Annotated in this window: 37 protein-coding genes and 1 rRNA gene; 15 read left to right on the top strand and 23 right to left on the bottom strand. The window is 70.8% G+C overall.

Annotated features, from left to right (window positions below; genetic code table 11):
• Positions 1–111: 111 nt before the first annotated feature.
• Positions 112–861: a ribonuclease HII gene (gene rnhB, locus IEZ03_RS36650; RefSeq protein ID WP_184890450.1), complete on the top strand. Its 750-nt coding sequence runs from the start codon at positions 112–114 to the stop codon at positions 859–861.
• Between the two features lie 79 nt (positions 862–940).
• The gene (locus IEZ03_RS36645) at positions 941–1,573 is read left to right on the top strand and encodes an HhH-GDP family DNA glycosylase (protein ID WP_184882243.1); all 633 of its coding nucleotides are present in this window, start codon (positions 941–943) and stop codon (positions 1,571–1,573) included.
• An 18-nt stretch (positions 1,574–1,591) separates the two neighbouring features.
• Here the strand turns inward: IEZ03_RS36645 and IEZ03_RS36640 are convergent, their stop codons facing one another.
• The 4 genes from IEZ03_RS36640 to IEZ03_RS36625 form a co-directional block, all read right to left on the bottom strand.
• Positions 1,592–3,070, bottom strand: coding sequence for a TerD family protein (locus IEZ03_RS36640; protein WP_184882241.1), 1,479 nt, complete (start codon positions 3,068–3,070; stop codon positions 1,592–1,594).
• A gap of 141 nt (positions 3,071–3,211) precedes the next feature.
• Positions 3,212–4,261 (bottom strand): lipoate-protein ligase LplAB, encoded by a 1,050-nt coding sequence (gene lplAB / locus IEZ03_RS36635; protein ID WP_184882239.1) that lies wholly within the window; start codon positions 4,259–4,261, stop codon positions 3,212–3,214.
• A gap of 65 nt (positions 4,262–4,326) precedes the next feature.
• A complete protein-coding gene (locus IEZ03_RS36630; RefSeq protein ID WP_184882237.1) occupies positions 4,327–4,695 on the bottom strand; it encodes a DUF4180 domain-containing protein in 369 nt (122 codons plus the stop codon).
• Positions 4,688–5,146, bottom strand: coding sequence for a helix-turn-helix domain-containing protein (locus tag IEZ03_RS36625; protein WP_221480615.1), 459 nt, complete (start codon positions 5,144–5,146; stop codon positions 4,688–4,690). The genes IEZ03_RS36630 and IEZ03_RS36625 overlap by 8 nt, the downstream gene beginning before the upstream one ends.
• A 201-nt stretch (positions 5,147–5,347) precedes the next feature.
• Between IEZ03_RS36625 and IEZ03_RS36620 the strand changes: the two genes are divergently transcribed.
• Positions 5,348–6,079 carry a DoxX family protein gene (locus IEZ03_RS36620; protein WP_184882235.1) on the top strand — a complete coding sequence of 244 codons (732 nt, stop codon included), beginning with the start codon at positions 5,348–5,350 and terminating at the stop codon, positions 6,077–6,079.
• A 94-nt stretch (positions 6,080–6,173) separates the two neighbouring features.
• Here IEZ03_RS36620 and IEZ03_RS36615 read toward each other — a convergent pair whose 3' ends face one another.
• The 3 genes from IEZ03_RS36615 to IEZ03_RS36605 all read right to left on the bottom strand — a co-directional run bounded on the left by IEZ03_RS36615 (position 6,174) and on the right by IEZ03_RS36605 (position 10,350).
• Positions 6,174–8,978 carry a vitamin B12-dependent ribonucleotide reductase gene (locus IEZ03_RS36615; protein WP_184882233.1) on the bottom strand — a complete coding sequence of 935 codons (2,805 nt, stop codon included), beginning with the start codon at positions 8,976–8,978 and terminating at the stop codon, positions 6,174–6,176.
• Positions 8,979–9,098: 120 nt separating this feature from the next.
• Entirely contained in the window at positions 9,099–9,572 is a 474-nt protein-coding gene (nrdR, locus tag IEZ03_RS36610) for a transcriptional regulator NrdR (protein ID WP_184882231.1), read from the bottom strand.
• 445 nt (positions 9,573–10,017) lie between these two features.
• Positions 10,018–10,350 carry a LysM peptidoglycan-binding domain-containing protein gene (locus IEZ03_RS36605; protein ID WP_184882229.1) on the bottom strand — a complete coding sequence of 111 codons (333 nt, stop codon included), beginning with the start codon at positions 10,348–10,350 and terminating at the stop codon, positions 10,018–10,020.
• Positions 10,351–10,524: 174 nt separating this feature from the next.
• Between IEZ03_RS36605 and lexA the strand changes: the two genes are divergently transcribed.
• Positions 10,525–11,223, top strand: a complete 699-nt coding sequence (lexA, locus tag IEZ03_RS36600; protein WP_184882227.1) for a transcriptional repressor LexA — start codon at positions 10,525–10,527, stop codon at positions 11,221–11,223.
• A gap of 65 nt (positions 11,224–11,288) precedes the next feature.
• On the top strand, positions 11,289–11,798 hold the full coding sequence (locus IEZ03_RS36595; protein WP_184882225.1) for a GNAT family N-acetyltransferase: 510 nt from the start codon (positions 11,289–11,291) through the stop codon (positions 11,796–11,798).
• A gap of 92 nt (positions 11,799–11,890) precedes the next feature.
• Here the strand turns inward: IEZ03_RS36595 and leuS are convergent, their stop codons facing one another.
• Together leuS and IEZ03_RS36585 are read right to left on the bottom strand one after the other, a co-directional pair.
• Entirely contained in the window at positions 11,891–14,410 is a 2,520-nt protein-coding gene (gene leuS, locus IEZ03_RS36590; RefSeq protein WP_229808819.1) for a leucine--tRNA ligase, read from the bottom strand.
• Between the two features lie 182 nt (positions 14,411–14,592).
• Complete coding sequence (locus IEZ03_RS36585) at positions 14,593–15,207, bottom strand: hypothetical protein (RefSeq protein WP_184882221.1); 615 nt, start codon at positions 15,205–15,207, stop codon at positions 14,593–14,595.
• A 256-nt stretch (positions 15,208–15,463) separates the two neighbouring features.
• Between IEZ03_RS36585 and IEZ03_RS36580 the strand changes: the two genes are divergently transcribed.
• Positions 15,464–17,008, top strand: a complete 1,545-nt coding sequence (locus IEZ03_RS36580; protein WP_184882219.1) for a long-chain-fatty-acid--CoA ligase — start codon at positions 15,464–15,466, stop codon at positions 17,006–17,008.
• Between the two features lie 73 nt (positions 17,009–17,081).
• On the opposite strand, the gene IEZ03_RS36575 is transcribed toward IEZ03_RS36580, so the two are convergent.
• Positions 17,082–17,930, bottom strand: a complete 849-nt coding sequence (locus tag IEZ03_RS36575; RefSeq protein ID WP_184882217.1) for a helix-turn-helix transcriptional regulator — start codon at positions 17,928–17,930, stop codon at positions 17,082–17,084.
• Between the two features lie 114 nt (positions 17,931–18,044).
• Between IEZ03_RS36575 and IEZ03_RS36570 the strand changes: the two genes are divergently transcribed.
• Complete coding sequence (locus IEZ03_RS36570; RefSeq protein WP_184882215.1) at positions 18,045–18,785, top strand: SDR family oxidoreductase; 741 nt, start codon at positions 18,045–18,047, stop codon at positions 18,783–18,785.
• Between the two features lie 35 nt (positions 18,786–18,820).
• Here IEZ03_RS36570 and IEZ03_RS36565 read toward each other — a convergent pair whose 3' ends face one another.
• Complete coding sequence (locus IEZ03_RS36565; protein WP_373293730.1) at positions 18,821–20,068, bottom strand: cytochrome P450; 1,248 nt, start codon at positions 20,066–20,068, stop codon at positions 18,821–18,823.
• Between the two features lie 182 nt (positions 20,069–20,250).
• Here IEZ03_RS36565 and IEZ03_RS36560 point away from each other — a divergent pair, with 182 nt between their 5' ends.
• Positions 20,251–21,141 carry an alpha/beta fold hydrolase gene (locus IEZ03_RS36560; RefSeq protein WP_184882212.1) on the top strand — a complete coding sequence of 297 codons (891 nt, stop codon included), beginning with the start codon at positions 20,251–20,253 and terminating at the stop codon, positions 21,139–21,141.
• 20 nt (positions 21,142–21,161) lie between these two features.
• Here IEZ03_RS36560 and IEZ03_RS36555 read toward each other — a convergent pair whose 3' ends face one another.
• The 6 genes from IEZ03_RS36555 to IEZ03_RS36530 form a co-directional block, all read right to left on the bottom strand.
• Entirely contained in the window at positions 21,162–22,169 is a 1,008-nt protein-coding gene (locus tag IEZ03_RS36555) for an ATP-dependent DNA ligase (RefSeq protein WP_229808818.1), read from the bottom strand.
• Between the two features lie 210 nt (positions 22,170–22,379).
• Positions 22,380–23,645 (bottom strand): class I SAM-dependent methyltransferase, encoded by a 1,266-nt coding sequence (locus IEZ03_RS36550; RefSeq protein WP_184882210.1) that lies wholly within the window; start codon positions 23,643–23,645, stop codon positions 22,380–22,382.
• Between the two features lie 85 nt (positions 23,646–23,730).
• On the bottom strand, positions 23,731–25,098 hold the full coding sequence (locus tag IEZ03_RS36545; protein ID WP_184882208.1) for an FAD-binding oxidoreductase: 1,368 nt from the start codon (positions 25,096–25,098) through the stop codon (positions 23,731–23,733).
• Between the two features lie 323 nt (positions 25,099–25,421).
• Positions 25,422–25,949, bottom strand: coding sequence for a DUF1707 and DUF4870 domain-containing protein (locus IEZ03_RS36540; protein WP_184882206.1), 528 nt, complete (start codon positions 25,947–25,949; stop codon positions 25,422–25,424).
• Positions 25,950–25,984: 35 nt separating this feature from the next.
• Positions 25,985–26,797, bottom strand: coding sequence for a polysaccharide deacetylase family protein (locus IEZ03_RS36535; protein ID WP_229808817.1), 813 nt, complete (start codon positions 26,795–26,797; stop codon positions 25,985–25,987).
• 189 nt (positions 26,798–26,986) lie between these two features.
• Positions 26,987–28,195, bottom strand: coding sequence for an RNA-guided endonuclease InsQ/TnpB family protein (locus IEZ03_RS36530; protein WP_184882204.1), 1,209 nt, complete (start codon positions 28,193–28,195; stop codon positions 26,987–26,989).
• Positions 28,196–28,320: 125 nt separating this feature from the next.
• On the opposite strand from IEZ03_RS36530, the gene IEZ03_RS36525 reads away from it, so the two are divergent.
• The gene (locus IEZ03_RS36525; RefSeq protein WP_132052956.1) at positions 28,321–28,692 is read left to right on the top strand and encodes a hypothetical protein; all 372 of its coding nucleotides are present in this window, start codon (positions 28,321–28,323) and stop codon (positions 28,690–28,692) included.
• A gap of 27 nt (positions 28,693–28,719) precedes the next feature.
• On the opposite strand, the gene IEZ03_RS36520 is transcribed toward IEZ03_RS36525, so the two are convergent.
• Complete coding sequence (locus IEZ03_RS36520; RefSeq protein WP_184882202.1) at positions 28,720–29,688, bottom strand: DUF4192 domain-containing protein; 969 nt, start codon at positions 29,686–29,688, stop codon at positions 28,720–28,722.
• A gap of 105 nt (positions 29,689–29,793) precedes the next feature.
• On the opposite strand from IEZ03_RS36520, the gene IEZ03_RS36515 reads away from it, so the two are divergent.
• Positions 29,794–31,899: an ATP-dependent DNA helicase gene (locus IEZ03_RS36515; RefSeq protein ID WP_229808816.1), complete on the top strand. Its 2,106-nt coding sequence runs from the start codon at positions 29,794–29,796 to the stop codon at positions 31,897–31,899.
• A 38-nt stretch (positions 31,900–31,937) separates the two neighbouring features.
• Here IEZ03_RS36515 and IEZ03_RS36510 read toward each other — a convergent pair whose 3' ends face one another.
• The 3 genes from IEZ03_RS36510 to IEZ03_RS36500 all read right to left on the bottom strand — a co-directional run bounded on the left by IEZ03_RS36510 (position 31,938) and on the right by IEZ03_RS36500 (position 36,534).
• The gene (locus IEZ03_RS36510) at positions 31,938–33,149 is read right to left on the bottom strand and encodes a pyridoxal phosphate-dependent aminotransferase (RefSeq protein WP_184882200.1); all 1,212 of its coding nucleotides are present in this window, start codon (positions 33,147–33,149) and stop codon (positions 31,938–31,940) included.
• A 95-nt stretch (positions 33,150–33,244) separates the two neighbouring features.
• Complete coding sequence (locus tag IEZ03_RS36505) at positions 33,245–35,755, bottom strand: ABC transporter permease (protein ID WP_184882198.1); 2,511 nt, start codon at positions 35,753–35,755, stop codon at positions 33,245–33,247.
• On the bottom strand, positions 35,752–36,534 hold the full coding sequence (locus tag IEZ03_RS36500) for an ABC transporter ATP-binding protein (RefSeq protein ID WP_184882196.1): 783 nt from the start codon (positions 36,532–36,534) through the stop codon (positions 35,752–35,754). Before IEZ03_RS36500 ends, IEZ03_RS36505 begins: the two co-directional genes overlap by 4 nt.
• A gap of 226 nt (positions 36,535–36,760) precedes the next feature.
• On the opposite strand from IEZ03_RS36500, the gene IEZ03_RS36495 reads away from it, so the two are divergent.
• From IEZ03_RS36495 to IEZ03_RS36475, 5 genes are all read left to right on the top strand, one after another.
• On the top strand, positions 36,761–37,477 hold the full coding sequence (locus tag IEZ03_RS36495) for a TetR/AcrR family transcriptional regulator (RefSeq protein WP_229808815.1): 717 nt from the start codon (positions 36,761–36,763) through the stop codon (positions 37,475–37,477).
• A 55-nt stretch (positions 37,478–37,532) separates the two neighbouring features.
• Positions 37,533–38,534, top strand: coding sequence for an AurF N-oxygenase family protein (locus tag IEZ03_RS36490; protein ID WP_184882194.1), 1,002 nt, complete (start codon positions 37,533–37,535; stop codon positions 38,532–38,534).
• Positions 38,535–38,640: 106 nt separating this feature from the next.
• Positions 38,641–39,459, top strand: a complete 819-nt coding sequence (locus IEZ03_RS36485; RefSeq protein WP_184882192.1) for an SDR family NAD(P)-dependent oxidoreductase — start codon at positions 38,641–38,643, stop codon at positions 39,457–39,459.
• A gap of 166 nt (positions 39,460–39,625) precedes the next feature.
• On the top strand, positions 39,626–40,126 hold the full coding sequence (locus tag IEZ03_RS36480; protein ID WP_184882191.1) for a 2-thiouracil desulfurase family protein: 501 nt from the start codon (positions 39,626–39,628) through the stop codon (positions 40,124–40,126).
• A 63-nt stretch (positions 40,127–40,189) separates the two neighbouring features.
• Positions 40,190–41,080, top strand: coding sequence for a MarR family winged helix-turn-helix transcriptional regulator (locus IEZ03_RS36475; protein WP_184882189.1), 891 nt, complete (start codon positions 40,190–40,192; stop codon positions 41,078–41,080).
• 371 nt (positions 41,081–41,451) lie between these two features.
• Here the strand turns inward: IEZ03_RS36475 and IEZ03_RS36470 are convergent, their stop codons facing one another.
• Both IEZ03_RS36470 and rrf read right to left on the bottom strand, forming a co-directional pair.
• Positions 41,452–41,901 carry a hypothetical protein gene (locus tag IEZ03_RS36470; RefSeq protein WP_184882187.1) on the bottom strand — a complete coding sequence of 150 codons (450 nt, stop codon included), beginning with the start codon at positions 41,899–41,901 and terminating at the stop codon, positions 41,452–41,454.
• Between the two features lie 509 nt (positions 41,902–42,410).
• Positions 42,411–42,480 (bottom strand): 5S ribosomal RNA (gene rrf / locus IEZ03_RS38985); the annotation flags it as partial.

Here is a 42,480-nt window from a genome sequence, read left to right as displayed (position 1 = left end):
ACTCCTTCGGAGCCACAACAGGCAAGACCCCATCAGCCACACCCGGCCCTCCCGGGCCGCCTAACAACTTACGGAGACCCCTTGGCCGACTCCACCTGTGCCCTGCCCGGCCTGGATCCCGCCCCGGCGGACAGCGTCGCCGCCTCCCGCGTCGCGGGCTACGAGATAGAAGACGAGCTTCGGGCCGCGCCGTCCGGGAGGGGTCGTCCCATCAGGATCGCCGGGGTGGACGAGGTCGGCCGCGGCGCCTGGGCGGGCCCGGTCGTCGTGTGCGCGGCGGTCACCGACCTGAGCCCGCCGCCCGTCCTGCAAGGCCGGGGCAAGAGAGTGATCGGGCTGACCGACTCCAAGCTGCTCACCGAGGACCACCGCGAGTCGTTCGCCGAGGTGCTGCCCGGCTGGCTCGCCGGGCACGCGGTCGCCGCGTCCGGTCCCGAGGAGATCGACGAGGTCGGCATGACCGAGGCGCTGCGGCGCGCCGCCGTCCGCGCCCTGGAGTCGCTGCCCGTCCCACCCGACGTGGTCATCCTGGACGGCAAGCACGATTTCCTCAGCCGGCCGTGGCGCGTGCGGTGCGAGGTCAAGGCCGACCAGAGGTCGGTCACGGTCGCGGCCGCCTCCGTCCTGGCGAAGGTCCATCGCGACCGGCTGATGGCCGAGCTGGACGGCGTGCACCCCGGTTACGGGTTCGCGGACAGCGCCGGATACCCGTCGCCCACCCACCAGAAGGCCCTGGAGGAGTTCGGCCCCACACCGCACCACAGGATGTCCTGGTCCTATCTGGACGACCTTCCACGCTGGCGGCACCTGAAGAAGCACCGCGACCCCATGGCAGGCGAAGGGCAGCTCAGCCTCCTATGACCGGTCCCATGACGGAGCCCCCTGCCCGCGTGAGTCATCGCTGCCGACTCGGGTAGCGCGACAGCGGGAGGTACATGCCATGGACACCGTCGTCAAGAAGCTCCTGCACGAGTCGGGTGGGACGTTCGCCGAGGAGGTCGGCATCCCCCTGAAGGACCAGCCCGCCGCGCTGTTCAAGCTGCTGGTCCTCACCAACCTGCTGAGCGCCCGCATCCCCTCGGACATCGCCCTCTCGGCGGCGCGCGAGCTGTTCGAGGCCGGAGGCGGGACGCCGCGCGGGATGAGCAGGCTGACCTGGCAGGAACGCGTCGACGCGCTCGGACGCGGCCGCTACGTGCGCTACGACGAGAGCACCGCGTCCCGCCTGGGAGACATGGCCGAGATCGTCCAGGACAAGTACAAGGGCGACCTCAGGCGCCTCGCCGTCGAAGCCGAGCGCGACCCCAAGAAGGCGGCCGAGCTACTGCAGGAGTTCCCCGGCATCGGCCCCACCGGCGTGGACATCTTCTGCCGCGAGGCCCAGGCCATCTGGCCGTGGCTCCGCCCCTACGTCGACGGCCAGGTGAAGAAGGGCGCCGAACGGCTCGGCCTTCCCACCGACGCCGGCGAACTCGCCGCGCGGGTGCCCGACAAGGACCTCGCCCGGCTGACCGCCGCACTGGTGCGGGTGGCCCGCGACAAGAAGCTGGCCGACGCCGTCAAGGCCGCCTGAAGCCGCGGGCCTCTCACCTCAGTCCTTGCCGCGGGCGGCGACCCACTCCAGGTTCCAGTTGTACGCCTGGTCGACCGTCATCTTCCCCCAGCGCGGACGGCCGGGAGGCGGCAGCACGTACCGGCCCTCACGGCGGACGACCAGTTCACCGCCCACGTTCTCGATGAGCGCCAGGACCGCGTCCCGCGACGCGTCGACGCAGTCGTTCATGCGCATCTCGATCGGCGGCGCGCCCACCGGGAACAGCGTGGCGACCGCGTCCAGGCCGCGGAAGTCGTCGGCGCCGTCGTAGATCTCGGCGAAGACCAGGATCCGCTTGAAGTCGGCGGTGTGGTCGAGGTTGATGTGGAGGTTCTCGCCCGTCGCGATCGCGCCCGTGCGGTCGTCCTTGTCGAGCTTGATGTAGGGCGGGCGGTCGAGGGCGCCCATGTCGCCGAGCGCGTGGATGATGCCCTTGCGCCCGTCCCGGAGCTCCCAGAGGCAGCACAGGTCGAGGTCGAGGTCGAGGCCGCGGCGGCGCTTGCCGAGGAACCCCTTGGCCGCGCCCTCCCGGGCGCTCCAGTTGAGGTTGACCCGCATGTGACCGGACGTCGCGCCGTGCTTGGTCAGGGAGACCGACGGCGCGCTCTTGGTCAGCGAGACGGTCCCGCCCGGCTGCTGCTGAGGCTGCTGGGGCGGCGGCGGAGGCGCGTACTGGCCGGGCGGGGGCGGCGCGGCCCCGGGCGGAGGCGGCGGGGCGTACTGGCCGCCCGGAGGGGGCGGCGGCGGAGCGTACTGCCCCGGCGGAGGAGGCGGCGGCGCGTACTGCCCGGGGGGAGGCGGCGGCGCGTACTGCCCAGGCGGGGGCGGCGGAGGCGCGTACTGGCCGGGCGGAGGCGGCGGCGCCTGCGGCTGCGGAGGGACGGGCGGCGCCATGGGCTGCTGAGGGGGCTGCTGAGGAGGCGCGGGCGGCGGCGGTGCGGCCTGGTGGCCCGGGTCGTCGACCGAGATGCCGTAGTCGGTGGCCAGACCGGCGAGCCCGGAGTCGTAGCCCTGCCCGACCGCGCGGAACTTCCAGGCGCCCTGCCGGCGGTAGAGCTCGCCGAGCACGAACGCCGTCTCGCTGGTCGCGCCCACGCTGTCGAACCGGGCGACCTCCGCGCCTCCCGCGGCGTCCACCACCCGGACGTACAGGCCCTGGAACTGGCCGAACGTCCCGCCGTCGGACGACGCCGCGATCACGATCTTGTCGATGGCCGGCTCGACCCGGTTCAGATCGACCGAGAGGACGTCCAGGACGGTCGCCCCCCGCTGCTTGCCCTCATGGCGGACCGCGCCCGAGCCGTGCGCGGGCTGGTTGTAGAAGACGAAGTCGTCGTCCGAGCGCACCCGGCCGGATTCGGCCAGCAGGAGCGCCGACGCGTCCGCGTCGGGCACACCCAGGCCGCTCTGCCAGCCCAGCTCGACCCGGACCGAGGGAACCGGCACCGCGGTGTTGGCGCCCTTCTGCAGCGACATGCACGCTCCTCATCGTCGATCGGTGACCCCAACCTACGGCCAGTCATGGCGACCCCGCGACCTGCCGCGGAAGGAAATGACGTGTGGGAACGGCGTGGAGTTCCGTGCGGCGACGCTCCGCCGGACGTTGCCGCACCGCGCTCACGGGACGCGGGCGGTCCACTCCGGGGTGCCGAACTTGTCGGTGACGTACTTGCCCGCGAGGCGCAGCTCGTCCTCGGTCACCCGGTCGCGGGCCAGCCCGTACCGGCCGCGGAAGTGCTCGATCATCCGGTCGATGACCCGCTCCCGGGGCAGCCCCGTCTGGCGGCGCAGCGGATCGACGCGCTTGACGGCGCTGGCGATCCCCCGGTCGGAGATCTTCTCCCTGCCGATCCGCAGCACCCGCAGCATCTTCTCGGCGTCGATGTCGTACGCCATCGTCACGTGGTGCAGGACCACGCCCGAGGACAGCCGCTTCTGCGCCGCGCCCGCGATCTTGCCGTGGTCGGAGGTGATGTCGTTCAGCGGCTGGTACCACGCCCTGATCCCGAGTTCGCCGAGCGCCCCGAGCACCCAGTCGTCCAGGAACGCGTAGCTCTCCGCGAACGACATGCCGGCGACCAGCGTGTCCGGCGCGTACAGCGAGTACGTGATCGTGTTGCCGGGCTCGATGAACATCGCGCCGCCGCCGCTGATCCGCCGGACCACCGTGACCCCGTACCGTTCGGCGGCCGCGGCGTCGACCTCGTTGCGCAGCGACTGGAAGCTGCCGATGACCACCGCCGGCGACGCCCACTCCCACACCCGCAGCGTCGGGGGCCGCCGGCCCGCGCCGACCTCCTCCGCGAGGACCTGGTCGAGCGCCATGTGCAGCACGGGTTCCTGCGCCGGCTCGTGGATCAGGTGCCAGCCGTGGTCGCGCCAGTCCGACGCCCGCACCAGCGCCCGCCGTACCGCGATGCCCACGGCCTCGGCGGTGATCCCCAGCATGGCCGTGCCCTTCGGCAGCCCCGCCTCGACGCGTTCGCCGATCGCCTTGGCGTCGAGCTTCGCCGGCAGGCCCTCCAGCGCGGCGTTGATGGCCTCCAGCGCCTCGTCCGGCTCCAGGAAGAAGTCGCCGCTGATCCTCGGCCCGCGCAGCAGGCCGTCCACGACCTCGACGTCCGCGACGACGAGCTTGCCACCCGGGACCTTGTACTCACCGTGCATCACACTCGTGCCAACCTCGGCTGAGCGTGCTTGATTCCTCGCCGGGCGGGGGCCGGGGCGCCGGCTCAGGCGACCGCCCGGAGTCGCGCGTCGAGCGCCTCCAGGTCAGGGACGAACCACACGTGACCGGACGCGTTCGATTCGCTGACGAGCGCCCGCAGCGCCGAGCTCGCGGCCAGGTGCGCGGAGATGTCCCCGACGACGGCCAGCCGCAGCCGGTAGTTGACGAACTTCTGCATCACCTCGCCCGCGAACCGGGTGCCCAGGGAGAAGAAGTCCTCGTCCAGCCGGCCCGCGGGCAGGGCCACCACCTCGGCGCCGAGGAACGCCGCACCGATCAGGTCGAGCGCGTCCTCCACGGTCGCCACCGGCGGACCGGCCGGGTCGCACACCATCACCTGCACGCCCGCGCGCTCCTGCGTGACGTCAGCCATCGCCATCCTCCCGGACGAGCAATCCGTTGTCGCCGCCGAGCACCGCTTCGAGCAGGCGCAGCACATCGGCGGTGGCGGCGGCGCCGCCCAGAATCACGATCTTCATGCGGTTCCGCTCCCGGTCGTGGACCGTCTGCACGCGGAGCTGGTGGGACGGGTCCCCGGTGTTCACCCCGGCCAGCAGGAGCGTGCCCAGCCGGTCGGCCGCGGCGCGGTCGATGCCGTCGACCTGCACGATGCTCGACACCTCCACCTGCGGGGCGCCCGCGGGAGCGGACTCCGCGGACTTCCCGCGCCCGGTCAGCTCGTCCAGGTCCGCCTGGGCGATCCGGTACTGCTTGCCGATCCGCACCGCCTTGAGCCGGCCGGTGCGGATGTAGCCCCGGACGGTGCGCACGTGCAGCCCGAGCAGCTCCGCGACCTCCTCGACCGCGTACATTTTCTCAACCATCGTTCCCCATCGTACCCAATCCAGGAGCGATAGGTAACTTTAGGGAACACTGGCGTGCGCCCCCTTCCCCTGCGGCGGGTGATCTGTCGCATTGACGGCTCCCCGTGCCGATTCACCTGGTATGTTCGCGCGACCCGACCGGCTGAGGTCATACTCTCCGTCGGACACCGGGCCGCAATCCCCCGTGAAGGAGTCGATGGCATGCGGACAAGGCCGCTCTACGACATCGCGGCGGTCCTCGCGCGACTCGGCGTGGGCGTCGTGTTCATGGCGCACGGCTGGCAGAAGATCGAGGCGGGCGTCACCGCGACGAGCCGCTCGTTCGACGACCTCGGCGTCCCGCTGCCGACCGCCGCCGCCGTCTACTCCGCCTTCGTCGAACTCCTCGGCGGGGCCGCGCTGATCGCCGGGCTCGGCCTGCCCGTCACCGGCGCCCTGCTCTTCCTGGACATGGCCGGCGCGTTCGTCTTCGTGCACGCGGACCAGGGCCTGTTCATGGTGGACGGCGAGAACGTCCAGAACGGCTACGAACTCGTCCTCGCCCTCGGCATGATCAGCCTGCTGTTCGCCGCGGGCGGCGGCGGCCGGCTGACCGCCGACCAGTGGATCCTGGGGCGGCGGGCGCGGACCCCGGAGAACGACGGCGACGAGGAGGAGGACGCCGCGAGCTTCGTGGCGTCGCTCCGCGCGGCCGAGACCAAGCCCGCGAAGAAGCCCCGCTCCCCCCGTCCCGCGAAGGACCGGACGCCCTCCCTGGATCCGCCCAAGGACACCGGCGCCCCCGACAAGCCGGACACGTCCGGGTCCGGCAAGGCCGGAGAAGGCGCCGAGGACGACGTGCTGGTCGCGGGCCGCAAGAACCAGCGGCGCCGCGCGTCCCGCACCCAGCCGATCAAGCGCACCCCCGGCACGGACGAGGACACTCCCACCTGAAACGGCGAGGAGGGAACCGGCCGAAGCCGATTCCCTCCCTGAAACCGCGAGCCCGCCCGGGCCCGGTCACGATGACCGGGCCCGCGACGAACCCTCAGCTGCAGCCGCTGGTGGAGCCGCAGCCCTCGCAGACGTAGCAGCTGCCCGCGGGACGCATCTTCGTGCCGCAGGTCAGGCACAGCGGCGCGTCCGCCGTGCGGCCCTCGCGGCTCTCGATGATCTCCATGGACGACCGCGCCTCACCCGCCGGGGCCGCGGCCGCGGCCTGCGGCCTGCTGATCTCGGCGGACTGGGCCAGCGACTCGTGGTCGACCTCGTCGCCGTGCAGGGCCGCGGGGTCCTCGCCGTTGGCCTGCATCGCGCGCTCCTCGGCGGTCAGGATGCCGAGCCCCGCGCGCTCCTCGTACGGCAGGTGGTCCAGCGCCAGCCGGCGGAAGATGTAGTCCATCACCGACGTCGCCATGCGGATGTCCGGGTCGTCGGTCATGCCGGCGGGCTCGAACCGCATGTTGGTGAACTTCTCCACCCACGTCTCCAGCGGCACGCCGTACTGGAGGCTGATGGAGATCGCCATCGAGAAGGCGTCCATCACGCCGGCGAGCGTGGAGCCCTGCTTGCCGAGCTTGAGGAAGACCTCGCCGACACCGTCGTCCGGGTAGGACGAGGCCGTCATGTACCCCTCGGCCCCGGCCACGGAGAAGCGGGTCACGGTCGCCGGGCGCTGCTTCGGCAGCCGCCGCCGGACGGGACGCGGCGTCGCCGGCTCCGCCTTCTCCGCCTCCTTCTTGCCCGCGGCCGACAGCGGCTGGCCCACCTTGCAGTTGTCGCGGTAGATCGCCAGGGCCTTCAGCCCGAGCCGCCAGCCCTCGAAGTAGACCCGCTCGATGTCCTCGATCGTGGCCTTCTCCGGCATGTTCACGGTCTTGGAGATCGCCCCGCTGAGGAACGGCTGCACCGCCGCCATCATCCGGACGTGCCCCATCGGGCTGATCGCCCGCTCGCCCATCGCGCAGTCGAACACCTCGTAGTGCTCGGGCCGCAGGCCGGGGGCGTCCACCACGTGCCCGTGCTCGGCGATGTACTCGACGATCGCCTCGATCTGCTCCTGCTGGTAGCCGAGCTGCTCCAGCGCCCGCGGCACCGTGTGGTTGACGATCTGCATCGAACCGCCGCCGACGAGCTTCTTGAACTTCATCAGCGCCAGGTCGGGCTCGATGCCGGTCGTGTCGCAGTCCATCATCAGGCCGATGGTCCCGGTGGGCGCGAGCAGGCTGGCCTGGGCGTTGCGGTAGCCGTGCTTCTCACCGGCCTTGAGGCACTCCTGCCACTGCTTCGCGGCCGTGGCGTGGATGGCCTTGTCCATGTCGCCGAGCGTCCGGATGCCGTCGTTCGCCGCGGCGTGCTTGCGCATGACGCGCTTGTGGCCCTCGGCGTTGCGCGCGTACCCCGCGTACGGGCCGACGACGCCGGCCATCTCGGCGGACCGGCGGTAGGCGACGCCCGTCATCAGGGACGTGATCGCCGCGGCGAGCGCCCGCCCGCCGTCGGAGTCGTAGGCGTGGCCGGTCGCCATCAGCAGCGCGCCGAGGTTGGCGTACCCGATGCCGAGCTGCCGGTAGTCGCGGGTCGTCTCCGCGATCTTCTCGGTCGGGAAGTCGGCGAACGTGATCGAGATGTCCATCGCCGTGATGATCAGCTCGGTGAGCTTGACGAACCTGGCGACGTCGAACGTCCCCGCGCCGGTGAGGAACTTCAGCAGGTTGATGCTCGCCAGGTTGCAGGACGAGTTGTCCAGGCTCATGTACTCCGAGCACGGGTTGCTCGCGGTGATGCGCCCGGTCTCGGGGTTGGTGTGCCAGTCGTTGATCGTGTCGTCGTACTGGATGCCGGGGTCGGCGCACTCCCACGCGGCCTTCGCCATCAGCCGGAACAGGTCCTTGGCGCGGACGGTCTCCACGACCTCGCCGGTCATCCGGGCGCGCAGCGCGAACTCGCCGTCCGACTCGACGGCCCGCATGAACTCGTCCGACACGCGGACGGAGTTGTTGGCGTTCTGGTACTGGACGCTGCCGATGTCCTTGCCGCCGAGGTCCATGTCGAACCCGGCGTCCCGCAGCGCGCGGATCTTGTCCTCCTCGCGCGCCTTGGTCTCGATGAACTCCCCGACGTCGGGGTGGTCCACGTCCAGCACGACCATCTTGGCGGCCCGCCGGGTCGCGCCGCCCGACTTGATCGTCCCGGCGGACGCGTCGGCACCGCGCATGAACGAGACGGGCCCGCTGGCCGTGCCGCCGGACGAGAGCAGCTCCTTGCTGGAGCGGATGCGGGAGAGGTTCAGGCCGGCGCCGGAGCCGCCCTTGAAGATGACGCCCTCTTCCTTGTACCAGTCCAGGATCGACTCCATCGTGTCGTCCACCGACAGGATGAAGCAGGCGCTCACCTGCTGCGGGGACTTGGTCCCGACGTTGAACCAGACCGGCGAGTTGAAGCTGAACATCTGGTGGACGAGGGCGTACTTCAGTTCGTGCTCGAAGACCTCGGCGTCCTCGTCGGAGGCGAAATAGCCATGCTCGCGGCCGGTCTTCACGTACATGCCGACAACGCGGTCGACGAGCTGCTTGAGGCTCCATTCACGTTGCGGCGTGCCGACCGCCCCGCGGAAGTACTTGGACGTGACGATGTTGACGGCGTTCAGCGACCAGAAGTCGGGGAACTCGACGCCGCGCTGCTCGAAGTTCACCGAGCCGTCGCGCCAGTTGGTCATGACGACGTCACGACGTTCCCAGCGCAGCTCGTCGTACGGATGCACGCCGGGCGAGGTGAAAATGCGCTCGACCTTCAGCCCTTTGCGGCCCCCCTTGCCGCGCCGCGCCGCCGAGCCGCTCACCGTCTCCGTCATGACCTTCCCCCTCTCGGGCCCTCCCGCCGGGCCCTGTTCAGGAACAACCCCGCCGCCGCGTCGGGCATGCCCGCGCGGAGGCGCTTTACGTTTGCTGCTTGTGCTTCCGGAGCCCGTCCCCTACCGGGACGGGCCGGGCTCCCCCGAGTAACCGGCCTTCCGCAGTGTTTCGATCTCCTTGGCGAAGTCGTCCAGCGACTCGAAGCTCCGGTAGACCGAGGCGAATCGCAGATAGGCGACCTCATCGAGTTCGCCGAGCGGCCCCAGGATCGCGAGGCCGATCTCGTGCGAGGGGATTTCCGCGGAGCCGGAGGATCTGATCTCCTCTTCGACCCGCTGTCCCAGCTTCGCGAGCGCATCCTCGTCGACCGGACGGCCCTGGCAGGCCCTGCGCACACCGGCGATGATCTTTTCCCGGGAGAACGGCTCGGTGACCCCGCTTCGCTTGGCCACCATCACGAGCACATTCTCCTGCGTCGTGAATCGCTTGCCGCATTCGGCACACGACCGGCGGCGCCTGATGGCGGCCCCGTCGTCGGTGGAGCGGCTGTCGATCACTTTGGTGTCAGGGTTGCGGCAGAACGGGCAGTGCACGTCCAATCCCTCCCCTGGCTAAAACACTTCACACCTCTGAACATCGCCATATATAGGTGAAGTACATCGGTGTGACTACTAGATGTTGTGGTGCAACCGTACGGCCCACCGCAGGCGTACGCAACCTGATCGGATGCCTCACGGGTCACATCGGCCCGTCCCCCCAGGTCACGTAAGGCGTCCCGTTTCCCGGCCCGGGCGTGTCGTCACAGCCCGTCCGCACCACGGACCCCGACGGTGACGGATCCCCTGGTCAGCGCCGCCTGGACCGACCCGGAACCGCTCCTGCGCCGCACCGGGAGTGGAGGCGGCCCGTACAGGGCGCCGACGGTTCAGCCCGTGCGCCGGGCGCTCACAGGGGGCGGACGGCTTGGTCTCGTGGACCACCCCGGCAGGCGAGCACTTGCCAGCAGCGGGCCCTCGGAGTGGAGGTCGCGCTAAGGGCTCAGCGGACGGGGAGGCGGAGTTCTTGGCCCGGCCGGACGGTCGGGTCACCGCCCAGGCCGTTCAGGTCCAAGATGCGCTGGACGACAAGACGGGGGTCATTGCCCGGGTCGGTATCGGTGGCTATGTCCCAGAGGGTCTCGCCGGGCTCGACGACGACGGTTTCTCCGCGGGTGGACGGCGCATGGCTTTCTCGTCCGCCGGCCAGTGCTCCCGTACCGACGGTGAGCCACAGCGATACGAGCGTGACGGCGGCGGCGAAAATGATCAGTACCGCACGGCCGCGGCGGGTCAGGCGGATCGGGGTCCGGTCACTCTGCGGTGAACCCGGCATCTCTCCCTCCTCGACGTCGAATGCATTTTCGATCGAACGTATGTACGATGTTCTACAGGGGACGTCGACAAAAAGCGAGGGCATCTTCGAACAATTGTTTGATCATCGGGTCTGGACGCGATAGCGTTCCATGACAACGAGTGACGGTTCGAGGCGCCCGGGAGGCGACTAGCGATGAGCAAGGTCCGGGAGCTGCCCGACGGGCCCATGGACGAGACCGGCCTGACCCAGCGGCAGCGCATGGTGCTGGAGGTGATCCGCGACTCGGTCCAGCGCCGGGGCTACCCGCCCTCGATGCGCGAGATCGGCGAGGCCGTGGGGCTGACCAGCACCTCCAGCGTGTCGCACCAGCTCCGGGCACTGCAGCGCAAGGGCTTCCTGCGGCGCGACCCGAACCGGCCGCGCGCCGTGGAGGTCCGGGTACCGGGCGCCACGCCGGTGCGCACGGACGAGGACACCTTCGAGACACAGGGCGCGCAGCCGACCACGGCGCAGCCCGCGCCCGCCTACGTCCCGCTGGTGGGCCGGATCGCCGCCGGTGGGCCGATCCTCGCCGAAGAGGCCGTGGAGGACGTGTTCACGCTGCCCAAGCAGCTCGTCGGCGAGGGCACGCACTTCCTGCTGAAGGTCTCCGGTGACTCGATGATCGACGTCGCGATCGCCGACGGCGACTGGGTGGTCGTGCGCCAGCAGCCGGTCGCCGAGCAGGGCGACATCGTCGCGGCCATGATCGACGGCGAGGCCACCGTGAAGACGTTCAAGCGCCGCGACGGGCACATCTGGCTGATGCCGCAGAACTCCGCCTACGAGCCGATCCCCGGCGACGACGCCTCGGTCCTGGGACGCGTCGTAGCGGTCCTGCGCAAGATGTGACCACCGGCGCCCCGACCTGATCCGCCACCCCGCCCGGGCGAACGACGGCGCCGTAGAGGGAGCAGATGCAGCTGCGCGACGTCACCCCCGACGACGTAGCCGCCTATGTCCGGATGCGCTGCGACCCCGGCATGATGGCCGACCTGGGCGGGCCTCTCCCCCGCGAAGGGATGGCGGAGAAGGTCCGCCTGGACGCCCGCCAGGCGGCGGACGGCCTCGCATGGGTCAAGATGATCGTCCCCGACGCGGGCCACCCCGACGTCGTGGCGGGGACGGTGACCATCTGGTCCCACGGCACCGACGACGGGCCGATCTCCGAGATCGGCTGGATGGTCCTCCCCGAGTTCCAGGGACGCGGCCTCGGCAAACGCGCCGTCCGCACGCTACTGGAGCAGGCCCGGGACGAAGGCCGCTGGGGCCTCGTCCACGCCTTCCCGGCGATCGGCAACGCCGCCTCGAACGGCATCTGCCGTTCCGTAGGCTTCCGCCTCCTCACCCAAACCGAGGTGACCTTCGCCGGCCGACTCCTCCAGACCAACCACTGGGTCATCGCCCCGGAAACAGACCTGCACTAACGCAGACACTCCCCGATCCCGAACGGCCGACCGCCGCGGACGCTGATGGGCGGGACCGGGCGGTCGCCGTGGGGCGGCCGCCCGGTGGCGGGTCAGCGCTTGGGGACGATGTTGACGATCTTGGGGGGGCGGACGATCACCTTGGCGATCTCGGCGCCGCCCAGGCTGTCGCGGACCCTGGTGGAGTCCAGTGCCAGGCGTTCCAGGTCGTCCGCGGTGATCGTCGGTGGGACCTCCAGGCGGTCGCGGACCTTGCCGGCCACCTGGACCACGCACGTGACCGACTCCTCCACCAGCAGGGCGGGGTCGGCGGACGGCCAGCCCGCGCGGATCACCGGTGCCTCGCGGCCCAGCAGCTCCCACACCTCGTCGGCCGTGTAGGGGGCGAACAGCGACAGCATCGTCGCGACGGCCTCGGCGGCCTCGCGGACGGCGGGGTCGGCGGCGCCGGGGCCCGAGTCGATGGCCTTGCGGGTCGCGGTGACCAGCTCCATGATCCGGGCGATCGCGACGTTGAACCGCTGGTTCTCGACCTGGGAGGTGACCTCGTCGACGGTGTGCGCGGTGACGCGGCGCAGCGCCGTGTCGCCGGTCGTGACGTCCACGCCGGGCGCGGAGGACACCTCGGTCGCGATGCGGTGGACGCGGGACAGGAACTTGGACATGCCGTGCGTCGACACGTCCGCCCAGTCGATGTCGTCCTCGGGCGGGCCGGAGAACAGGATCGCCAGCCGGACGACGTCCACGCCGTACTCGGCGATCTGCTCGCCCAGGTCGACGCCGTTGCCCAGCGTCTTCGACATGGCCTTGCCCTGGTTGATCACCTGGCCCTGGTTCAGCAGCCGGCGGAACGGCTCGGTGAAGTCGACCATGCCCATGTCGTGCAGGACCTTGGTGAAGAACCGGCTGTACAGCAGGTGCAGGATGGCGTGCTCGACGCCGCCGGTGTACTGGTCGACCGGCATCCACTTGCGGACCTGCTCGACGTCGAACGGGCCGTGCTCGTAGCCGGGCGAGCAGTACCGGAAGAAGTACCAGGACGAGTCGACGAACGTGTCCATGGTGTCGGTGTCGCGGGTGGCGGCGCCGCCGCACTTGGGGCAGGCGACGTTGACCCAGTCGGACGCGGCGGCCAGCGGCGAGGTGCCCTTGGGCGCCAGGTCGGCGCCGCGCAGGCCCTCGGGCAGCCGCACGGGCAGCTGCTCGTCCGGGACGGGGACCTCGCCGCACGACGCGCAGTGCACGATCGGGATCGGGCAGCCCCAGAACCGCTGCCGGGACACCAGCCAGTCGCGCAGCCGGAAGTTCACCGACGCGCGGCCGGTGCCGCGCTCCTCCAGGATCTCGGTGATGCGGGCGATGGCGTCGCCCTTGACCAGCCCGTCGATCGGGCCGGAGTTCACGATCGCACCGTCGCCGGGGGTGGCGACGCCGGTCTCGGCCGGGTCGGGCTGCCCGGTCTCGACGACGACGCGGACGGGCAGGCCGAACTTCAGCGCGAAGTCCAGGTCGCGCTGGTCGTGCGCGGGCACCGCCATGATCGCGCCGTGCCCGTACTCGGCCAGGACGTAGTCGGACGCCCAGATCGGCAGCCGCTCGCCGTTGACCGGGTTGACCGCGTAGCGGCCCAGGAACACGCCGGTCTTCTCGCGCTCGGTGGACAGCCGCTCGATCTCGCTCTCGCGGGAGACCTCCTCGCGATAGGCCTCGAACGCGGCGCGGTGGTCGGGCGCGCAGATCTCCTCGGCCAGCGGGGCGTCGGCGGCGACGACCATGAACGTCGCGCCGTACAGGGTGTCGGGACGCGTGGTGTAGACGGTGACGGGCTCGTCACGGCCCTCGATGACGAAGTCGACGTCGGCGCCGGTGGAGCGGCCGATCCAGTTGCGCTGCATCAGCAGGACGCGCTCGGGCCACCTGCCCTCCAGCTGCTCCATGTCGTCCAGCAGCCGGTCGGCGTACTCGGTGATCTTGAAGTACCACTGCGTCAGGACGCGCTTCTCGACCAGCGCCCCGCAGCGTTCGCAGTGCCCGCCGACGACCTGCTCGTTGGCCAGGACGGTCTGGTCCTTGGGGCACCAGTTGACGTGGCCGCCCTTGCGGTAGGCCAGGCCCCGCTCGTAGAAGCGCAGGAACAGCCACTGCGTCCAGCGGTAGTACTCGGGGTCTGAGGTGTGCAGGCGCCGCGTCCAGTCGAAGGACGGGGCGTAGCGCTGGAACGAGGCCGCCTGGGTCTCGATGTTGGCGTACGTCCATTCGGCGGGGTGCGAGTCGCGCTTTATGGCGGCGTTCTCGGCGGGCAGGCCGAAGGAGTCCCAGCCGATGGGGTGCAGGACGTTGTAGCCGCGCTGCAGCCAGTACCGCGCGGGGACGTCGCCGATGGCGAACGCCTCCGCGTGGCCCATGTGGAGGTCGCCGCTCGGGTAGGGGAACATGTCCAGCGCGTAGCGGCGCTCGCGGCCCTCGTCCTTCTCGTCGGCCGTGAACGGTTCGAGCTCCGCCCAGCGGGCCTGCCACTTGTCCTGGATCGCCCGCGGGTCGTACCCGTCGTTCAGGGGGGACGATCCCCCCGTACCGCCCGCGGCCGCGCGGGAAGTAACGTCGCTGCTCACGCTTCCGTACTCCGAATTCTGCTCGCTCGCCGGCAGGGACCAGGCTGGCGCCGACATGAAATGGCCCCTCGCACAGGAGGGGCCACCACGCTGACGTCAGTAGTTCGTCAACGTGGTCGTACAAGGAGCAGCCTGGTTGACATACATCAAGAATAGCGCAATCGCAAGCCCTCCCGCGGGGGTTAGTGGCCGGACGCCTGCCGGGCCATGGAGACGACGCCGGTGACCTGGACGCGGGTGAGCTGGAGGTCGGCGCCGACGGCGGAGAGGGTCTCCTCCTCCGAGGCGCTGAGCCGCCCGTCGGTGAGGGCGATCTCGGCGGCGGCGCGCAGGATGCTCTCGCGCGCCTCGGGGGCGAGCGCGCCGGCGGCGCGGTTCATCTCGATGCGCACCTCGTCGAAGGGGCGGGCGAGGTCGCCGTTCAGGGCGGCGTCGTCGTAGCCGGCCACGCCGGCCTGCTGGACGACGGCCACGGCGCGGGAGCGCGAGGACGGGGCGGTGTAGTCGCCGGCGCGCAGGACCTGCGCGATGGCCATGCGCAGGAGCATCGCGGGCATCTGCGCGAGCTGCGCGGTGGTCGGCACGTCGAGGACGCCGGGCTCCCAGCGGCCCTTGCAGGTGCCGCACTCGACGAATTCGCCGCCGGTCTTGGTGAGCGGAACGACCGGGATGAAGAACAGGGTGAAGAAGTTGCGGCCCTGGCGGCGCCTGTACTCCCGGTCGCCGCCGCAGCCGGGGCAGTGGAAGACCCCGCTGGTCAGGGTGAAGAAGACGACGCGCCAGCCGAAAATGATCAAGATCGGAGCCTTTCTGGGTGGAGCGGCACATCGTAACGGGGACGCCCCCGGCATGCGCCGGGTTCCGTCCCGGAACGGTTCCCGCGCCCCGAAGGCTTCTCCAGAACTTTTCCGCGGTCAGCGGCACGGAAACCGCACGTCAAACGGGCTTGAAGGATGGCGCGAGCAGATCCCCATGCAGGAGGATGGGCGAAATGAGTCATACACTCGGCGGTAACTAACCGGCCGGTCACTTACGCGCGAGGAGTGCCACACGATGCTCAACCTGTCCGTGCTGCTGGAGGACGCCGCCAGGGAGACGCCCGACCGCGAGGCGGTCGTGTTCGGCGATCTCCGGCTCTCCTACTCGTTCATCGACTCGGTCGCCAACCAGGTCGCGAACCTGCTGCGGTCGCGCGGCGTCGGACCGGGCGACAAGGTGGCGCTGTCCAGCCCGAACCTGCCCTACTTCCCGATGGTCTACTTCGGGGCGCTCAAGGCGGGCGCGGTGGTCGTCCCGCTGAACGTCCTGCTCAAGCCGCGGGAGATCACCTACCACCTCGCCGACTCCGACGCCAAGGCGCTGTTCTGCTTCGAGGGGACGCCGGAGCTCCCGCTCGGCGAGACGGGCTACGCCGGGTTCGAGAAGGCGGAGGGCTGCGAGCACTTCTTCCTGCTGCCGGCGAACCCGGCGGCGACCGAGTCGCCGATCGAGGGGGCGGAGCTGTTCTGGGCCGCGCTGGCCGGGCAGCCGGACACGTTCGACGCGGCGCTGACCGACCCGGACGACACCGCCGTCATCATCTACACCAGCGGGACGACGGGGCAGCCGAAGGGCGCCGAGCTGTCGCACAGCAACCTGCTGTCGAACGCCATGGTCAGCGACACGCTCTTCGAGCGGACGCTGCACGACACGTCGCTGGTGACCCTGCCGCTGTTCCACATCTTCGGGCAGACGTGCGTGATGAACGTCGGGTTCTACCGGCGGGCGACGCTCGTCCTGCAGCCGCGGTTCGAGGCGAAGCAGGCCGTCGAGCTGATGGTCAAGGAGAAGGTGAACATCTTCGCGGGCGTCCCGACGATGTACTGGGGGCTGCTGACCGACGACACCTCCGACGAGGACGTCGCGACGATCCGGGAGAACCTGCGGGTCGCGGTCTCGGGCGGGTCGGCGCTGCCGATGGAGGTCCTGAAGGGGGTCAAGAAGAAGTTCGACGTGGACGTCCTGGAGGGCTACGGCCTGTCGGAGACGTCGCCGGTCGCCTCCTTCAACCGCCCGGACCGCCCGGCCAAGCCCGGTTCGATCGGCCTGCCCGTCTGGGGCGTGGAGATGAAGCTCATCGACGACGAGTGGAAGGACGTCGAGGGCGAGGGGCCCGGCGAGATCGCCATCCGCGGGCACAACATCATGAAGGGCTACTACGACCGGCCCGAGGCGACCGAGGAGTCGATCCGGGACGGCTGGTTCCGCACCGGTGACGTGGCCCGCCGCGACGAGGAGGGCTACTACTACATCATCGACCGCTCCAAGGACATGATCATCCGGGGCGGGTACAACGTCTACCCGCGGGAGCTCGAAGAGGTCCTGATGACCCACCCGGACGTGTCGCTGGCCGCCGTCGTGGGCGTCGAGCACCCGTCGCACGGCGAGGAGATCAAGGCGTACGTGATCCGGACGCCGGGCTCCGCCCTCACCGAGGACGAGCTGATCGCGTGGGGTAAGGAGCAGTTCGCGAACTACAAGTACCCGCGGATCGTCGAGTTCCGCGACGAGCTGCCGATGACCGCCACCGGCAAGATCCTCAAGCGCGAGCTGCGCTGAGCCGCCGCGCCCGCAGGCCCGGGTTCCCGGCACGTGCCGGGAACCCGGGCCCCGGCCCGTGCGGAGCGGAGGTTCAGCGCGGCGCGAGGTCCTGCGTCCCGACGACGCGGAGCAGCTTCAGGGCCTCGTGGGACCGGCTGCCGGGCGCGGTCGTGTAGAGGACGACCTTCTGATCGCGTTCGGGCACGACGAGGACGTCGCAGTGGACCTCGATCTCCCCGACGACGGGGTGCTTGATCTTCTTGGTGCCGCTCCGGCGTACCGCGACCTGGTGGTTCGCCCAGAGCCGGCGGAACAGCTCGCTGCCCTCCGTCAGCTCGGCGATCAGGGCCTTCACGCCGGGATCGTCCGGGTAGCGGCCGAGGGCGGCGCGCAGGTCGGCGACGCTCAGCCGCGCGAACTGCTGGTTCGCGTCCTCGTCCGTGATGTGCGGTGAACGCGGGCCGGGGCGCAGGAAATGGGCGCGCATCGGGTTGCGGTCGCGCGGCTCCAGCGCGGAGAAGTCGGTGATGAGCGCCGTCGCCATGTCGTTCCATGCGAGGACGTCGTACTTGGCGTCCAGCACGTACGCGGGAGTGTCGTCCAGGCGCTGCAGCAGGTGGAGGATGCCCGCGGGCACCTCCTGCGGCGGTCCCGGAGGCGGCGCCGGGGGCTCCCCCGCGAGGTTGAAGAGGTGGGCGCGCTCGTCGTCGGTGAGCCTCAGCGCGCGCGCCATCGCGCCCAGTATCTGCCTGGACGGACGCGGCCCCCGCCCTTGTTCCAGCCGGATGTAGTAGTCCACCGACATCCCGGCCAGGCGCGCGACCTCTTCCCTCCGCAGCCCGGGCGTGCGGCGCCGGAGACCCGCTTCCAGGCCCACGTCCGCCGGTTGGACGCGTGCGCGGCGCGAACGCAGGAACCCGGCCATCTCCTCCCTGTCCATGCGTCCCAGCATGGCCGAGCGGACCGCCCCGCGGCATCTCCCATGGTGGTACCGCCGGTCCCAGCTTCCGGCGGTCTCTCCTCAAGGCCGCCGTGACCGAGCAGCCTTCCCGGCATGACTGCACAGATCGCCCTGATCACAGGAGCCAACAAGGGAATCGGGTTCGAGACGGCGCGGCTGCTGGGCCGCGAAGGCATGACCGTCCTCGTCGGGGCGCGTTCGGCCGGCCTCGGCGAGGAGGCCGCCGCGGCGCTGGGCGGGGAGGGGGTCGACGCCCGGTTCGTCCACCTCGACGTCACCGATCCCGCCACGATCGAGGCCGCGTCCAAGCGGATCGAGAGCGAGCACGGACACCTGGACGTCCTGGTCAACAACGCCGGTATCGCGCCCGCCGCCGGATGGGCGGCCCCGAGCGCCACCTCCGTCGAGGCGATGCGCGAGGTGTACGAGACGAACGTGTTCGGCGTCGTCGCCGTGACCAACGCGATGCTGCCGCTCGTGCGCCGCTCCTCGGCCGGACGGATCGTCAACGTGTCCAGCGGGCTGGGATCGCTCGCCGTTATGAGCGACCCGTCCGGTGAGTCCTTCCCGATGAACTCGCTGGCCTACCCGTCGTCCAAGACGGCGGTGAACGCGCTCACGGTCGCCTATGCGAAGGATCTGGCCGGCACCCCGATCAAGGTGAACGCGGCCGACCCGGGCTACTGCGCGACCGACATGAACGGGCACGCCGGGTTCCGGACGCCCGTCCAGGGCGCCACGGAGGTGTTCCTCCTGGCGACCCTGGACGACGACGGCCCGACCGGCGCGTTCCGGGGCGGCGGAGAGCGGCCGGGCCGGCCCCTGCCCTGGTGATCGGGGCCGGGGCCGGCAGCCCGTCGTAGGGCCGGTCAGATCGTGTAGGGCAGGTGCTTGATCCCGTTGATGAAGTTGGACTCCAGGCGGGCCGGTTCGCCGGAAGCGCGGATCTCGGGCGTGCGGCTGAGCAGCTCGCGGAACATCACGGTGATCTCGCGCCTGGCCAGGTGGGCGCCGAGGCAGAAGTGCGGCCCCGGCCCGCCGAACCCGACGTGCGGGTTGGGGTCGCGCAGGATGTCGAACTTCTCGGGGTCGGTGAAGACCGTCTCGTCGCGGTTGGCCGACCAGTAGTAGAGGATGAGCTTGTCGCCCTCCTTGACATGGTGGTCGTTCAGCGTGGTGTCGCGAGTCGCGGTGCGGCGCATCCAGATCACCGGCGACACGAAGCGGACGATCTCCTCGACGGCCCCGGGCATGCGGTCGTCGAAGTCCTCGGTGAGCAGCGCCCGCTGGTCGGGGTTGCGGGTGAACAGGTCGAGGCCGTGCGCGATCGCGTTGCGGGTGGTCTCGTTCCCGGCGACGACCAGGAGGATGAAGAAGGAGCCCAGCTCCTGGTCGGTCAGGGACTCGCCGTCGATGTTGGCGTTGACCAGCGCGGAGGTCAGGTCGTCGGTGGGGTCGGCGCGGCGCTGCCTGCCGAGGTCCTCGACCAGGTTCTTGAGCGTCTCGCCGGCGCCGAGCAGCGCCATCGCCATCTGCTCGGCGTCGCCGGACGGGATGAACTCCGCGTCGTTGCCGGCGAGGATGACGTTCGTGGCGTCCAGGACGGTCTGGTAGTGCGACTCGTCGATCCCCATCATGTCGCAGATGATCTTCAGGGGCAGCCGGGCGGCGACGTCGGCGACGAAGTCGCCCGTGCCGCCGCCGGTCGCGACGCGCTCGACGATCTCCCCGGCGACGGCCTCGACCTGGTCCTCGAAGCGCTGGATCATGCGCGGGGAGAACGCCCGGGACACGATCCGCCTGATCTTGGCGTGCCGCGGGTCGTCCATGCTGATCATCGAGCCGAAGAACTCGTGCATGTCGCCGGGCATGTCCGGGATGCTGATGGCGCCCTTGCCGGAGCAGAAGTCCTGCGGGCGCCGGGACGCCTCGATGATGTCGGCGTGCCGGGTCAGCGCGTAGTAGCCGGGCCCCTGCGGCATGATGATGATGTCGGGTTCCTCGAAGCGCACGAGCTCGGGATGCCAGCGCAGGGCCTTGAAGGCCTCATGCCGGTACTCGTGCGGCTGCCGCCAGAACTCCCAGTCGGTCAGGTTGATGTCCTCGACCTTGAGCACGTCCCACCACCTCATCGATCCGAACCGCGTTCGGTTTACAGGCACCCTCTCAAAGTAAACCCACGCGTGCACACTTTTCGACACGGTGACGCCACTCACATTGACGCCGCCTCCGGGCGACCCCCGGTCGCTGCCGGGACCGGAGCGCGGGGTAGCGTGCGCCGCGAACCGAGGAGGCGGACATGAGCGACATCACGACCGGATCGGTCAGCGCGAACGGGCTGGACTTCGGATACCTCACGGCGGGCCCCGCGGACGGTCCCCTGGCGCTGCTCCTGCACGGCTTCCCGGACTCGCCGCACACCTGGCGGCACCTCATGCCCGGGCTCGCCGCCGCCGGATACCGTGCCGTCGCCCCGTTCATGCGGGGGTACGCGCCCACGTCCGTCCCCGCGGACGCCACCTACCAGAGCGGCGCGCTCGCGGCGGACGCCATCGCCCTGCACGACGCCCTCGGCGGCGGGTCCGACGCCGTCATCGTCGGCCACGACTGGGGCGCCTTCGCCACCTACGGCGCCGCGAACGCCGCACCGGACCGCTGGCGCAGGGTCGTCACCATGTCCGTCCCGCCCATCTCCGTGATGACCACCGCGTTCTTCGACTACGAGCAGCTCAAGCGCTCGTTCTACATCTTCGTGTTCCAGACGCCGCTGGCCGAGGCCGCCCTGAACCGCGCGTTCGTCGAGGGCCTCTGGCGCGACTGGTCCCCCGACGACGGCCGCGACCGGTCGCAGGACGTCGACCGCGTGATGGACTGCCTGGCCGCGCCGGACAACGTCGCGGCGGCCATCGGGTACTACCGCGCCATGCTCGACCCGTCCCGGCTCGTCGAGCGTTTCGCGGCCGAGCAGGAGGCGGCGAACAGGGTGGGCGAGCTGCCCGTCCTCTACCTGCACGGGGCGGACGACGGCTGCCTGGGCCCGGACGTGGTCGCCCCCGGCGGGGACCTCGGCGCCGTCGAGGCCGCCCTGCCGCCGGGATCGCGGGCGCATCTCGTCCCGGGCGCGGGGCACTTCCTCCAGCTGGACCGCCCCGACGACGTGAACACCCGCGTCCTCGACTGGCTGGCGTAGCTCTCGAAGGGGCGCGCCCGTCAGGTGGGGTCGCCGAAGAGCCGCACGTCCGACGGCTCCAGATCCCTCCGCACCCGGAGGAAGCGGACGGCGTGCCGCCAGCGGCCGTGCTCGACGGCGGCGTCCGCGCTCATCTCCACCACGATCTCCGGCTCGGTCCGCAGGTACCGGATCGGCGGATGCGCCCCGTACACGCCGCCGGCGAACCCGGCGGGCAGTTCCGCCGGCCACGGATGCTCGGGGCCGGCGTGCCGCAGGAGGTCGGCCAGCGACGTGCGGGCGGCGGGCGGGAGCGGCGTGGTCCGCGCGACGACCCGGAGCCGCCCGCCGGTGTCGTAGCGGCCGAGGATCAGCGTCTCGGGAGCCTGCCGGGTGCCGGTCACCCCGCCGATGATCGCCTCCGCGGTGGTGCGGCGCTTCACCTTCCGCCAGCCGCGGCGCCCCTCCAGGTAGCGTCCGTCGGCGTCCTTGACCACGAGGCCCTCGATGCCCCGGGCGGCGAAGACCTCGAACCAGAGCTCCGCCTCCGCGGCGTCGGACGTCTGCGGGGTGAGGACGACGCGCGCGTGCGGCGGGGCGGCGCCGAGCAGCGCCTCCAGCACGGTGCGGCGCTCCCGCAGCGGCCGCGGACGCAGGTCCACGCCGTCGGACTCGAGGACGTCGAACACGACGTAGTGGCACGGTTCGGTCCGCGCGAGCTCGGCCCGGCGGCGTCCGGCGACGTGGCGGCGCTGCAGCGCGCCGAAGTCGAGGCTCCCGTCGGCGGCCCAGCGGACGATCTCCCCGTCGACGACCGTGCCCGGCGCGAGCTGCTCCGCGACGGCCGCGACGATCTCGGGGAACGCCTCGTTGAAGCGGGTGCGGCGGCGGGACGACAGGTGGACGGCGCCGTCCTCGGCCACGAGCGCGACCGCGCGGAAGCCGTCGAACTTGGGCTCGTAGCGGCAGCCGCCCGGGCACGACCGCGGCGGCGGGATGTGGTCGATCGTCGCGGCCAGCATCGGCTTCACCGGGGACCGGATGTGCATGGCTCGCGCCCCCCGAACTAGGCGGTCCTGATGACCGCCTACCCCGCCCGGCCTGCGCCGATAGACCCCCGGGGCGAATGTTGACCCGCGGTTGGACCGCCCGGGGGCCCGCCGGGGAGCCGGCTCACGACGCCGTCCCGGAACGGGGACGAGCCGACCGGAGCGTCCGGTCGGCTCGTCGCGGTTCGGCGGGCGGATGGCCGTGGGGCGTCACGAATTCCAGTCGGGGCGGAGCGGCATGTCGCTGGTGCCGTCGCCGTGCAGCTTGACGCCGAGCGTCTGGTGCAGCTGGATCCAGTTCTGGTCGAACCCGAGCACGCAGCCGGCCATGTAGACGCGCCACACGCGGGCGGTGCCCTCGCCGACCTCGGCGACGGCCTCGTCCCAGTGCTCATCGAGGTTCTCGCACCAGGCGGTGAGCGTGCGGGCGTAGTGCTCGCGCAGGTTCTCCTGGTGGCGGATCTCGAAGCCCGCGTCGTTCATCTGGCACTGGACGTAGCCGGGGCCCTCCAGCTCGCCGTCCGGGAACACGTAGCGGTTGATGAAGCCGTTCTCCTTGCGGGACGGCGCGATGTTGTCGGGACGGGTGATGGTGTGGTTCAGCATCCGCCCGCCCGGCTTCAGCTTCCCGTACAGGAAGGAGAAGTAGGCGGGCAGGTTGGCCTTGCCGATGTGCTCGGTGAGCCCGATGGAGCTGATCGCGTCGAAGCCCGACTCGGTGACGTCCCGGTAGTCCATGTGCCGGACCTCCGCGAGGTCCGACAGGCCGCGGTCCGCGATGGCCTTCTGCGCCCACTCGGCCTGCTGCTTGGACAGCGTGACGCCGAGCGCCCGGACGCCGTACTCCTTCGCGGCGTGCATCACCATGCCGCCCCAGCCGCAGCCCACGTCCAGCAGGCGCATGCCCGGCTTCAGGGCGATCTTCTTGGCGACCAGGTCGTGCTTGAAGAACTGCGCCTCCTCGAGCGTGGCGTCCGGCGTGGGGTAACACGCGCACGTGTAGGCCATGGAAGGGCCGAGCACCCACTCGTAGAACGTGTTGGACACGTCGTAGTGGTGCGAGATCGCCTTCGCGTCCCGGCGCTTGGAGTGCCGCAGCCACGAGGGGATGCGGCTGAACGGCGCCTCCTGCGGCGGCGGGTCGAGCCGGCGGGAGACAGCGGCGCGCAGCAGCGGATCGCCGAGCACGCCGCCGAGGATCCGCGCCTTCTCGCGCGGCGTCACCTCGTTGAACACCTGCTGCATCGTGCGCAGCGCCGTGATCATCTCGCCGTTGACGTCGATCATGCCGGTGACATAGGCGCGGGCCAGGCCCAGCGCTCCCGGTGAGTGCAGCAGGTACGACACCGCGTACGGCGAGCGGATGTCGAACCGGATGTCGGCACCGGGCACCCCTGCCCGGGAACCGTCGTACGCCGTGAACTCCACTGGCGCCTCAGCCCCGGCGAGCCGCTCGAAGACCCTCGCCAGCGTCATGGTGATCCCTCCTGTCTCTCCGCCCGGCCGGGTCCGCGATGACCGGCCGCCGTCCGGGCACTCCCCCGAACCTGCGGACGCCTGGTCAGCGTCCGCGCACGCACTTGTCGTACAGGTCGAGCAGGCGCTCACCGGGGTCGTAGCTCCCCTTGAGCCGCCGGTAGGTCTCCCCGTCGTAGTAGCGCCAGAACTCTTCCCTGCTGTAATAGGCAGTTGAATAGAGGGACTTGTGCCCGTCAAGGGCCGCGACCTTACGTTCGATGAGCCGGTTGTGGTACTCGGGGATCTGCCCGGGTGGAAGCCGGACCGTCCCCCAGAAGCCCACGTTCACGTACGGGCGGCCCACCTCCAGCGGGTACAGGGGCCACCGCTCCCTCGCGCGCAGCGGGCACAGCCAGATCGGGCTCATCCCGACCTTGTCGTGGAAGAACTCCAGGAACTCGGGGAGCCGCTCGGCGGGCACCTCGATGTCCTGGATGACGTCCTCGCGGGGCCGCAGCCCGCGCCAGCGGTCAGCGCGCGCGACGAAGTGGTACCGCCGGTCGTAGGCGACGAGCTTGCGGTACACGTCCGACCGCTTGAACCGGTCGGGCCACAGCCGCCGGACGGCCGGGTTCTGGACGCCGAAGGCGCCCGAGCACCAGAACCAGTCGGTGTCCCAGCGCCAGATGTAGTCGCGGATCGTCAGGAAGTCGACCGACCGCTCCTGGATCGACCGGTAGTAGATCTCCTGGCCGGTGTAGTCGGACGTGTACGGCGCCGAGTCGACGAAGAAGCCCAGCGTGATGTACTGCTCGTCCGCGGTGAAGACCGTGCCGTCCATGAAGTCGACGGACTCGCCCTCGAACCGCCCGGACTCGGTGATCTCCGCCATCACCCGGGCCGGCTCGGCCGCGTCGCCGAACCGCAGGTGCCGCAGCCGGACGTACGGGCTGACCCGCCTCAGCTCGATCTTCAGCCGGAGCGAGTAGCCGAGCGTCCCGTAGGAGTTGGGGAACCCGTAGAACAGGTCGGCGTGCTCGTTGTCCCTGGTCGCGGTGACGACCCGCCCGTCGCCGGTCAGGACCTCCATCTCCAGGACCGCCTCGTGCGGCAGCCCGTCCCGGAAGGAGCTCGACTCGATGCCGAGGCCCGTCACGGCGCCGCCGAGCGTGATCGTCTTCAGCTGCGGGACGACCGTCGGCATCAGCCCGTGCGGAAGGGTCGCGTCGACGAGGTCCTCGTACGTCGTCATGCCCTGGACCTGCGCGGTCCGCTCCGCGGCGTCGACGCTCAGCACCTTGTCGAACCCGGACACGTCCAGCCCGGGCGCGTCCGAGGGGTCGCGCCACCGGAACAGGTTCGAGGTCCGCTTCGCCAACCGCACCGGCGTGCCCGCCGGGATCGCCTCATAGGACCTCTTGAGCGCCTCCACCGCCCGCTGGTGATCGCCCCTGACCGCAAGTTCCGTCATCTGCCCCTCCCGGAGACACAGTTAATCGATCATCCCATGCACGGTCCACATAATTTGGACGTTAGGGGAGTCACAGGCAGAGAGCGGAATAACTCCTTGGGCACGTACATCGGCGTCGTTTCATCTCCCGGAGGCGACGGAGCCGCAACAGTGCGGCCACGTCAACATCTCCCCCGCCCCCCACACCGACAAACCCGCCCTCACGCACGACACGATCCGACCCCGCACTACCGCCGGATCTACGCGTGGACGGTCGCGCTTTCGGCACCGGCCGCGTCACGTACACGGGCCGCCCGGCAAACCGGCGGACGGTCCGGCGCGGGTCACTTCACCAGGCGGAGGATCCACGGGTAGCGGAAGGTGTTGCCGGCCAGGGCGTAGACGGCCGCCACGATCGACAGGACCCACGCCACGGCGTAGACGATCCCGCCGATGCCGAAGGTGACGATGGTGAGCAGGAGGAGCGTCAGCTGGAAGTTCACGGCCTCGGCGGCCTGGCGCCGGACGTACTCGGACCGCTTGCCGCTCAGCAGCATCAGCACGAGCGGCCCCACGAACAGCGTCGGGACGGCCACGGCGTGCGCGGCGGAGGCGAGCATGCGGTCCTCGCCCGTGGGGGGCTCCCCGTCCCAGGAGACGGCCTTGCGGCGCGGCTGCGGCACGGGGACCAGGTCGTAGGTGAGCCCGCCGAGGTCGTTGCGGGTCTTCGCCGTCATCGCCAGGTGCGTGCGCAGGTCGAATTCCTCGTGGTCGAGCCGGCCCTCGGCGTACGCGTCCTGCAGGCGCTGGATGACCGATTCGCGTTCGGCGTCCGAGACCCTCAGATCCCCCACCGCGTAGCTACTGTCCATGTCTTTCATGCTCCGCGACGCGGCGCCGCGCGGCATCAGGGAAGACCCTGACCGTCCCCTGATTCGAGTTCCCGGTACTCCTTCCCGGGGATCAGCTTCCCGCCGAACAGCTCGGTGACGGTCACGAACACGTAGCCCTTGGCGGCCAGCTTGTCGACGATCCCCGGGACGGCCCGCACGGTGGTCCGGTGGATGTCGTGCAGGAGCACGATGCTGCCGGGTTTCACCTGCTTGACGACCCGGCGCTCGATGTCGTCGCTGTCGCGGTGCCGCCAGTCGAACGGGTCGACCGTCCACAGCACCTGCGCCATGCCCATCTGCCGCGTGACCCGGGCCAGGCGCTCGGACGTCGACCCGTAGGGCGGCCGCAGCAGGCCGGGCGTGACCCCGGAGGCGTTCCGGATCGCGTCCTGCGTCCGGGTCAGCTCCGAAACGATCTTCTTCTTGGACGCCCTGCCGAGGTCGGCGTGCGTGTAGCCGTGGTCGGCGAGCTCGTGCCCGGCCGCGTGCTCGCGCCGCACGAGGTCGGGACGCTCGGCGACGTTCCTGCCCACCAGGAAGAACGTCGCCCGCACCTTGCGGGAGTCGAGGATGTCGAGCAGCTCGCCGGTGCTCTCCGCCGGCCCGTCGTCGAACGTGAGCGCCAGGCACTTCACCCGCGTGCAGTCGGGGGGCGGTGGCGCGGGTTTCGGCTGGGGCTTCGGCGCCTCGGCGCTGCGCCCGGGAGCCTTGCTCTTCGCCGCGGTGAGCCGGAGCGGCCCGTCGTGCGGGGCCAGGGTGCTCAGCCATCCGCATACCGCCACGGCCAACACGGCGGCGGCCGCCCGCCGGACCACGCCTGTCAACACACGCCGCCCATCAAACACACGCCCCCCGCTGCCTGTCCCCCGAGGGCCGACAGTCTATGGCGCCGCGCCTCGCCGGACGGGGATGCCGCCGCTGTGTCGGGAACCGCGGATCCCGGTAAGCCGTTATCGTCGTAGACCGCACCGCCCCCGGCCGGCAGACGACGGGACAGGCTTGACTTCCCCCCACGCCTAAAGGCGGGGGATTCCAACCGTCACCGGTTGGGTTTCCTGCTTCACCGACGACTGCCCCGTCCGGGAGGACTCCCGTTGAGGTCTGACACCGTCTCCACAGGCGGCTACCGCCAGCCCGGCGGCCAGAATGTTACGCGCTGCGTTGACATCGCGGTCGTGGACCGTCCCGCAATCGCAGCGCCATTCCCTCACGGTGAGGGGCATCGACTCGGTGACCGTGCCGCAGTCCCCGCACAGCTTGCTGGAGGGGAACCAGCGGTCGATCACGACGAGTTCGCGTCCGTACCAGTCGGCCTTGTACTCCAGCATGGTCCGCAGTTCCCGCCACGCCGCGTCCGAGATCGCGCGCGCCACGCGGTGGTTGTTGACCATGCCCGCGACGTTCAGGTCCTCGATCACGACCGTTTGGTTCTCACGGACGAGCCGAGTCGACAGCTTGTGCAGGAAGTCCCGCCTGCGGTCGGTGATGCGGGCATGGATCCGCGCGACGCGCTGCCGGGCCTTGTCGCGGTTCTTCGACCCCTTGGCCTTGCGGGCAAGGTCCTTCTGCGCGCGGGCGAGGCGGTCACGGTTGCGGCGCTCGTGCCGGGGGTTGGTGACTTTCTCCCCGGTCGAGAGGGTGACCAGGGACGTGATCCCGGCGTCGATGCCCACGACCTGGTCTACGGGATCGAGGCGGGCGATGGTGTCCTCGCACAGCAGGGACACCAACCAGCGGCCCGCGCCATCTCGCGAGACGGTGACCGTGGACGGCACGGCACCCTCCGGAAGGGGCCGCGACCATCGGATGTCCAGCGGCTCCGACATCTTCGCCAGCGTCAGACGCCCGTCGCGCCACGTGAACGCACTGCGGGTGTACTCCGCCGCCGCGCGGGACTTCTTCCGCGACTTGTAGCGGGGGTAGGCGGCGCGTTTGGCGAAGAAGTTCGTGAACGCCGTCTGCAAGTGCCTGAGCGCCTGCTGCAGCGGCACCGACGACACCTCGCCCAGAAACGCCAGTTCCCCGGTGCGCTTCCAGGCGGTGAGCATCGCGGAGGTCTCCGCGTAGGAGACGCGGCGCTGCTCGTTGTACCAGGCGCGGGTGCGTTCCTCCAGCGCCCGGTTGTAGACCAACCGCGCGCAGCCGAACGTGCGGGCAAGCTCCGCCGCCTGCTCGTCCGTGGGGTAGAAGCGGTACCGGAATGCCCGCTTCACCTGCCGCGCCATGCCTCACACCCTAAGCCCCCACCTGTGAGTTTCGCCCGCGTGTTCGAGGTGACACCCGGCATCGCGCGGGGGCGTGTTTCCTCCCCAGGGCTAAAGCCCGGGGTCTCCACACTCAGGAGTTTTCGATGAGGTTCCGGGATCGCTTCGGGCTCCGCAAGAACCGCGGGTCCTCGGTCACGAGGCTCGACCGCGAGGCCACCGACTCCGACATCGAGGCGCTGATCGCCTTCGCCCGCAGCCGCCGCGGCGTGGAGTTCTTCGTCGAGCCGGAGACGTTCGCCACCGACACCACGGCCGTCGCCGTCGCCCACGACGGCGAGTGGACCCGCCGCCGCGTGGGCTCCCCCAAGGTCATCGCCAAGGTCGCCCGCGACCTGAAACTCCCCATCTACGACGTCCAGATCGTCGGCTACCCGGCCCGCATGCGCGCCTGGAACGCCCGCAACCCGAACCGCCGGATCGACCCCGGCACCCCCGGCGAAGCCGTGTCCTCCTGACCCCTCCCCGCACCACCTGCTTGGTGGTCAGCTTGCTTCTTGTTCGTCTTGGTAGGCGGCGGCCAGTTGGTCGGGTGTCATGTGCAGGCGGACCTTCGAGGGTGGGATGCCGGCGTTGATGACCTCGCGCAGGAGGATGGCCATCGAATAGGCGGGGTCGGTGTCCAGGGCTCTCTCCAAGGCGACGTTGGCGAGGCCGCCGTCGCCCGCGGAGTAGGCGGCGAACGCCAGCAGGGACGCGGGGGCGGGGACGTAGGGGGCTTCGACGCGCCGCAGGACGTCGCGCCAGAAGGCGATGTCGGCGGCCGGGGCGTCCTCGTCGATGCGGATCCATGCCTCGTCGCGGATGCGCAGGTCGGTGAGGAGGATGCCGAGGCGGGCGACCTCCTCGTCGGTCGGGGCAGCGCCGGTGCCGGCGCGGGCGAGGAGCGCCAGGACGAACGCGAGGCCCTCGCCGGGCGCGGGCCCGGGGCGTCTCTCGGCGCGTTCGGTGGCGTCGCGCATGGCGGTGCGGGCGAGGCCGTCGAGCGGCTGGACGGAGCGGACGAGTTCGGCGCGGTCCGCGAGGGCGACGTGGCCGGCGTACGTGGCCTGGGCGGCGAGGACGCTGGCGGATATGTCGTACGGCGTCCCTTCGGCCGGGCAGCAGTCGTCGTCGCAGGTGAGCGACCACCAGCGGCCGTCGGCGACCCGGATCGCCTCGGCGGCGGGGACGCCCGCGGACTCCAGCGCCGCCCGCATGGCGGCCGCCGACTCGCCGACCTCCCCCGGCGGCCCGTAGCCGAGGACGAGGGACCGGGCGAAGCCGTTGCCGGCGAGGAGGGCCGCCACCTTCCCGGCGGCGCCGGCCGCCGGTAAATCGAGCCTGATGGCGCACGTGCCGCGGGCGCGCCCTTCGAAGCCGATCACGACGAGGCTCCGCGAGGGATGGAAGCCGAGCAGGTAGGGGACGGCCGCGATCGCGTCCTGTGCCGATCGGATCACCAAGGGTGTCATGCCGTCGAGGTTCGCAGCGCGGCCAACGGGGCGCATGGGATCCGCGACCTGTGGATAACTCCGGAGGGACGCGGGTGTCCGCCGCGGACGGTAGCGTTGTGCGACGTGCCCGCCCCTGATCTGCTGACCGCCGCCGATACCAAGATTCCGGACACGGCGTCCCTTCTCGCCGCGGCCGTCGCGTCCATTGGCGGCGCCGAGCGCCCAGGCCAGGTGGAGATGGCCCACGCGGTGGAGAACGCGATCGAGACCGGCGAGCATGTCGCCGCGCAGGCGGGCACCGGCACCGGGAAGTCGCTGGCCTACCTGGTCCCCGCGATCCGGCACGCCGTGGAGAAGCAGACGACGGTGGTCGTGTCGACGGCGACGATCGCGCTGCAGCGCCAGCTCGTCGACCGCGATCTGCCGCGCCTCGCGGAGAGCCTCGGGCCGCTGCTCGGCACGGAGCTCAAGTTCGCGATCCTGAAGGGGCGCCGCAACTACCTGTGCCTGCACCGGGTGCAGACGGGCGTGCCGGAGGAGGACGAGGGCCCGAGCCTGTTCGACCCGCAGCAGCTCTCCTCGCTCGGGCGGCAGGTGAAGCGGCTCAACGAGTGGGCCGAGGAGACCGGCACCGGCGACCGGGACGAGCTGGTACCGGGCGTGAGCGAGCAGGCATGGCGGCAGGTGGCCGTCACCGCGAAGGAGTGCCTGGGCGCCCAGCGCTGCCCGCACGGCACCGAGTGCTTCGCCGAGCTGGCCCGTGCGGAGGCGGGCGAGGCGCACATCGTGGTCACCAACCACGCGCTGCTGGCGATCGACGCGCTGGAGGAGTTCCAGGTCCTGCCCGAGCACGACGTGGTGATCGTGGACGAGGCCCACGAGCTGGTCGACCGGGTCACCTCGGTCGCCACCGGGGACCTGAGCGCCGCCGCGGTCGAGATGACGGCGCGCCGCTGCGGGCGGCTCATCGAGGAGTCCACCGCCGACCGGTTGAAGGAGTCCGCGGAGGGCCTCGGCATCCTCCTGGAGGACCTACCCGCAGGACGTATGGACGTCCTCCACTCGGCCCTGGGCAACACCCTCGCCGTCGTCCGGGACGCCGCGCACGCCTGCATCACCGCGCTCGGCCCGGAGCGGAAGGACTCCGACCCAGGCGACATGGCCGCGCGCAAGGCCGCACGTTCGTCGCTCGAAGAGCTGCATGAGACGGCCGTACGCATCCTGGAGGCATTCCAGCCCGAGATGGCCCAGCGCTTCGACGTGGTGTGGCTGGAGAGGCCGTTCGTCCAGGACGGGCGGCCGAAGCGTCCGCCGGCGCTGCACGTCGCGCCGATCGGGGTCGGCGGCCTCCTGCGCACGACGCTGTTCGAGCGGCGCACCGCGATCCTGACGTCGGCGACGCTGACGCTGGGCGGGTCGTTCGAGCCGCTCGCCCGGCAGTGGGGGCTGCCGCCGCTGAACGAGAAGGGCGCCGAGCGGGACGCGCTGACGGCGGCCGAGGGCCTCGCCCGCACGGCGACCGAGAAGGGCGCGGAGAAGGGCGAGGAGTCCGAGGTCGCGTGGTCCGGGCTCGACGTCGGCTCCCCGTTCGACCACCCGAAGGCGGGCATCCTGTACGTGGCGCGGCACCTGCCGCAGCCGGGGCGGGACGGCCTCGCCGACGCCTACCTGACCGAGATCACCGAGCTGATCGAGGCCGCCGGCGGCCGGACGCTCGGCCTGTTCTCCTCGATGCGGGCCGCGCGGCAGGCCGCCGACGAGCTGAAGGACCACCTGTCCCACCCGCTGCTGTGCCAAGGCGACGACTCCACGTCCCTGCTGGTCAAGCAGTTCGCCGAGGACGAGCGCACCTGCCTGTTCGGCACCCTGTCGCTCTGGCAGGGCGTGGACGTCCCCGGCCCCTCGCTGCAGCTCGTCATCATGGACCGCATCCCGTTCCCCCGCCCGGACGACCCGGTCTCCTCGGCGCGGTCACGGGCCGTGGCGGCGCGCGGCGGCAACGGCTTCATGGCGGTCGCCGCGACGCACGCGGCCCTGCTGCTCGCCCAGGGCGCCGGGCGCCTGCTGCGTTCGATGGACGACCGGGGCGTCGTCGCCGTCCTCGACCCGCGCCTGGCCACGGCGCGCTACGGCGGCTTCCTGAAGAACTCGCTGCCGCCGTTCTGGGCGACGACCGACCCGGACGTCGTCCGCGGCGCCCTCCGCCGCCTCGACACCGCCGCCTCCTAGCCGGGGAACGGCGCACGCGACCGATCCGGGCCCCCGGGTCAGCGGCGGTAGCTCTGGAGGAACTCGCCGATGCGGCCCACGGCCTCTTCGAGGTCGTCGGCGTACTGGAGCGTGACGACGCGGAAGTGGTCGGTGGCCGGCCAGTTGAAGCCGGTCCCCTGGACGACCAGGAGCTTCTGCCGTTCGAGGAGGTCGAGGGCGAAGCGCATGTCGTCCTCGATGGGATACATCTCCGGGTCGAGCCGCGGGAAGACGTACACGGCGCCCTGGGGCTTGACGCAGCTGACGCCCGGCAGGTCGTTCAGCAGCTTCCACGCGCGGTCGCGCTGCTCGCCGAGGCGGCCGGCCGGCAGGACGAGGTCGTCGATGCTCTGGTAGCCGCCGAGCGCGGCCTGGATCGCGTGCTGCCCGGGGACGTTCGGGCAGAGCCGCATGTTGGCGAGGATGTCGAGGCCCTCGATGTAGGACTCGGCGTGCTCCTTCGGCCCGGACAGCACGACCCAGCCGGAGCGGAACCCCGCGACGCGGTAGTTCTTGGACAGGCCGCCGAAGGTGAGGCACAGCAGGTCGGGGGCGAGGGACGCGATCGGGATGTGCTCGGCGTCGTCGTAGAGGATCCGGTCGTAGATCTCGTCGGCGAAGATGATGAGGTTGCGGCGGCGGGCGACCTCGACGATGTGCGACAGCACCTCCCGCGAGTACACGGCGCCGGTCGGGTTGTTCGGGTTGATGATGACGATGGCCCGGGTGCGGTCGCCGATCTTCGACTCGATGTCGTCGAGCGAGGGCTGCCAGCCGTCGTCCTCGTCGCACAGGTAGTGGACGGGCGTCCCGCCGCACAGCGACACCGACGCCGTCCACAGCGGGTAGTCGGGCGCGGGGATCAGCACCTCGTCGCCGTCGTTGAGCAGCGCCTGCAGCGTCATCACGATCAGCTCGGACACGCCGTTGCCGAGGTAGACGTCCTCGACGTCGATGCCGCAGACGCCGTTGTCCTCGAAGCGCTGCACGATGGCGCGGCGGGCGGGCAGGATCCCCTTGGAGTCGCTGTACCCGTGCGCCTCCGGCAGGTTGCGGATCATGTCCTGGAGGAGCTCGGGCGGGGCCTCGAACCCGAACGGGGCGGGATTGCCGATGTGGAGCTTGAGGACGTTGTTGCCCTCGGCCTCCAGCTGCTTGGCGCGCTTCAGCACCGGACCGCGGATGTCGTAGCAGACGTTGGTGAGCTTCCCCGATTGAGTGACCTGCATGGACTCACCCTACAGACGCGCGCCCCAGCGGACGTGGAAGCGTTCGCCAAGACCCGCCCCCTCGCGCGGCGGGCGAGGGGGCGGGTCCGGGGGCGTCACGGCGCGGAGATCGCGGACAGGATCGCCAGGCGCGCCGCGCGCCGGGCCGGCCGGATCGCGGCGAGCGCGCCCGCCACCGCGCCGACCAGCGCGATCACGACGAGCTGGGCGACGGGCGACGCGAACGGATTGCCGAGCGCCCCGCCGAGGCCCCAGCCGAGGAACAGCCCCAGCCCGAGCCCGCCGGCCGTGCCGAACAGCGCGACGATCACCGACTCCCAGCGGACCATCGACCGGATCTGCGGACGGGTCGCTCCGACGGCCCGCAGCAGTCCCAGTTCGCGCGTCCGCTCGTGGACGGCCAGCGACAGCGTGTTCGCGATGCCCATCAGCGCGATCACGATGGCGAGGATGAGCAGCCCGTACACGACGGTGATGAACCCCTGCTGCTCCTCGGTCTGGGACGCGACGAAGTCGTCCCTTGACTGCACCTCCGGCGCGCCGTACTGCTTCCCCAGGTCGGTCAGCGCGCGCACCACCGCGGCTGTGGACGCCCCGGGCGCGAGCTCGACGAAAGCCCGGTTGTCGAGCGGCTGCCTGGTGTGCGCGTCCCATTCGCTGCGCGGCACCAGGTAGTCACCGGTCAGATCGGTGTTCTCGTAGACGGCACCGACGGTAAGACGCTGTACGGCACCGTCCGCGAATGTGACGTCCACCTGGGAACCGGTACTCCAGCCCTTCTCGTCGGCGACGCTCTTCGACACCGCGAACGTACCGGCGTCCGACAGCGCCCCCTGGTCGACCCCAAGGTCGAGGACGCGTCCCAGGGCGGACGGGTCGGCCACGCTGACGACCGACGGTTCGCCGTCCACCCGGAGGTTGCCGCTGCCGACCCCGGCGACCGCACTGACCTGCGGCAGCTTCGCGGCCTCCTGGACGAGCCGGGTGCTGAACCCGCCGGTCTCGTTGTTGCCCGCGTTGACGACGATCGGTCCCTTGAACGACCCGGCGACGCTGTTCTCCAGCGACGCGCCCAGCGACCCGATGAACACCGTCATCAGCGTGACGACCCCCACGCCGATCATCAGCGCGGCGGCCGCCCCCGCCGTGCGGTGCGGGCTGCGGGACGCGTTGCCGCGCGCGAGGGCGCCGGGGACGCCGCGCAGCCGCGCCGCTGGACCGCCGACGAGCGACGCCACCGGCCGGGCGGCGGCGGGCCCGAGCACGACCATCGCGACCACGGCCAGCAGCGCGCCCGCGCCGGCCGCGGTCATCCGCTCGGCGACGGCCCCGAACACGACGGCGCCGGCCGCGACCGCGGCGAGCACACCGCCGACGACGGCGCGGGCGGCGGACGGGCGCTGCGCCTCGGCCGCGACCTCGCGCAGCGCGGCCAGCGGCGGCACCCGGGATGCCTTCACCGCGGGACCGAGCGCCGCGATCAGCGTGACCACCAGCCCGACCGGCACGGCGATCAGCAGGGTGGTCGCCGAGACCGTGAGGCCCTCCATGGCGATGCCGATCCGGAGCCCGGTGAACAGCCGCCGGAGCAGCTCGGCGAACCCCATCCCGCCGGCGAGCCCGGCGACGGTGGCGGCGCCGCCGATCACCAGAGCCTCGAACCCGACGATCGTGAGGACCTGCCTGCGTCCGGCGCCGAGCGCGCGCAGCAGCGCCGACTCGCGGGTCCTCTGCGCCATCGTGATCGCGAACGTGTTGTGGATGCTGAACGCCGCGACGAGCAGCGCCACCGCCCCGAACGCGCCGAGCACGGTGCGGAAGATGTTGAGGAAGCCGCTCTCGACCTCGCTCATCCCCTCCTCGACCTGCGCCTCGGTCGTGACGGCCTCGGTCCCGGACGGCAGGACGCTCTTCACCCGCGCCGCCAGCTCGTCCGCGCTGACGCCGTCGTCCGCGCTGATGGAGACGCCGCTGATGCGGTCGGGCGACTTCGCGACGTGCTCGCGGGCCCCGTCGAGCGTGAACGCCGTGAACGACGTCTCGCCGAACGCCTCCTCCTCACCGAACATGCTGATGCCGACGACCGTCACGGAAACCCGTTCCGGAGTGAGCACCGCCGTCCGGTCACCGATGGCCAGGCCGCCTTCGTCGGCGAACATCCTGTTGATGACGACTTCGTTCGGCGCGCGCGGCGCCCTGCCCTCTGCGAGCCGGTAGGGATTGAGCTTCGGGTCGGTCATCCAGTTGCCGGCCGTGCGGGGCCCGCGTGACTGGATGGTGGTCCCGTCCTTGGCGAGCAGCTGCCCGGAGCCCTCGATGACCGGTTCGGCGTTCGCGACGCCGTCCACCTGCCGCACCCTGTCGAGGACGGCCGCATCGATCTGCCCGCGGGACCCCCACGGCTGGTCGCTGACCCGGGTGGAGCTCCGCACGCTGACGTCGGTCTTGCCGTAGGCGTTGGCGTAGTAGCCGTCGATGCTGCCCGCGAGGGTGTCGCCGAGCACGAGCGTCCCGGTCAGGAACGTCACGCCGAGGAAGACCGCCATCAGGGAGCCCGCCATCCGGCGCTTGCGTCCCCACAGTTCCTTGAAGACGAGCCCGATCATCGGTGGTCACCCAGCCCCCGCATGCGGTCCAGCACCCGGTCGGGCGTGGGGGCGTCCATGATGTCGACGATGCGGCCGTCGGCGAGGAACACCACCGAGTCGGCGTGCCCCGCGGCGACCGGGTCGTGGGTGACCATCGCGACCGTCTGGCCGAGGTCGTCCACGGCGTGGCGGAACAGGCCCAGCACCTCCCCGCCGGTGCGGGAATCGAGATTGCCGGTCGGCTCGTCGGCGAACACGATCTGCGGGCGGGTGACGAGCGCCCGCGCGAGCGCCACCCTCTGCTGCTGCCCGCCGGACATCTCCGCCGGACGGTGCGCGAGCCGGTCGCCCAGCCTCAGCACCCGGACGACCGTGTCCAGCCACTCCCGGTCGGGCGCCGTGCCGGCCAGCGTCATCGGCAGCACGATGTTGTCGTGCGCGGTCAGCGTCGGGAGCAGGTTGAACGCCTGGAACACGAACCCGATCCGCTCGCGCCGGAGCCGGGTGAGGCGCCGGTCCGACAGCGCCCCGAGTTCCTGGTCACCGACGTAGACCTTGCCGGACGTCGCGTCCTCCAGGCCCGCCACGCAGTGCATCAGCGTGGACTTCCCGGCGCCGGACGGACCCATGATCGCGGTGAACCGGCGCGCGGGGAGCTCCACGCTGACGTCGTCGAGCGCACGCACCGCCATGTCACCCGACCCGTACACCTTGCTGAGGCGGACCGTGCGGGCGCCGCCTCCGGCGGTGCCCGGGTCCTTGCTGAGCGTTCGTCTTGCCTCTGCTGCGTTTCCCATGCCGGAGATCGTCACGCCAGGGTCCGGTCCGCGTCGTCAGGCGAGGAGAGACATCGCGACTGCTCCCGCTGCGGCATGCCGGGCCTCCCGGCTACGCCCGCCGGCTGACACCGGGCCGGCTCAACGCGGCCGTCCACGCCCGGTAGTGGACCTGTAGTCCAACTGTGATGCGGCCAACATACATGCAGGCTTGATTGCTTGTTTGTCAGCTCGTACCGTCTGAGACGTGTCAGTAAGCAGTCGCCGACGCCACGGGCGCGGCTCGTCCCGCCGCCGCACCCAGGAGGAACGCCGGTCCCGCACCCAGGCCCGGCTCCTGGAGGCCACCATGGAGTGCCTGGTGGACCTCGGCTGGTCAGGGACGTCCACCACGGAGGTCGCGCGCCGCGCGGGCGTGTCCCGCGGGGCGCAGCAGCACCACTACCCGACCAAGATGGTGCTCGTCGCGGCCGCGCTCGAACACCTGCTGGAGGCGCAGCGGCTGGCGTACGAGACCGCGTTCGCGGTCCTGCCGGCCGAGCGCCGCAACGTCTCGGGCGCGCTCGACCTGCTCTGGGAGGTGTTCCGCGGCCGCCCCGCGAAGGCGCTGATGGAACTGGCCGTGGCGGCCCGCACCGACGACGAGCTGCGCCCCCTGTGCCGCGACCTGAACGAGCGGATCCTGCAGGTCATCCTGGAGACCTTCGAGCGGCTGTTCCCGGAGAACACGCTGCCCGCCGATTTCGTCCCGACGATGCTACGCGGCGTGTTCGCGATGTTCGTCGGGCTGTCGATACAGAACGCGCTGGACGACGACGCGGACGGCCACCAGAAGGCCGTGCTCCGCCAGGTCAAGGACGTCGCCCAGCTGATCATCCCGGAGCCGGGGCACCCCACGCGCGCCCCGATGCCCGACACGCCCGCCGAGGACGGCGAGCACGGCGAGAGCCGCACCGAGCCCTGACCCCCCGAACCCCGTCGGCCCCGTCCGACAGCACCACCCCGAGGGAGCGACCGACATGCCGAAGGCCCCCACCGAACTCGCCGACGAGGTCCGCGAGCAGGTCAAGGACAAGAAGTCGTATCTTGGCGTCATCGACCGCCTGAACAAGGCGTCGGTGGAGAAGCACTGGGAGGCTTACGCCGACATCCCCTGGGACGACCCCGAGTTCCAGGTGGACAAGAACGACCCGCGCTGGGTGCTGCCGGCGTCCGACCGGCTCGGCGAGACCGCCTGGTACCAGGCGCAGCAGCCGGAGGTCCAGGCGCAGATCGGGCTGTGGCGCGTCGCCACCGCGATGAAGATCGGCCTGCAGTTCGAGAACCTGCTGAAGCGCGGCCTGCTCAACTACGCCTACCGCCTGCCCAACGGCCGGCCGGAGTTCCGGTACGTCTACCACGAGACGACCGAGGAATGTCACCACGGGATGATGTTCCAGGAGTTCGTGAACCGGACGAAGATGCCCATCCGCGGCATGCCGCGCTCGCTCAGCTTCATCGCGCAGGCGGCCCCGTGGATCCCGCTGGTCAGCACCGAGATGTTCTTCGTGTTCGTGCTCGGCGGCGAGGACCCGATCGACTTCGTCCAGCGCAAGCACCTCAAGGGCGGGCACATCAAGCACCCGCTCGAGGAGACCATCATGCGGATCCACATCGCGGAGGAGGCCCGGCACATCTCCTTCGCCCGGCACTACCTCAGGCACCGGGTCCCGAACATGCACCCGGTGCGCCGCCGGATCCTCGGCCTCGCGACGCCCATCGTCCTCGGCGTCATGGCGCGGATCATGCTGTCTCCGCCCGGGCCGATGGTGCGGCACTTCAACATCCCGAAGGACGTCGTCCGGCAGGCGTACCAGAGCGAGACGGCGCGGGGCGAGATCTCCGACTCGGTCGGCAAGATCCGTGACCTGATGGCCGAGCTCGGCGTGATCAGCCCGGTCGGCAAGCAGCTCTGGAAGGCGTTCGGCATCTGGGACGAGCCGAAGAAGCGCCGCGCCGTCGGGACGGCCAAGGCCGCCTGACCACCCGCCGCAGCGCGACTCGCGGCCCCGCCTCGGGCGGGGCCGCGAGCCCGTAGAATCCCCCCGCAATTAACACTGAATACAATTGATCGAGCGGAGCGCCCAAATGAGCATCGCGATCGTCACCGGAGGAGCGTCCGGCATCGGCCGGGCGATCGCCACGGCCCTGGTGGCGCGCGGCGACACCGTCGTCGTCACCGACATCAACGCCGAGGGCGCCGGGACGGTCGCCGACAAGCTCAACACGCTCGGCAAGGGCAAGGCCACGTCCGCGCACCTCGACGTCGCGGACGCCGACGCCGTCGCCGACCTGTACAAGGGCGTGCGAGCCGACCACGGCCGCCTCGACCTGGTCTTCAACAACGCTGGCATCGCGATCGGCGGGCTGGCCGAGGAGCTGACGCTCGACCACTGGAACCGCGCGATCGACGTCAACCTCAAAGGCGTCGTGCACGGCGTCCACGCCGCCTACCCGATCATGCTGGAGCAGGGATCCGGGCACATCGTCAACACCGCCTCCCTCGCCGGTCTCGTCCCGATGCCGATCGGCATCCCCTACACCGCCACCAAGCACGCCGTCGTCGGCCTGTCCCTCGGGCTGCGCGCCGAGGCCGCCGGCCGCGGCGTCAAGGTCAGCGTCGTGTGCCCGAGCTTCGTGGACACCCCGCTGCTGCACAACGTCAACCCGGACCTGCCGGAGACCGCGCTGAGCGGCGACGCGACCGCCGACATCTCCAAGGCGTCCCCCCGCTTCTACACGGCCGAGAAACTGGCCCGCGACGTCATGCGCGGCGTCGCCAAGAACCAGGCCCTCATCGTCGCCCCCGCCAGCGGCCGCGTCGCGTGGCGCGGCGTCCGCCTCAACCCTGCTGCCGCCGTCCGCATCGCCCAGCTGGCCGTGAACCGCATCCGCGCGGGCAAGTGACCAACTGACACGCAGAGGTCGCGGCGTTCACGAGCCGCAGGACGGGCGGCACCTGGGCGCCTGCGCGGGCTCGCACGTTCAGGCGAGCAGACTGGAGAGAGCACCCGCAGCACGCCCTCTTCGCCCGAGCCCTGTGGACGCCGAGCGGCCCACATAGTCTGAAGACGTGGAACGCATCCTGGTCAGCTCGTGCCTGGCGGGCCGACGCGTCCGCTACGACGGCGCGGCCAAGCCCGTCGGAGCCGACCTCTTCGAACGCTGGCGCACCGAGGGGCGCCTCGTCCCGTTCTGCCCGGAGGTGTCGGGCGGCCTGGCGGTCCCCCGCCCACCCGCCGAGATCGTCGGCGGCGACGGGCACGCCGTCCTGGACGGGACCGCCCATGTCCGCACCGACGCGGGCGAGGACGTCACCACCGAGTTCCTGCGCGGCGCCCGCCTAGCCCTCGACACCGCCCGGCGCTCCGGCGCCCGGATCGCCCTCCTTAAGGAAAGCAGCCCATCCTGCGGCAGCGACCGCATCTACGACGGCACGTTCACCGGAACGGCCATGCCCGGGGACGGCGTGACGACGGCCCTCCTGGAACGAGCGGGCATCCGGGTCTTCAGCGAGGACGACTTGGACGCCGTCGACGCCCTCCTGCAAACGCTCGAAGCAACGGGGTCCTGACCGAGCGGTCCAGCTCCCTGCCGATACTTTCCATGGACATAGTTTCCAAGTAGAGTATCGATTATGACTTCGGACGACACCGCCACGGGACGGTTGCTGTGGCAGGTCACGACGCGTTGGCGGGCCGCGGTCGACCGTGCCGTCGCACCGCTCGGCCTGACGCATGCCCAGTACACGCTGCTCGGCTCCCTGTACGGCCTGTCCCGGTCCGGCACGCGGCCCAGCCAGCGCGAACTCGCCGACTTCGCCGGCCTCGAACCGATCTACGTCTCCAAACTGGTCCGCGCACTCGAAGGCGCCGGCCTGGTCATCCGCAGCGAACATCCCGCCGACCCGCGGGCACTACAGCTCACCCTCACTGACAAGGGCACGACTGTCATCCGCGAGGCCGTGACCGTCGTCCACGCCCTCCAGGAGGAACTCACCGCACCGATCGGCGGCATCTCCGGACCGCGAAACCGCGACCTCATCCGAACGCTGCAAGACCTGCTCCACCCATCCGAAGGGAGCGAGAACATGCCCGAGACCCGAGTGCTCGCCGGACAGGACATCTCCGAGGCGCACGGTGCCGTCCGCAAGCTGCACGAACAGATCCTCCACGGCAGCGGCACCACCTCGACCGAACAGATCACCCTCCGCGTGGTGGCCGTCCGCGGCCCGTGGACCATCCGGACCGCACTGCGCGACTACCTCAGGGACCAACCCCAACTCGCCCTCGACCAGCCCGCCGCAGACCGGCTACTCGACAACCTGGAGCAGCGAGGACTGATCACCAAAGACACGCCCGTAACCCTGAGTACGCAGGGAGAGGACCTGCTCAACCGCCTGACGGCCACAGTGCAGGACACCGCCGCCCGCCTCTACGACGGCCTCTCCCCCGACGACCTGGCCGTGGCCCAGCGCGTCCTGACCAAGGTCACCGAACGAGCGGACCACCTCCGCCAGCAACTCTGACCGCCCAGAACCCGGAAGGACAGCACCAGCCGACATCCTCGCTCAGCGACATCATTCACGCTCTCAGCCAGGAATCGCAGGACCACAGCCACGAGGCCGCCAGAAGCGGGTTGAAGGTATCGGCGACACCGTCGGCCACCCCGCTGCGAGCCGACCGCCAAGCGTCGGCTCGCATCCGCCGCCCACCCGTCCCGGACGCCTGACGACCGGGCCCCCGTACTCACGTACCGCAGTAGCGGCTGTCTGCCGTGCCTCGGACGTGGACGCGGCCGCCAGGCTACGAACCGCGGCCCATCCGATGGTCGATCCGCCCGTCCTGGAAATGAGTCGCGTGAGCCCGTCTCAAGGGAAGGACCCAGGTCGCGTGCGCGCTACTCGGCTCTACTGCGGATGCCTGCAAGGAGGCGTCGCATGGCAACTGCATGGCCGCCCGTACCGATGACGAGCCGTCGGTAGAGGCCACCGGCCAAGCCGGGGAAGGTGGCTCGGCTCTCGGCGCGTATCTGCGACCGATCCGAACCGACGGGTTCGATGCGGAAGATCAGGGCGTAAGACGAGAAGCGATGGCGTCCCCGCAGGACCAACTCGCGCCCCGGGATCGCGGCGACTACCCGAAAACCGGGAAACGTCGAGCCCTCGGCGATGGGGCGTGGCCCCGACGCCGTGGAGTCGGCGGCCCGAACGAGCCTTGCGTAGCCGGCCACTCCACGACGGGAGGAGGACCGGTCCAGCGTTTCAAGGAGGCTGCTCCAGACGGCGTCGCCCCCCGCAGCGACGACCGTCGCGTGCTCGTCAATGAAGGGCAGTGTAGCGATCTGCATCCAAGCCTCCCGCTGCCCTTCACGCACAGTCGAAGGGCTCCAAGCAAACGGTAGACGGCCCAGCAAGGCCAGCACAGCGCGCCCCCTGGCTTTCGCGCCCAGCCGGTCCCGCAGGCACGCTGGCACTGGCGATGGACGACTCGGAGAAACCTCACTGGGGGTGCCTCGCTTCAGGCAATTCGTGTCCGTCACGTCACGACGCCGGTGCCCCCAGATACGGGGTGAGACTGTCCGCCCTTCTCCCCAGGCCACGAACGAGCCGTAAACCCGCTGCACATCAGAGCAAGCAGCTCCCAGACAGCACGGGCACTCAACCCGGGCCGGCCCGCTAAGATTCCAAGCTTGATGTCCCCGGCAAACACGTTTCGGGCGCGAGAGCCAACTAACCAGGAACGGTTGCACGCGGGGCGAAGCTCCCTAGGGGCTTTCGCCCTCAGGCCACCGTCCATACTGGGCACAGAAATGAGAAAGGGCCCCGCCATAACGGCGGGGCCCTTTCCCCAATATGAGTCCGGCGGCGTCCTACTCTCCCACACAGTCTCCCATGCAGTACCATCGGCGCTGAAGAGCTTAACTTCC

It is taken from the genome of Actinomadura livida (assembly GCF_014648675.1).
Classification (GTDB): domain Bacteria; phylum Actinomycetota; class Actinomycetes; order Streptosporangiales; family Streptosporangiaceae; genus Spirillospora; species Spirillospora livida.
This window is presented reverse-complemented; position numbering and strand designations above follow the sequence as displayed.

Bases quoted from the DNA above. Each gene is read 5' to 3' on its own strand.
- IEZ03_RS36605 (WP_184882229.1), bottom strand. From the start codon at position 10,350: ATGCCGGGTTCACCGCAGAGTGACCGGACCCCGATCCGCCTGACCCGC.
- IEZ03_RS36505 (WP_184882198.1), bottom strand. From the start codon at position 35,755: ATGATCGGGCTCGTCTTCAAGGAACTGTGGGGACGCAAGCGCCGGATG.
- IEZ03_RS36545 (WP_184882208.1), bottom strand. From the start codon at position 25,098: ATGACGGAACTTGCGGTCAGGGGCGATCACCAGCGGGCGGTGGAGGCG.
- IEZ03_RS36510 (WP_184882200.1), bottom strand. From the start codon at position 33,149: ATGCAGGTCACTCAATCGGGGAAGCTCACCAACGTCTGCTACGACATC.
- IEZ03_RS36580 (WP_184882219.1), top strand. From the start codon at position 15,464: ATGCTCAACCTGTCCGTGCTGCTGGAGGACGCCGCCAGGGAGACGCCC.
- IEZ03_RS36485 (WP_184882192.1), top strand. From the start codon at position 38,641: ATGAGCATCGCGATCGTCACCGGAGGAGCGTCCGGCATCGGCCGGGCG.
- IEZ03_RS36640 (WP_184882241.1), bottom strand. From the start codon at position 3,070: ATGTCGCTGCAGAAGGGCGCCAACACCGCGGTGCCGGTTCCCTCGGTC.
- lexA (WP_184882227.1), top strand. From the start codon at position 10,525: ATGAGCAAGGTCCGGGAGCTGCCCGACGGGCCCATGGACGAGACCGGC.
- IEZ03_RS36625 (WP_221480615.1), bottom strand. From the start codon at position 5,146: ATGGTTGAGAAAATGTACGCGGTCGAGGAGGTCGCGGAGCTGCTCGGG.
- IEZ03_RS36530 (WP_184882204.1), bottom strand. From the start codon at position 28,195: ATGGCGCGGCAGGTGAAGCGGGCATTCCGGTACCGCTTCTACCCCACG.
- IEZ03_RS36525 (WP_132052956.1), top strand. From the start codon at position 28,321: ATGAGGTTCCGGGATCGCTTCGGGCTCCGCAAGAACCGCGGGTCCTCG.
- IEZ03_RS36615 (WP_184882233.1), bottom strand. From the start codon at position 8,978: ATGACGGAGACGGTGAGCGGCTCGGCGGCGCGGCGCGGCAAGGGGGGC.
- IEZ03_RS36575 (WP_184882217.1), bottom strand. From the start codon at position 17,930: ATGGACAGGGAGGAGATGGCCGGGTTCCTGCGTTCGCGCCGCGCACGC.
- IEZ03_RS36470 (WP_184882187.1), bottom strand. From the start codon at position 41,901: ATGCAGATCGCTACACTGCCCTTCATTGACGAGCACGCGACGGTCGTC.
- lplAB (WP_184882239.1), bottom strand. From the start codon at position 4,261: ATGCACGGTGAGTACAAGGTCCCGGGTGGCAAGCTCGTCGTCGCGGAC.
- IEZ03_RS36630 (WP_184882237.1), bottom strand. From the start codon at position 4,695: ATGGCTGACGTCACGCAGGAGCGCGCGGGCGTGCAGGTGATGGTGTGC.
- IEZ03_RS36595 (WP_184882225.1), top strand. From the start codon at position 11,289: ATGCAGCTGCGCGACGTCACCCCCGACGACGTAGCCGCCTATGTCCGG.
- IEZ03_RS36555 (WP_229808818.1), bottom strand. From the start codon at position 22,169: ATGCACATCCGGTCCCCGGTGAAGCCGATGCTGGCCGCGACGATCGAC.
- IEZ03_RS36620 (WP_184882235.1), top strand. From the start codon at position 5,348: ATGCGGACAAGGCCGCTCTACGACATCGCGGCGGTCCTCGCGCGACTC.
- IEZ03_RS36570 (WP_184882215.1), top strand. From the start codon at position 18,045: ATGACTGCACAGATCGCCCTGATCACAGGAGCCAACAAGGGAATCGGG.
- IEZ03_RS36560 (WP_184882212.1), top strand. From the start codon at position 20,251: ATGAGCGACATCACGACCGGATCGGTCAGCGCGAACGGGCTGGACTTC.
- IEZ03_RS36490 (WP_184882194.1), top strand. From the start codon at position 37,533: ATGCCGAAGGCCCCCACCGAACTCGCCGACGAGGTCCGCGAGCAGGTC.
- IEZ03_RS36500 (WP_184882196.1), bottom strand. From the start codon at position 36,534: ATGGGAAACGCAGCAGAGGCAAGACGAACGCTCAGCAAGGACCCGGGC.
- IEZ03_RS36520 (WP_184882202.1), bottom strand. From the start codon at position 29,688: ATGACACCCTTGGTGATCCGATCGGCACAGGACGCGATCGCGGCCGTC.
- IEZ03_RS36645 (WP_184882243.1), top strand. From the start codon at position 941: ATGGACACCGTCGTCAAGAAGCTCCTGCACGAGTCGGGTGGGACGTTC.
- IEZ03_RS36475 (WP_184882189.1), top strand. From the start codon at position 40,190: ATGACTTCGGACGACACCGCCACGGGACGGTTGCTGTGGCAGGTCACG.
- IEZ03_RS36540 (WP_184882206.1), bottom strand. From the start codon at position 25,949: ATGGACAGTAGCTACGCGGTGGGGGATCTGAGGGTCTCGGACGCCGAA.
- IEZ03_RS36550 (WP_184882210.1), bottom strand. From the start codon at position 23,645: ATGACGCTGGCGAGGGTCTTCGAGCGGCTCGCCGGGGCTGAGGCGCCA.